51 protein-coding genes (2 of these 51 only partly in view) are annotated in these 57,671 nt (G+C 50.4%); 20 read left to right on the forward strand and 31 right to left on the reverse strand.

What is annotated here, in order from left to right; genetic code table 11:
- The 3 genes from CCY32_RS03040 to CCY32_RS03050 form a co-directional block, all read right to left on the reverse strand.
- Positions 1-313, reverse strand: partial view of a hypothetical protein gene (locus CCY32_RS03040; protein ID WP_088329071.1) — the start only. The gene continues 491 nt to the left of window position 1, outside the view; the window shows 313 of its 804 coding nt (coding positions 1-313); the start codon lies at positions 311-313; its stop codon lies off the left edge, out of view.
- Between the two features lie 314 nt (positions 314-627).
- Entirely contained in the window at positions 628-3,261 is a 2,634-nt protein-coding gene (locus CCY32_RS03045) for a TonB-dependent receptor (RefSeq protein ID WP_088329072.1), read from the reverse strand.
- A 333-nt stretch (positions 3,262-3,594) separates the two neighbouring features.
- Complete coding sequence (locus tag CCY32_RS03050) at positions 3,595-5,313, reverse strand: Na+/H+ antiporter NhaC family protein (RefSeq protein WP_088329073.1); 1,719 nt, start codon at positions 5,311-5,313, stop codon at positions 3,595-3,597.
- A gap of 128 nt (positions 5,314-5,441) precedes the next feature.
- Here CCY32_RS03050 and CCY32_RS03055 point away from each other — a divergent pair, with 128 nt between their 5' ends.
- Positions 5,442-6,341 (forward strand): cation diffusion facilitator family transporter, encoded by a 900-nt coding sequence (locus tag CCY32_RS03055; protein ID WP_088329074.1) that lies wholly within the window; start codon positions 5,442-5,444, stop codon positions 6,339-6,341.
- A 138-nt stretch (positions 6,342-6,479) separates the two neighbouring features.
- Here the strand turns inward: CCY32_RS03055 and CCY32_RS03060 are convergent, their stop codons facing one another.
- Positions 6,480-8,087, reverse strand: a complete 1,608-nt coding sequence (locus tag CCY32_RS03060; protein ID WP_088329075.1) for an ABC-F family ATPase — start codon at positions 8,085-8,087, stop codon at positions 6,480-6,482.
- Between the two features lie 342 nt (positions 8,088-8,429).
- On the opposite strand from CCY32_RS03060, the gene CCY32_RS03065 reads away from it, so the two are divergent.
- The 5 genes from CCY32_RS03065 to CCY32_RS03085 all read left to right on the forward strand — a co-directional run bounded on the left by CCY32_RS03065 (position 8,430) and on the right by CCY32_RS03085 (position 11,959).
- Positions 8,430-8,933: a TlpA disulfide reductase family protein gene (locus CCY32_RS03065; RefSeq protein ID WP_088329076.1), complete on the forward strand. Its 504-nt coding sequence runs from the start codon at positions 8,430-8,432 to the stop codon at positions 8,931-8,933.
- A complete protein-coding gene (locus CCY32_RS03070) occupies positions 8,933-9,151 on the forward strand; it encodes a DUF4266 domain-containing protein (protein WP_088329077.1) in 219 nt (72 codons plus the stop codon). Before CCY32_RS03065 ends, CCY32_RS03070 begins: the two co-directional genes overlap by 1 nt.
- Positions 9,142-10,440, forward strand: coding sequence for a DUF3570 domain-containing protein (locus CCY32_RS03075; protein WP_088329078.1), 1,299 nt, complete (start codon positions 9,142-9,144; stop codon positions 10,438-10,440). Before CCY32_RS03070 ends, CCY32_RS03075 begins: the two co-directional genes overlap by 10 nt.
- Positions 10,441-10,511: 71 nt before the next feature.
- Entirely contained in the window at positions 10,512-11,345 is an 834-nt protein-coding gene (locus CCY32_RS03080) for an FAD:protein FMN transferase (protein ID WP_088329248.1), read from the forward strand.
- Positions 11,346-11,425: 80 nt separating this feature from the next.
- Positions 11,426-11,959: a cytochrome b gene (locus tag CCY32_RS03085; RefSeq protein ID WP_088329079.1), complete on the forward strand. Its 534-nt coding sequence runs from the start codon at positions 11,426-11,428 to the stop codon at positions 11,957-11,959.
- Positions 11,960-11,986: 27 nt separating this feature from the next.
- Here the strand turns inward: CCY32_RS03085 and CCY32_RS03090 are convergent, their stop codons facing one another.
- From CCY32_RS03090 to CCY32_RS03120, 7 genes are all read right to left on the reverse strand, one after another.
- Positions 11,987-12,364: a CBS domain-containing protein gene (locus tag CCY32_RS03090; RefSeq protein WP_168171415.1), complete on the reverse strand. Its 378-nt coding sequence runs from the start codon at positions 12,362-12,364 to the stop codon at positions 11,987-11,989.
- A gap of 29 nt (positions 12,365-12,393) precedes the next feature.
- Positions 12,394-13,104, reverse strand: coding sequence for a hypothetical protein (locus CCY32_RS03095; protein ID WP_088329081.1), 711 nt, complete (start codon positions 13,102-13,104; stop codon positions 12,394-12,396).
- Positions 13,101-13,877 carry a hypothetical protein gene (locus CCY32_RS03100; RefSeq protein ID WP_088329082.1) on the reverse strand — a complete coding sequence of 259 codons (777 nt, stop codon included), beginning with the start codon at positions 13,875-13,877 and terminating at the stop codon, positions 13,101-13,103. The genes CCY32_RS03095 and CCY32_RS03100 overlap by 4 nt, the downstream gene beginning before the upstream one ends.
- On the reverse strand, positions 13,867-14,196 hold the full coding sequence (locus CCY32_RS03105; protein WP_088329249.1) for a cupredoxin domain-containing protein: 330 nt from the start codon (positions 14,194-14,196) through the stop codon (positions 13,867-13,869). The genes CCY32_RS03100 and CCY32_RS03105 overlap by 11 nt, the downstream gene beginning before the upstream one ends.
- 31 nt (positions 14,197-14,227) lie before the next feature.
- Positions 14,228-15,562 carry an ATP-binding protein gene (locus tag CCY32_RS03110; protein ID WP_088329083.1) on the reverse strand — a complete coding sequence of 445 codons (1,335 nt, stop codon included), beginning with the start codon at positions 15,560-15,562 and terminating at the stop codon, positions 14,228-14,230.
- Positions 15,559-16,218, reverse strand: coding sequence for a response regulator transcription factor (locus tag CCY32_RS03115; protein ID WP_088329084.1), 660 nt, complete (start codon positions 16,216-16,218; stop codon positions 15,559-15,561). Before CCY32_RS03115 ends, CCY32_RS03110 begins: the two co-directional genes overlap by 4 nt.
- Before the next feature lie 221 nt (positions 16,219-16,439).
- Entirely contained in the window at positions 16,440-17,138 is a 699-nt protein-coding gene (locus CCY32_RS03120) for a rhomboid family intramembrane serine protease (RefSeq protein WP_088329085.1), read from the reverse strand.
- Positions 17,139-17,517: 379 nt separating this feature from the next.
- On the opposite strand from CCY32_RS03120, the gene CCY32_RS03125 reads away from it, so the two are divergent.
- Complete coding sequence (locus CCY32_RS03125; RefSeq protein ID WP_088329086.1) at positions 17,518-17,925, forward strand: hypothetical protein; 408 nt, start codon at positions 17,518-17,520, stop codon at positions 17,923-17,925.
- Positions 17,922-18,116: a helix-turn-helix transcriptional regulator gene (locus CCY32_RS03130; protein WP_088329087.1), complete on the forward strand. Its 195-nt coding sequence runs from the start codon at positions 17,922-17,924 to the stop codon at positions 18,114-18,116. The genes CCY32_RS03125 and CCY32_RS03130 overlap by 4 nt, the downstream gene beginning before the upstream one ends.
- A gap of 56 nt (positions 18,117-18,172) precedes the next feature.
- Here CCY32_RS03130 and CCY32_RS03135 read toward each other — a convergent pair whose 3' ends face one another.
- The 5 genes from CCY32_RS03135 to CCY32_RS03155 all read right to left on the reverse strand — a co-directional run bounded on the left by CCY32_RS03135 (position 18,173) and on the right by CCY32_RS03155 (position 23,165).
- Positions 18,173-20,419, reverse strand: a complete 2,247-nt coding sequence (locus CCY32_RS03135) for a molybdopterin cofactor-binding domain-containing protein (protein ID WP_088329088.1) — start codon at positions 20,417-20,419, stop codon at positions 18,173-18,175.
- Entirely contained in the window at positions 20,416-20,880 is a 465-nt protein-coding gene (locus CCY32_RS03140) for a (2Fe-2S)-binding protein (protein WP_088329089.1), read from the reverse strand. Before CCY32_RS03140 ends, CCY32_RS03135 begins: the two co-directional genes overlap by 4 nt.
- Positions 20,873-21,475: a nucleotidyltransferase family protein gene (locus CCY32_RS03145; RefSeq protein ID WP_088329090.1), complete on the reverse strand. Its 603-nt coding sequence runs from the start codon at positions 21,473-21,475 to the stop codon at positions 20,873-20,875. Before CCY32_RS03145 ends, CCY32_RS03140 begins: the two co-directional genes overlap by 8 nt.
- The gene (locus CCY32_RS03150) at positions 21,472-22,515 is read right to left on the reverse strand and encodes an XdhC family protein (RefSeq protein WP_088329091.1); all 1,044 of its coding nucleotides are present in this window, start codon (positions 22,513-22,515) and stop codon (positions 21,472-21,474) included. The genes CCY32_RS03145 and CCY32_RS03150 overlap by 4 nt, the downstream gene beginning before the upstream one ends.
- A gap of 116 nt (positions 22,516-22,631) precedes the next feature.
- Positions 22,632-23,165, reverse strand: coding sequence for an SRPBCC family protein (locus CCY32_RS03155; RefSeq protein WP_088329092.1), 534 nt, complete (start codon positions 23,163-23,165; stop codon positions 22,632-22,634).
- A gap of 183 nt (positions 23,166-23,348) precedes the next feature.
- Here CCY32_RS03155 and CCY32_RS03160 point away from each other — a divergent pair, with 183 nt between their 5' ends.
- The gene (locus CCY32_RS03160) at positions 23,349-24,917 is read left to right on the forward strand and encodes an amidohydrolase family protein (protein WP_088329093.1); all 1,569 of its coding nucleotides are present in this window, start codon (positions 23,349-23,351) and stop codon (positions 24,915-24,917) included.
- A gap of 104 nt (positions 24,918-25,021) precedes the next feature.
- Here CCY32_RS03160 and CCY32_RS03165 read toward each other — a convergent pair whose 3' ends face one another.
- Positions 25,022-26,584, reverse strand: a complete 1,563-nt coding sequence (locus tag CCY32_RS03165; RefSeq protein ID WP_088329094.1) for a PAS domain-containing methyl-accepting chemotaxis protein — start codon at positions 26,582-26,584, stop codon at positions 25,022-25,024.
- Positions 26,585-26,821: 237 nt separating this feature from the next.
- On the opposite strand from CCY32_RS03165, the gene CCY32_RS03170 reads away from it, so the two are divergent.
- Complete coding sequence (locus tag CCY32_RS03170) at positions 26,822-27,016, forward strand: hypothetical protein (RefSeq protein ID WP_088329095.1); 195 nt, start codon at positions 26,822-26,824, stop codon at positions 27,014-27,016.
- Positions 27,017-27,024: 8 nt separating this feature from the next.
- Here CCY32_RS03170 and CCY32_RS03175 read toward each other — a convergent pair whose 3' ends face one another.
- Genes CCY32_RS03175 through CCY32_RS03195 form a run of 5 tightly spaced genes read right to left on the reverse strand, consistent with a single transcriptional unit; the run spans position 27,025 to position 33,805 of the window.
- On the reverse strand, positions 27,025-28,008 hold the full coding sequence (locus CCY32_RS03175; RefSeq protein WP_088329096.1) for an L-threonylcarbamoyladenylate synthase: 984 nt from the start codon (positions 28,006-28,008) through the stop codon (positions 27,025-27,027).
- A gap of 7 nt (positions 28,009-28,015) precedes the next feature.
- Positions 28,016-28,879 (reverse strand): DUF6671 family protein, encoded by an 864-nt coding sequence (locus tag CCY32_RS03180; protein ID WP_088329097.1) that lies wholly within the window; start codon positions 28,877-28,879, stop codon positions 28,016-28,018.
- Entirely contained in the window at positions 28,879-29,808 is a 930-nt protein-coding gene (gene cysD, locus CCY32_RS03185; protein ID WP_088329098.1) for a sulfate adenylyltransferase subunit CysD, read from the reverse strand. The genes CCY32_RS03180 and cysD overlap by 1 nt, the downstream gene beginning before the upstream one ends.
- The gene (locus tag CCY32_RS03190; RefSeq protein WP_088329099.1) at positions 29,805-32,237 is read right to left on the reverse strand and encodes a DUF2309 domain-containing protein; all 2,433 of its coding nucleotides are present in this window, start codon (positions 32,235-32,237) and stop codon (positions 29,805-29,807) included. The genes cysD and CCY32_RS03190 overlap by 4 nt, the downstream gene beginning before the upstream one ends.
- Entirely contained in the window at positions 32,237-33,805 is a 1,569-nt protein-coding gene (locus CCY32_RS03195; RefSeq protein ID WP_088329100.1) for an NADH-quinone oxidoreductase subunit L, read from the reverse strand. The genes CCY32_RS03190 and CCY32_RS03195 overlap by 1 nt, the downstream gene beginning before the upstream one ends.
- 104 nt (positions 33,806-33,909) lie before the next feature.
- Between CCY32_RS03195 and CCY32_RS03200 the strand changes: the two genes are divergently transcribed.
- The 5 genes from CCY32_RS03200 to CCY32_RS03220 all read left to right on the forward strand — a co-directional run bounded on the left by CCY32_RS03200 (position 33,910) and on the right by CCY32_RS03220 (position 40,216).
- Entirely contained in the window at positions 33,910-34,815 is a 906-nt protein-coding gene (locus CCY32_RS03200) for a LysR family transcriptional regulator (protein WP_088329101.1), read from the forward strand.
- Positions 34,816-34,951: 136 nt separating this feature from the next.
- On the forward strand, positions 34,952-35,413 hold the full coding sequence (locus tag CCY32_RS03205; protein WP_088329102.1) for a CreA family protein: 462 nt from the start codon (positions 34,952-34,954) through the stop codon (positions 35,411-35,413).
- Between the two features lie 58 nt (positions 35,414-35,471).
- A complete protein-coding gene (locus CCY32_RS03210; RefSeq protein WP_088329103.1) occupies positions 35,472-36,371 on the forward strand; it encodes a histone deacetylase in 900 nt (299 codons plus the stop codon).
- A gap of 479 nt (positions 36,372-36,850) precedes the next feature.
- Positions 36,851-39,169, forward strand: coding sequence for a S8 family serine peptidase (locus CCY32_RS03215; RefSeq protein ID WP_088329104.1), 2,319 nt, complete (start codon positions 36,851-36,853; stop codon positions 39,167-39,169).
- Between the two features lie 276 nt (positions 39,170-39,445).
- Complete coding sequence (locus CCY32_RS03220) at positions 39,446-40,216, forward strand: hypothetical protein (protein ID WP_088329105.1); 771 nt, start codon at positions 39,446-39,448, stop codon at positions 40,214-40,216.
- A gap of 1 nt (position 40,217) precedes the next feature.
- Here CCY32_RS03220 and CCY32_RS03225 read toward each other — a convergent pair whose 3' ends face one another.
- The 5 genes from CCY32_RS03225 to CCY32_RS03245 form a co-directional block, all read right to left on the reverse strand.
- Positions 40,218-41,504 carry a HAMP domain-containing sensor histidine kinase gene (locus CCY32_RS03225; RefSeq protein ID WP_246840510.1) on the reverse strand — a complete coding sequence of 429 codons (1,287 nt, stop codon included), beginning with the start codon at positions 41,502-41,504 and terminating at the stop codon, positions 40,218-40,220.
- A complete protein-coding gene (locus CCY32_RS03230; protein WP_088329106.1) occupies positions 41,497-42,195 on the reverse strand; it encodes a response regulator transcription factor in 699 nt (232 codons plus the stop codon). The genes CCY32_RS03225 and CCY32_RS03230 overlap by 8 nt, the downstream gene beginning before the upstream one ends.
- 33 nt (positions 42,196-42,228) lie before the next feature.
- A complete protein-coding gene (locus CCY32_RS03235) occupies positions 42,229-43,356 on the reverse strand; it encodes a type 1 glutamine amidotransferase domain-containing protein (protein ID WP_088329107.1) in 1,128 nt (375 codons plus the stop codon).
- Between the two features lie 71 nt (positions 43,357-43,427).
- Positions 43,428-45,908 carry an FtsX-like permease family protein gene (locus CCY32_RS03240; RefSeq protein ID WP_088329108.1) on the reverse strand — a complete coding sequence of 827 codons (2,481 nt, stop codon included), beginning with the start codon at positions 45,906-45,908 and terminating at the stop codon, positions 43,428-43,430.
- On the reverse strand, positions 45,898-46,599 hold the full coding sequence (locus tag CCY32_RS03245) for an ABC transporter ATP-binding protein (RefSeq protein WP_088329109.1): 702 nt from the start codon (positions 46,597-46,599) through the stop codon (positions 45,898-45,900). The genes CCY32_RS03240 and CCY32_RS03245 overlap by 11 nt, the downstream gene beginning before the upstream one ends.
- A 248-nt stretch (positions 46,600-46,847) precedes the next feature.
- Between CCY32_RS03245 and CCY32_RS03250 the strand changes: the two genes are divergently transcribed.
- Positions 46,848-48,014, forward strand: a complete 1,167-nt coding sequence (locus CCY32_RS03250; RefSeq protein WP_168171416.1) for an aspartyl protease family protein — start codon at positions 46,848-46,850, stop codon at positions 48,012-48,014.
- A gap of 70 nt (positions 48,015-48,084) precedes the next feature.
- On the opposite strand, the gene CCY32_RS03255 is transcribed toward CCY32_RS03250, so the two are convergent.
- Complete coding sequence (locus CCY32_RS03255; RefSeq protein ID WP_088329111.1) at positions 48,085-48,807, reverse strand: hypothetical protein; 723 nt, start codon at positions 48,805-48,807, stop codon at positions 48,085-48,087.
- 541 nt (positions 48,808-49,348) lie between these two features.
- Complete coding sequence (locus tag CCY32_RS03260; RefSeq protein ID WP_088329112.1) at positions 49,349-49,813, reverse strand: nuclear transport factor 2 family protein; 465 nt, start codon at positions 49,811-49,813, stop codon at positions 49,349-49,351.
- 278 nt (positions 49,814-50,091) lie between these two features.
- Between CCY32_RS03260 and CCY32_RS03265 the strand changes: the two genes are divergently transcribed.
- Together CCY32_RS03265 and CCY32_RS03270 are read left to right on the forward strand one after the other, a co-directional pair.
- Positions 50,092-51,084 (forward strand): DJ-1/PfpI family protein, encoded by a 993-nt coding sequence (locus CCY32_RS03265; RefSeq protein WP_088329113.1) that lies wholly within the window; start codon positions 50,092-50,094, stop codon positions 51,082-51,084.
- An 11-nt stretch (positions 51,085-51,095) separates the two neighbouring features.
- Complete coding sequence (locus tag CCY32_RS03270) at positions 51,096-52,055, forward strand: GlxA family transcriptional regulator (RefSeq protein WP_088329114.1); 960 nt, start codon at positions 51,096-51,098, stop codon at positions 52,053-52,055.
- A gap of 1,264 nt (positions 52,056-53,319) precedes the next feature.
- On the opposite strand, the gene CCY32_RS03280 is transcribed toward CCY32_RS03270, so the two are convergent.
- Complete coding sequence (locus tag CCY32_RS03280; RefSeq protein WP_088329116.1) at positions 53,320-54,678, reverse strand: ATP-binding protein; 1,359 nt, start codon at positions 54,676-54,678, stop codon at positions 53,320-53,322.
- Position 54,679: 1 nt separating this feature from the next.
- Complete coding sequence (locus tag CCY32_RS03285; RefSeq protein WP_088329117.1) at positions 54,680-55,402, reverse strand: response regulator; 723 nt, start codon at positions 55,400-55,402, stop codon at positions 54,680-54,682.
- A 223-nt stretch (positions 55,403-55,625) separates the two neighbouring features.
- Between CCY32_RS03285 and CCY32_RS03290 the strand changes: the two genes are divergently transcribed.
- Together CCY32_RS03290 and CCY32_RS03295 are read left to right on the forward strand one after the other, a co-directional pair.
- On the forward strand, positions 55,626-56,798 hold the full coding sequence (locus CCY32_RS03290; RefSeq protein ID WP_168171417.1) for an efflux RND transporter periplasmic adaptor subunit: 1,173 nt from the start codon (positions 55,626-55,628) through the stop codon (positions 56,796-56,798).
- A 15-nt stretch (positions 56,799-56,813) separates the two neighbouring features.
- Positions 56,814-57,671 carry the start of an efflux RND transporter permease subunit gene (locus CCY32_RS03295; RefSeq protein ID WP_088329119.1) on the forward strand. 2,244 nt of this gene lie beyond the right edge of the window, so the window shows 858 of its 3,102 coding nt (coding positions 1-858); its start codon is at positions 56,814-56,816; its stop codon lies beyond the right edge, outside the window.

A 57,671-nucleotide genomic window follows, 5' to 3' on the forward strand; every position in this document is an offset into this window, starting at 1 on the left:
AAAAACCGTCATTAATACTGCTCATATCCGCCGATTGTTTGGGCGGATTCACCGCGTACACCAGCAAAAAAATCGCCACCGTCCCTCCGGCTCGGGCAAAAGGAAGGTCAATGTGTAAAAAGCCCGGAAGCGAACCGCCTACCAGTCCGGCACCCAGTGCAGCAATAATCCTTAAATATAATCCGGCTTTGTCATACACGTGAGGGTCATACAGCACAAATAACAGGGGAATAAACAGTAAGATAATACCAACGGCCAGCAACACATAATCAGGACGCTGTGGCATCGCATTGCTAGGGTTTTGGGGTGACATAACCCATCTCCTTATTGGTCAGGTTTTACCTTTATCTGACACCACCGGTAAAGGTGACCCTGACACTTAAAAGGAGTCCCAATACGTCAGAAACTGATGACTGCACGCTATTTTTTACCAGACTACATCTTATTTGCTTATTTGTCCTCTTGCACCCGGACGGGAAAAATACACCACTGAATCAGCAACCCATCACGCAAGATACTAAAATGCGCCGGATTTATGAGTACATGGGTAAGGCGGGTACGCCGAGCATAAAAAAAGGCCACTGACTTTCCAGGCAGTGACCTTTACTTGCACTATCAACGTTTTACTTAAAAGGTGTAGACGCCTCTGATGTAATAGAAGCCACCATTAATCCCCATAGGTGAGGTAGTGGGATACTTAGACCCTACTACGCCAGCGAAGGGGTTCAGATCCGGTTCGTTGTCGAACAGGTTTTTGGCACCACCGGCAATCTGGAAGTCATCGGTAATGAAATAGCCGACTTCCATATCCACCGTTAGCTCAGCACCGGGATAAATATCCAGACCACCACCCGCATCAACGTGATCCTCGTAGTAGTCACCGAAGTAGTTCAGACGCATCAGCGCTCTGAAATCTTCTTTTGACCAGTTCATGGTATAGGTCGCACGGTGCGCTGGCAGGTTATCTTCGAGCATTTCAACCTTAGCCAGATTGATGTTATCCGGGTTGAAATCATCGACCGTGGTATCCGTCCAGTTATAGGCCAGTGAATATTTCATGTCACCGCCAAACACTTCATTGCTGTAGTTCATGACCACATCAATACCCTGAGTGGTGGTATCGAAGTCATTGGTAAAATACACCACACTGCTGAAGCTGGTGGCATCACGAATACCCTGAGCCAATAGTGAGTCAATGTCATCCTGAGTCAGTGGAATAGCAGAGGTCCGGCTCAGACGATCGGTCACTTCCACATTGAAATAATCAATGGTCAGGTACAAACCGTTCTCAAACTCACCTACCAGACCGAAGCTGTACGCCACAGAATCTTCCGGCTCCAGGGGTTCACCACCTTTAAGTGCCGCGATAGGATTCGTCGGTGGCAGCAATGCCTGATCCTGCAGCTGCGTGCCCACAAAGGCCGTGGTGACGTTAATCACATTACTCTGGCCCACTGTGGGAGCCTTAAAGCCCGTGCTCACCGCACCACGAATAGCAAAGGTATCGGTCATCTGCAGGCGGGCAGAAAGCTTACCGTTAAAGGTTGAACCAAAGTCGGTGAAATCCTCATAACGGGCGGCAGCACCGATCATCAGATTTTCCGTCAGATAGGCTTCAACATCTACATAGCCTGCCCAGTTACCGCGGCTCCACTCGCCAGCTGCTTCCGGTTTGATTCCCGGGAAACCGTTAGAACCAATACCAAAGCCCTGAGAGGTTCCGGTGGCCGGATTAAAGGCTAGTGGCCCTACAGCAAAAGATGCCGGATCACCAGCTTCCTGTTTGAAGGTCTCACGGCGGTATTCAATACCCGCGGCAAAGGCCAGTGGCTCATACAGGCTGTCAAAGGAAAACTCTTTGGAGACATCCAGGTTAAAGTTTTTATCTAACTGACTGGCTGTGCCCGGCGCGAACTCGGTAGGCGTATCAGGCCCCAGAGACGGGTTGAGTGTGTTTTTAATTTTATACTCGATTTGCGAGTAGCCCATACCGATACTGATATCGTAGAACCATTCGCTCTCGGTATAGCCCTTGGTGCCCATAACAATGGACGCATCGGTCACGACACCGCCAAAGCGAGGCGTAAAACCGCCCGGGAACATTTCGTTAAAGGCCCAGCAATTTGGGTTGTTAGCCACTTCATCAATGTAGCGAGGATTGTCCAGCACATTATCGCCCACACGAATATCGTTGGGGCAATTTCCACTCATATCACCGGTTATATCACCCACCAGAAGAAGCTGATGTCCTTCTCCTTCATCAATTTCTCCATCCCCGTTTAAATCGGCAGGTTCAATGCCACCATCGTAAACACCGCCGCGGGTATGCGGGTTACGGTAATAGAAACCGCCTTCCACTTCTCGCTCAGCCCAGTTGGTGAACATGTAGGCTTCATTATCATTACCCAAATCCAGCCCGAAGTTACCCACCAGTTTGAAATCGTATTTGATTTCAGGAGTACCCCAGATTTGCGCCGGATTTTCGATATCCGGATTACCGGCAGCTGCCAGAGCGGCGGCGTCGTCACGCTGTACACTGCGACTGGTCGGATCGGCCTCACGATATTCCATGGAGAAATTAGCAAAGCCATCGTCGGTCAGCGGCAAACCTATATTACCGGCAACCTGCAATGTATCACCGTCCCCTTCCATGGTCTCGCCCCAGCGCGCTTCGATCATACCGCCGTCGGCATCATCTTTAAGGGCAAAGTTAATCACCCCGGCGATGGCATCAGAGCCATACTGAGCCGCTGCTCCATCGCGAAGTACTTCCACCTGCTTGAGTGCTGCGGCTGGAATATTGGAAATGTCCGGTCCCTGAGCCCCATCGGAGAGGCTACCGCCGAGAAAGGTAATAACCGCACTGCGATGACGACGTTTGCCGTTCACCAGCACCAGTGTGTGATCCGATGCCAGACCACGCAGGTTCGCCGGACGCACCAGTGTGGAAGCATCATTAATGGGCTGATCATTGACGTTAAATGAAGGTACGACCGTACTCATCATTGACATCATGTCAGTAGAGCCCTGGGCCGCAAATTCTTCAGCACCAATGATATCCAGTGGCACCGCCGAGTCTCCAACGGAGCGCGGGGCAGAACGGGTACCAACAATGGCGATTTTTTCGACCGGACCGGTTTCTTCAGCAGCAGGCTCTTCTTCCTGTGCTGACACATTTAAACTGACAGCCAGACTGGCTGCCGCTGCTGATGTGAGGGCATATTTAATGCTTTTAGATAGATGTGTGATTTGGGCAGGCATAGACCTTCTCCAACTTGTAGTTATTATATCGCTGGCCCGGTGCGCCTTACAGGCACTTCCGGTGCCGCATTTGATGCAATGCTTAACTGTTCGTCACACGTCGACTAACTCGCAATGTCTTATTGTTATACAGTACGAAAGTACAGTCTGTGAGTTGAACGATGATCCGCCGCCATTACATCGCTAACCGACTGAAATCAGGGGTTTTATGCGATGTTAGTTTTAGCGCAATTCACAAACTATCGGATTCGCAGATACAACATATCGGTTCGTCCGATGTAAGACAAGCGCTGTTTGTAAAAAAAATGTAATGTCGGAGCAGTGGGCCCAGACTCAGGCGCTGACCACCGCCATGATTGTCCATAGCAGCGCCGCCACGCCGGCAGCCAGGCTGGCGGGATACAACTGAGATTTGACATGGTCCATCAGATCACAGCCTGTGGTCATAGAACTGAGGATAGTAGAATCGGAGATGGGGGAACACTGATCGCCATAGACACTGCCGTTTAATACGGTGGCGAAGCACACCATCATAAACAGCTCTGGATTGGCCAGCTGTTGTTGTGTGGCAATGACCCAGGCCAATGGCATCGCCAGTGGGAAGGCAATGGCATAGGTGCCCCAACTGGTTCCGGTTGAAAACGCAATAACCATGGTAATAAGCTGCAAAGTCACAGGCAATGTCCAGTAGGGCAACCGTTCTCCCAATAAATCGATCAGGTACAAGCCGCCCCCAACCTCTTTACTGATGCCGCCAATGGTGATCGCCAGCATCAGCACCACAGAGGCCACCACTACGCTTTTCCAGCCGTCACCGAAGCCATCCAACAGGTTTTCCAGTGACATACCCTTGACCAGGGCGATGGTTGCCGCCAGCACCAGGGCCGCACCAAATGCCCAGTTGACTTTCGGAGAGCCCAGAAAAACAAAACTCCCCACAGCGATACCTAATAAGGTCACCAGCGGTAAAATAAATTCCCACTGATTGGGCCGGTAATGCTCGGGAACGGTGGCACGATGAAGCTCGCCGGAGCTCATAGGCCGTGCCTGCGGGGCATCCAGCTGCCCGGTTTCGGCGGCGCGCTGATTGGCTTTTTTCAGCCGCGTACCGGAGAAAGTCAGAAAATTCATACTCAGCAAAAAGGTACCGAATACCGCTAAAATCGCATAAAAGCTTAAGGGCACGCTGGCAAAGAAAAACGCGATGCGATCGGCTTCTGTGGCCAGAAAGGCCACCCCGGGTACAAAGATAAAGGCCTGCACATATGCCGGCCAGGCATTAAAGGCCAGAAACACGGCGATGGGTGACGCCGTAGAATCCACCACATAACTGAGCTCTTCGTGACTGACACCGGCTTTATCGGCAATGGGGCGCACGGTTGTGCCTACCAGCACGGTGCTGATGGTACCGCCCTGAAAAAACAGAATTCCCAGCATCCAGGTCACCACTTTGGCACTTTTGGGCCCGCGCACAAAGTGTGTGGTCATACTCTGTGCAAAGGCCTGCGCGGCACCGGTCTTCGCCCACACACCCGTCAGCCCGCCAAGCAACCATAAGTACAGGATGAGAATCCCAGCGGCGCTCTCCGTGCCAAGACTGGGGATCAGAACCTTATCAATGATGTCCATCTGCCCCATTAAAAAGGCGCCACAAACAATTCCGCCAAGCAACGCAATAATGGGTTCACGGCTGATAAGACACAGCGCAATCGTGATAAAAGCCGGTAACAGGGACCAGGCGCCGTAGTGATAGTCGGTCTTGAGCAGCACAATCTCGCCATCGGCTTTTTTTACCCATTGACGGCTTAGCTCTGGTTCGCCCTCCAATTTATCCAGTGCCGCCTGGCGCAAGGGTGACTCGGCATAATCGACCACCTCGTCAATGAGAATCTCTTCACCCTGGTGACGATATTTCAGTTTGCCGTCGGCGCTGATAAAGGTTTCATACAAATAGCTCTGCTCTTTCCATTGCGGATTCTGGTATTGATTGGCCAGCAAGGCGGCGACACAGGCCAGTGCTAACAGGATCCAGGTAAAGCCGTTGCGAGTCACTGCACTACTCCGCTAAAAGTATGAAATAAAAGGTAAAATAACACCCTTTACGGGTAAAAAGCGAGCGCAGATAAGTTGTTCATGTTGCCTGAACGGGTTAATCTGACAGGCAGATATTGGTTATCCCTATGGGCCCTATGCACGACCATCATCATCACCACCATCACACTCCGCCACAGGACAGGATAGCCACCGCCTTTTTTCTGAACCTTGGCTTTGCCATTATTGAGTTCATTGGTGGGGTGCTAACAAACAGCACCGCGATTATGGCCGATGCCGTGCATGACTTAGGCGATGCCTTGTCTATTGGTCTGGCCTGGCTTGCCAGTAAGCTGTCTGATAAACCGGCTAATCAACACTTTACCTATGGTTTTAAGCGCTTATCGCTGTTATCGGCGGTCTTTAATGCCATGGTACTGATTGGCGGAACCCTGTGGATTTTATCAGAAGCGATTCCACGCTTATGGGCACCAGAAATGCCCCATGCCCTGGGCATGTTTGCTCTCTCAATACTCGGGATTGGGGTCAATGGTTACGCCGCCTGGAAACTCCATGGCGGTAAAACCCAGAATGAAAAAATCCTTAACTGGCATTTGCTCGAGGATATGTTGGGATGGGTAGCCGTGCTCATTGTCAGTGTGGTGATGATGTTCGTTGACTGGCCCATCCTCGATCCCATTCTGGCCATAGGCTTCAGCCTATTTATTCTGATCAACGTGCTGCGTCACACTTACGCCAGTCTGGGGCTGTTTTTGCAACGTACACCCGACCCTGAACTGTTGCAGGAAATCCGCGATGACTTACTGCAAATAGACGCCGTAACCGATGCGCACCACCTGCACCTGTGGTCCTTAGATGGTGAAAAGCACGTGCTAACCGTGCATCTGGTCAGTGCTTGCCCATTGTCCGCAGTGCAATATCAGCAGCTTAAAGATAAGGTCAGTGACACACTGGCCAGGTTTGAGCTGGCTCATACCACCATCGAAATTGAGTTACCCGAAGAAGCCTGCCGTGATATCAGCCAATAAGCGGGCGGAATAGCTTTAAACATGGTGGCGGTGATGCGTATTTCCCCATACCTCCAAGACCTTAATGAACTGGCGTGATAACACGGTGGGGAGCCTTTGTCCTTTACGCCCTCGCCACCATTCATGCATGGTATAGACTCAGGCCATTGTCGCGCGGGCTTTTTGTTCGCAGGCGCGCAGATATTCCTCATAGGGTCCCTGGAAGTCAACGATGCCATCGTTAGTCATATCCAGCACTCGGGTGGCCAGGGAGGAGACAAATTCGCGATCGTGAGATACGAAAACCAAGGTGCCCTGATAGTTTTCCAGCGCGAGGTTCAGCGCCTCAATGGATTCCATATCGAGGTGGTTGGTGGGCTCGTCCATGACCAGTACATTAGGCTGCTGATTGATTAGCTTACCAAATAACATACGGCCCTTTTCACCACCGGATAAGGCTTTGACTGATTTTTTAATGTCATCCTGAGAAAACAACATGCGTCCCAGAATACCGCGGATAGTCTGTTCGTCATCGCCGCTGTTTTTCCATTGACTCATCCACTCAAATACCGTCATATCCTGCGCAAAATCCTCGCTGTGATCCTGTGCATAGTAACCAATGCTGGCATTTTCGGACCATTTCACCGTTCCGGATTTCGGCGCTAGCTGCCCCATCAGGGTTTTCAGCAGGGTCGTTTTACCAATACCGTTGGGGCCGATAATGGCCACTTTTTCACCCACCTCCAGCATTAAACTGAGATCGCGAAAAAGTGGCTTGTCATAACCACTGCAAAGTTGCTCCAGCTCTAGCGCCGTGCGGTACAGTTTTTTGTGCTGATTAAAACGAATAAAGGGGCTGACACGGCTTGATGCTTTCACCTCTGCCAGTTCGATTTTTTCTATCTGGCGGGCTCGTGAGGTGGCCTGCTTGGCCTTGGAGGCATTGGCAGAAAAGCGGCTGACAAAGGTCTGCAGTTCTGCAATTTTCTCTTTTTTGCGCGCATTCTCGTTGAGTAATTGTTCTCTGGCCTGGGTGGCCGCCGTCATATACTCATCGTAATTACCCGGATACAGGCGCAGTTCGCCATAATCCAGATCGGCCATATGGGTGCACACCTGATTCAAGAAATGGCGATCGTGTGAAATGATGATCATGGTCGCCTGGCGTTGTGACAGTACCTGCTCCAGCCAGCGAATTGAGTTGATGTCCAGGTTGTTGGTGGGCTCATCCAGCAACATAATATCCGGTTCCGCAAACAACACTTGTGCCAGCAGTACCCGCAGTTTCCAGCCCGGTGCCACTTCACTCATGGGGCCGAAATGCTGCTCCACGGGAATATCCAGCCCCAGTAGCAACTCTCCGGCTCTGGACTCGGCGGTATACCCGTCCATTTCGGCAAACTCTGTTTCGAGATCCGCCACTTTCATACCGTCTTCTTCACTCATCTCGGGCAGAGAATAGATACGATCCCGCTCCTGCTTGACCTGCCACAATTCCTTGTGGCCCATGATCACCGTGTCGACCACCGTATATTGCTCATAGGCAAACTGGTCCTGACCTAACACCCCGACCCTGTCATTAGTGTCCAGCATGACCTGGCCGGCTGAGGGCTCCAGCTTACCGGCAAGAATTTTCATCAACGTCGACTTACCGCAGCCATTGGCGCCAATCAGGCCATAGCGATTCCCTTCACCAAATTTAACGGAAATATTTTCAAACAAGGGCTTGGCGCCAAATTGCATGGTGATGTTAGCGGTAGAAATCATAATGGCCTGCAGGGATTGAGGTGCAAAGGGGTGATACCAACCAAATCTCTGGTATTGCCTGCACCGGTACGAAAATTAAAGGGCGCGAAGTTTACCCTGTTTACGCCGCGCTGTCTGCAAAAGTCGCTATGCCTTGAGTATCAGGGCCTTTCATGGCGATAACAGTCAACGAAGTGCCGAATCCCCTGTTCTAGCGGAGTCTATAGTCATGGAAGCCGCGGCATGGCCATGGATGCAGCTATTTACCGCACCGTAAAAACATCATCTTATGCGCAGGATTAAGTAAACGTTAAGAATCACCGGATAAGCTCAACACCATCGAAGATAAAAAAAGATGTTGTTATGCGCCAGATTCTCTTATTACTTTGCCTGCTGAGTGGTCCTTTAATGGCCCAGCAAGCCCCGGATTTTACGCTTACCGATGCCACACTGGGAAACCGTCTTTCCGACCTCAAAGGAAAAGTGGTATACCTCGACTTCTGGGCCTCATGGTGCAAACCCTGCCGCCATTCCTTTGTTTGGATGAATCAACTGCAACAGGAGTATGGCGATCAGGGCCTGGTGGTACTGGCCATTAATCTGGACGCTGAGACAGAGCAGGCCAATGCCTTTTTAGCGTCGCATCCGGCACAATTTCATATTCAGTTTGATCCTCAAGGGCGTATTGCCGAGCGCTATCAGTTGCTGGGGATGCCCAGTAGCTACCTGATTGATACCGACGGTAACCTGCGCCATATCCATCAGGGCTTTTTTACCGACAAACAACCCCTCTACCACCAACAAATCAAAACCCTGCTCGGCGAACGCTATACCGAACAGTTAATTACCCGCATGGGAGCACAGTGATGAAACTTAGACGCTTACTCGTTATCGTTCTGACCCTATCTTTAAGTGCTTGCGCTTCAGTTGGCGTCAAACCCTGGGAAAGGGATCTGCTGGCAAAAGATGAAATGTCTCTGAATGCCGATCCGCTGGATCTGGCGCTGGATGACCACATCTACTTTAGCAAAGAAGCGGCCAGTGGCGGCCGTGCGTTTGCAGGAGGCGGCTGCGGATGCAACTAAATCAGCGCAACAACATTATTGGTGCTCTGACCGCGGCGACCTGCAGTTTGTTGGGTACCCCGGCCATAGCACAAGAATCCCCATCAACAGCAGAACCCTGGCAGTTCGATACCGCCATTCTTTACTATGGCGAATCGGAGCGGGTGACCGCCGTTGAGGGAGTATTTTCTGCCAGCAAAGATTTTGGCAATGAACATATCTTCAGTGGCAAAATTACCATCGATGGCCTGACGGGCGCCTCCGCCACGGGTGCGGTGGCACAGCCAAGTGCACAAACCTTCACCCGTCCATCAGGCAAAGGCGAGTACCAGATAGCTGCGGGAGAAACGCCACTGGATGACACCTTCCGCGATACCCGTATTCAGCTTAATGGTCAATGGACCCAACCGCTGTGGCAGGACTACCGCGTAAGCAGCGGCGTGCATCTGTCTAAAGAGTATGATTACTTGTCCATGGCCGTTAACGCCAACCTTGCCAGAGACTTCAATCAGCGTAATACCACCGTCTCTGCCGGACTCTCCTATGCCTTTGACAGTATCGATCCTGAAGGGGGACGCCCGGTGGCGTTTGCCAGCATGCCGCTGCGCAGTGACTACGCCACGGATCAGGCTTTTGACGATGCCTTCGATGCAACCCGTTTGAGCGGCAGCGATGATAAAAATACGCTGGATCTGATGCTGGGTCTGACGCAGGTAATAAACCGGCGCACCATTATGCAGCTGAATTACGGCCTGTCTGTGGTTGATGGCTATATGACCGATCCCTTTAAGATGCTGAGTGTGGTCAATCCACAAGGTCTGACGCAGGACTTGCTGTATGAGAACCGGCCAGACAGTCGCACCCGTCACAATGTGTTCTGGCAAACCAAGTACGCACTGGACAGTGGCGTGGCCGACTTGTCATATCGCTTCACAACCGATGACTGGGACATTGATTCCCATACCCTGGATTCACGCTTACGTTTCAATCTGACCCAGGACAGCTATATTCAGCCACACTTTCGTTACTATCAGCAAAGTGCTGCCGATTTCTATCGCCCTTATCTGATGGCAGCAGAGGGCTTACCTCAGTTCGCCAGTGCAGATTATCGCGTCGGAGAAATGACCGCCTTTACCCTGGGATTGAAATACGGCATGTTACTCGATGACGGAAAAGAGTTGTCTTTCAGAATTGAGTACTACCAGCAGAATCCGAAGAACCCGGGCTTTGCAGAGCCGGGCGTACTCCAGGATCTTGACCTCTATCCCAGTGTGAAAGCCGTGATGGCCCAGGTGAGTTATCGATTTTGAGTCAAACACCCGACCTACCCGAAATTGAACTAAGTTGGCAGGGCGATCACTACTGTGGTCGCTTCTCTGCCATGGCCAGCCCCTGTGAGCTACTGATTGACAGCAACGACAGAAAACTCGCCGAGCATCTCACTACCCTCGCCTTCTATGAGGCAAAGCGAATAGAACACAAATACAGCCGCTATCTGACCGGCAACACCTGTCACCGAATCAATCACAGTGCCGGGAAAGGGGCTGCCCTTGATGAAGAGACCTACAAACTGCTGTGTTTTGCGGACAGTTGCTTTAGTCTGAGCGATGGTTTATTCGATATTACCTCCGGGGTACTGAGACGGGCATGGAAATTTGACGGTTCAGATCGTCTGCCAGCACCACAACAGGTGAAAAGCTTGCTGCCTCTGATTGGCTGGCAAAAGATTGAATTTGATGCCAACCGAATTCTCATGCCTGAGGGATTTGAACTCGACTTTGGCGGTATTGGCAAAGAATACGCCGTCGACGCCGTGGCAAAAAAGTGCGCGGAACTGGTGCCACATTGCTCAATGCTGGTCAACTTCGGTGGTGATATTCAGGTGACCAGAGCAAGACGCAACAAGCAGTGCTGGCATATCGGCATCGAAAATCCCGATAGCGATGGTCGGGCCAACAGACTTCTGCGCATTGCCCATGGCGGACTGGCAACCAGTGGTGATGCACGCCGTTTTTTATACAAAGATGGCGTTCGCTACAGTCATATTCTTAACCCCAAAACCGGTTATCCGGTCAGTCACGCCCCTCGCTCGGTGACGGTTGCCAGTGAACACTGTGTTCAGGCAGGAATTCTTGCCACGCTGGCCCTGTTGCAGGGAAAAAATGCCGAATCCTTTCTGACACAACAGGGCGTCACCCATTGGATTTACCGCTAACCTGTAAAAAACTGATGCAGATCATGGTGCTGTCATACCAATAGGTTAACCTTTAAACGTCACTAAACAGGAGGTCATCAATGCCTACATCGACACAAAAATATCATCGCGCCAGCATTGTATTGCACTGGCTGATGCTGCTGGTGATCGCCGCCGTCTACGCCTGTATTGAATTAAGAGAGCTGTATCCAAAGGGCAGCGATCCCCGTGAACTGCTCAAGCACTGGCATTTTATGCTTGGCCTCAGCGTCGGTTTACTGGTGTTATTTCGTTTGTATTTCCGCTTAAGACACCCCGCACCGCCTATTCATCCGAGCCTTCCACGCTGGCAGGAGCGCCTGGCAAAATCCATGCATATCTTACTTTATCTGCTGATGCTGGGCATGCCGCTGGCTGGGTGGATGATATTAAGTGCAGAGGGCAAACCCATTCCGTTCTTCGGGTTAGAGTTACCCGCGCTTATCCCTGCCAATGAAACTCTGGCAGAACAAATCGAAGAAGTGCATGAAACCATAGGCAGCGCAGGTTATGTTCTGATCGCCTTACATGCCCTGGCTGGCCTGGCCCACCACTATGTGTTTAAAGATAATACCCTTAAGCGGATGCTACCCTGATTATGGCTCCTTCAGAAAATAACCGTTTCATGCCGGGGTATAAGCCTGCAAATAGAAGTTCACGATATCCAGACTCGACACAATGCCTGTTACTTCAGCGCCATCGGTCACCACTAAATGATGACAGCCATGCTTTACCATCAACTCAGAGGCATGCCGAACGCTGTCTTTGGGTGTGACGGTTATGAGCTCGGAGGACATGCGAAGTGTAATCGGTGTGCCGGTAAAATCATCCACATCGAGCAAATCATAGCTGGTTAGGATACCCGTTGGACTGTTGTCGCTATCGACGACCAGCACGGCACCTATATGGTGATTTCGCATCATTGCTCTGGCAGTTTGCAGGCTAGCGGATGTTTCAACGTAGTGTACTGCAAGATGCAGTGTCATATCCTCTATCAACATCTTTCCATTCCTTGTCATATTTCCTGTTTTTAGAATTCATACTCCAGTACAAAGCGCAGAGTATGATCCTTACCGATATTACTGAGTTCTGTAATAAAACCAAGCTCCCATTTCAATTGCTTCTGCCCATCGAAGCGCTGCAAGCCCATCAGCGCAGGCCCAAGACCAATATAGTTTTCACCACTGTAAAACTCGATTGAAGGCTGCACCTGCGGCATCCAGCGATAGCGATACTGAACCCTGAATTCACTCTCCAGTTCATCGTGGATGTTTTCGCCCCATTCGTAAATCATAAACCAGTTAAGCGTCAGGCTGTTACGATCAAACTCCTTCTCCATCACCAGCCCTGAGGCCACTTCCCATTGATTCTGACCATGGCGTTTCTCCACTTCAAATACCATGCCCCAGTCAGCCCAGTATTGTCCCTGTTCGGTCATCATCCAGCGCGCTTCGAGCTCATAGGCTTCTAAACCAAAGTTGCCCTGTTCGTCACGCTCACCGATGAGATAGAGTTCAAGGATCCAGTTTTCATTAACCGAGTGACCAAACCCAACCCGTTGAGCCAGATAATTTTCCTCACTCGTCTGGCGGGACATAAAGCGCCATTCCAGCCGATGCTCATTGGCCAGCACATAAGGATGATAAACCCGGTCCACCACCTGCCCGTCAGCAACCGCCCGAGCGCTTAACAATAATGTCAGCAGGCAAAGAGCGCCATAAAAGACCCTGTTCGGTTTCATTCACTCACCTCGTTGCATAATTGACCAGCCGGTATGCGTACCAGAAAGGCCAGCGGCAGCACTGTGCAAAGTACATACACCAGAATCTGTAACCCGGTGGGCGTAGCTTCGTAGCCGACAAGCGTATTTAACACCAGTCCCCATTCTGATCCATCAGCGACCCAGTTACTGGTATTCCAGATGGGAGCTGCAGAGGACATCAGGTTCACCTGTGCCATCAGATTAAAGGTGTAGACCCATTGCCCGGCGCTCCAGCAAAGTAACAATCCCGCCCATAACAGACGCTTACCACGCTGCAGCAAGGCATAATTGAACAGATAATTGAGAATGCCAGCACTGATACACACACCCAGTCCCAGTAGCGTGCCGCTAATCAGTGACAGCATGTGCTCAGCATTGCGCCAGTAGGTATCCAGATAAATCAGAAAATAGTTCCCATTGATAGCAATTGTGAGCACACAGAGCAGCGCAGCACTCAGTTGCCAGTAGCGATAACGTCCAAGATGACTCCGTAAAACAAGCTCAGCCACCAGCGCATAAATCAGTGCATGAGCAGCAAATGTCAGCCACTCCAACCCCGCTCCCTGAAACTGCTCACTGACCCATCCCACATTTACCATCAGTATGATGGCCAGCATCAATCCGAGTGATACGCCACCCCACAACCAACGGCGCGACAATGCCTGACTATTCCCTTGCGCCAGCAGCAGACTTAGCATCCAGAATACCGGCAAGGCGTCGCGTAATAACAGAATAATGGTATTAATCAACATCAGGCTGCCCCTCTGTCACCGCGCGGATTTGCCCTTTGGCCTGATTCGGATGAAACTCCCCGAAAAAATCGTATATGCCGGGTTCAAGGGGCCCGACATAGATGACGGTGCGGCGCCCCGGAAACAACACCTTTTCACGGTTTAAATCAAAACTGTCGAACTCTTCCGGCTCGGCATCCTGGTTTTCGATGACCAGACGAACTTTTTTGCCCGCTGGCACATCCACAACCTGCGGATAAAAGAGATGGTTTTTGAGGATCAGGGTATATTCCGGCAACGCTGCCCGGGCTGTGTGACTCATCAGGCAGGCAAAGAGCATAAGGATATAGATCACCGCCGCGGCCTTGGGCTTAGTCATCTTCACCTCCCAAGGGAAAAACGACCCGCACCTGCAGTCCGCCGAGCGCCTCTGAGTGGCCGAGCGTGATACGCCCGTGATAAAGGTTTACCACATGCTCAACGATGGCCAGACCCAGGCCACACCCGGGGACCCCTGATTGATGGCGATCACCGCCCACCCGATAAAAACGATCGAAAACACGTGCATATTCTGCTTCGCTCAGTCCCGGTCCGGAGTCCGCTACAATCAGCTCCGTGCCTTCAGTGGTGGCACTGACCGTAATATCTATCTGGCTTTTCACCGGACTATATTTGTTGGCATTGGTGAGCAAATTTTGCAGCAGTAATCTCAAAGAAAATTCATCACCCGGCAACACTGCAGCTTGCCCATGTAAACTGATTTGTTGCTGTTTCTGCGCAATCTGGGGGTAGAGTTCGGTGATCACCTGCTGGCACAGTTTGTACAAGTCCACTTTTTTAAACTGAACACTAAAGTGTTCCGGATTGGTGCGATTGAGCATCAGGATCTGATCGACCACATGGCTCATTCGCTCCACACCTTGCTTGAGCAACAACAGGTTTTCCGGTGTATGCTCCAGCTCTTTTTCCAGATTGTGCAGGTTAATCTTCAGCACACTCAGTGGTGTACGCAATTCATGGGCCGCATCAGAGGCGAAACGACGTTCTCTTTCAAAACTTTGCTGCAAACGTTGTAACAGGCTGTTGATGGTTGCCACGACGGGCTTGAGCTCTTCCTGCTGATAAGTCAGGTGCAGCGGGCTGAGATCATCTGCCCGCTTAGTTTCAAGTTCTCCGGTGAGTTGTCTAAGCGGGCTGAGCCCCTGACGTACCGCCAATGAAATGAGCAGCGCCAGTAAGGGTAAACTCAATGCCAAGGGCATCAGTGTGGCCAGAATCATCTCTTCACTGAGTTCGATCCTATGATGGAGCGGCTGGGCCACCATCACCCAATAGCCCGTTGCAGGATAATATTGTGCCAAAACCTGCCACCTCTGACCTTGCAGGTTTTCCTCTCTCACCCCTGATGTGCGGGACGTCAGAGGCGCCGCTTGCAGACCAGACGTGGTCAGCAACAATCTGTCATGAAACCAGATCTGAAAAATAAACTCCCCGTCAGATGTCATCACGTTGGGCGCGTCGGGCAGTGCAGATTCCGTTGGCAATGGCAGGCCATTGAGGGCGTCAGCCACCGCCAGCAACTGACGGTCAAACAGTGTCGATGAAGCGCTCAGTGTATTGCGATAACTCTGGCTGGCAGCCAAAAAGATCACCAAAGTGATAACGGCCAGTAACACCAGCACCAGAAACCGACGAACTGAACTCATGCCGGATTCACTGTATAACCCACCCCTCTGATGGTCTTGATGAAGTCCTGCGGCAACTTCTTGCGCAAATGATGTATGTGCACCTCCACCGCATTACTGGCCACTTCATCGCCCCACTCATACAGTTTCTCTTCCAGTTGCTCTCTGGATTGTATGCGTCCGGCGTTTTCCATCATCACACGCAGCAACATGTATTCTCGGCGGGATAAGCTGATGGGCGTGCCTTTGAGGGTCACCTGGTGAGCACGGGTGTCCACACACACCTCACCAATGTGAACCAATGCCTGGGATGCGGTACCCAGCCGACGTGTGATGACGCGAATGCGGGCCAGTAGCTCGTCCATATCGAAGGGCTTGGCCAGATAATCATCGGCCCCCAGATCCAGTCCGGCAATTTTATCAGAGGTGCTGTCCCGGGCCGTTAGGACCAGAATGGGAATCGCATTTTTTTGCTGGCGAGCCCGCTTTAACACTTCGATTCCGTCCATATCCGGCAATCCTAAATCCAGAATAACCAGATCAGCACTGGCGGTTTCAATCGCCAGCAGCGCTTGCTTGCCACTTTTTAAGTGATCCACAGCAAAACCCTCTCGTCGCAACCCCTGTTGCAGCGCCCCGGCCAATTGCTGGTCATCCTCAACGAGCAATAAACGCATGTTTTGCCTCTTATTTATCAGATCTGGTGCATTGATAGTGTGAATACCACAATCGGCTTAAGATTGTCTTAAGACAATGCTGAACTCAATATCAAAAGGTTAGTATAAACATCTATTACACCAGAGATAGACAAACAAATTTTCACTCATCTGAGCGCTTTCAATTGTTGAACAGTGGAGTGTTAAGCAAAAGCGCTGTGACTTATTATGGCTTTTCGTGATTAATGATGCTCTGGCTTTTCTGTTGTTTTAGGTTGACTATCGGCGTTACTTTCGCTGTCTGTGTTGGCCTGCCAGGCATCGCCAATCAGCGAATCTTCTGAATCGTCTTCCTGTTCCCAGCTGTATTTTTTTTCCACAGGCTTTGGGTCTCTTCTGTAAAACAGGAATGCCGCCAGGGTGCCTGCTACAGCGCCAAAAAAGTGATACTCAAATGACACACCCTGCTCACGGGGGAAAATCGTCATGATCATGCTGCCATACAAAAAGGCGCCAATCATCATCAGTGCCACTGACACCTTGTCGCGGCGCACAATACTGCACACAAACAAATAAAAAAACAGCCCGTGCGTCAGACCGCTGGCACCAATGTGGGTGGCATCGCGGGCAAACAACCACACGCCCAGCCCTGACAGAGGCCAGATCATCAGTACTGCCAGCAGCCAGGAACGGGGATAACCATAGATTAAAAGGGAACCTAAAATCAGCAGCGGTAAGGTATTACTGAACAGGTGTTGGTAAGAACCGTGAACCAGTGGCCCGCCGATAAGGCCAAGCAACCCCTCTTTGATACCTGGGGTGACACCAAGAAAGCCCAGTTCCAATCCGAAAAATGACTCGGAGAGTTTTATCCACCACAACAGGCAAACAAACGCCGTTGTTGCCAGGATGCTATTACGCAACCGTCTGCTCTGCTTCATTCTGCTTTCCTTTCTACCCTTTCCATAGTGATGGGGACTAAAACGCTAAAACACAGGAAAAGGTACAAATTTTTTCAGAATGGCGGATCCGGTGTTGTTTTCTATAACTCAGGATCAGCAATGCTGCCCTCAATCTCAACCAGACTGAACTCAGTGACAACAAAGAAGCCGAAGGGCATGTGCATCTATCTCTGTCAATCTTACACAGCTTCTTTATCTGTCTGTCTCGCTGATCCATTTCTATCCCCACTGGCCTTCAATTTTACAAAATGTAAATTTATACCGTCTTTATATCAAGCTTACTTGACATACAATTCAAGCCCGTCCATTATACGCAAAAGTAAAGCATATTTTACTTATTGACAAAGGAGCAAGACAAATGCAAGGCGAACATTTACACAAGCGTTATAAAAATACCACCCGTTCACTCGCTATCTGGACTATAGGATGGTTGTTATCTTTGGCAGTGGCGCAATTTGGGCCCTTAATGATCTGGTCTGAAATGCCCTTCCTGACCATTTTAGCAATGCTCATCAATCTGTTTTTTGGCGTTAAAATGCTGCTGGCGAATCGCAATCATCTGCTGAATCAGGATGAGCTGCAGCGAAAAATCCAGCTTGATGCCATGGCCGTCACATTGGGTGCCGGACTCATTATCGGCATATTGTACGATGTTGCTTCAAACACGGGGCTGATCAATGCTGATGCGCAAATCTCACACCTGGTTATTTTCATGGGTCTGACCTACATCGGAGCTATTGTTTTAGGGCAGCGCAAATACCAATGAAGAATAAACTTAAAGTACTGCGGGCAGAGCGCGACTGGACACAAGCCGATCTGGCAAAGGCACTGGATGTCTCGCGCCAGACAATCAATGCGATCGAAAAAGGCAAGTTTGATCCCAGTCTTCCCCTGGCCTTTAAAGCGGCTCGGCTATTTAATCTGCCCATCGAAGACATCTTTCAGGATCAGCCCTGAACGCAAATAAAAAAGCGGCAATCACTGCCGCTTTTTTGTCTTCCATTTAATCTGCTTCACACCTCAAGATGCTTGTTCACCGGTAAGTCACGAATACGTTTTCCACTGGCGCGGAAAATCGCATTGGCAAGACTCGCCGCCACTGGCGGTACACCCGGCTCACCCACCCCGCCCGGAGGTGCATCACTGTCTACGATATATACCTTGATAGGCGGTGACTGGTGCATCCGCAAAATCGGATAATCATGAAAGTTTGATTGCTGCACCTTGCCTTCCTTGACGGTAATTTCGCCATTCATGGCCAGTGACAGACCAAAGATCATAGACCCTTCCATCTGCGACCGCACCCGGTCAGGATTGACCACGGTTCCGGCATCTATAGCACAATGCATTTCCAGTACCTTGAGTTTGCCGTCTTTGACCCGGACCCTGGTGGCCACGGCGGTATAACTGACGAAGCTGCGATGAACACTGATCCCCCAGGCCTCATTGGCCGCGGTTTTATTCTCTACACCGGCTTTGTCTGCCACCAGGTTAAGTACGTTTTTCAGACGTGCCGTATCAATGGGGAAGGTGTCTTTCGGGTCGCCGTAATTACCATACTTAAACCCCTCCGGCTCTGGATCCACATGGCGGTCGCTGCCGAGCAATTCCAGCCAGACTTGCCGGGGTTCGCGGTCCAGCTTATGAGCCAGTTCATCCACGAAGGAGCCAATGGCAAACCCGTGCTGAATATTACTCACCGAGCGCACCCACCCTATGCGTATATGTCCCTCTGCGGTTTGTGTTTCACAGGACAGATTATCCAGAGCAAAAGGCAGGTCGCCAAAGCCCAGAGATAGCTCACCATCAGAGGGCGAGTCAGTTGTGCCGGTAAAAGTCCAGCTGATACTGGGAAACGCCGTGCGCTGCAACCAGCTGGTGACCCGGCCGGTATCATCCATACCCGCCTCATAATACTGGGCACTGATAGCGTGATAATAGCCCTGCTGGATTTCATCTTCGCGGCTCCAGGTGACTTTCACCGGTTTGCCCGTTTGTTTAGCCAGCAATGCCGCTTCTACCGAAAAGTCAGGCTTGGACTTACGACCAAAGCCACCTCCCAGCAGCGTCACATGCACTTTGACCTGGTCTTTTTCCAGCCCAAGAATCTGCGCGACAGTACTCTGCGTGCTCTGAGGTGTCTGAGTACAGGCCCAGATTTCCATCAGCCCGTCTTTGAACACCGCGGTGGCTGCGGGTGGTTCCATCGGTGCATGAATAAGGTATGGCAAGGTGTAAGTGGCTGAATGGGTATGCACCGCATTCATCATGCCGCTGTACGCATCACCGATGGAGCGAATCACCTTACCCTGATTTTTAACTCGCTGTTTGAGCGTATTCAGATAACTCTCAGAATCGTGCTGGGCGTGTTCACTGTCTGTCCAGCTGATCTTGAGTTGCTTACGCCCTTGCATTGCTGCCCAGGTATTGCTTGCCAGCACGGCTACTCCGGCCAGGGGTTTGAAGGCCGCAGGCAGACTAAATTCTGGCATGGTAATCACATCAACAACATTGTTCACTGCACGGGCGTCTTTATCATCCAAGCTTTTCACGTTCGCGCCCAGTACCGGTGCACGCTGAATGCTTGCATACAGCATTCCCGGCAAATGCACGTCAATGCCATATTCTGTATTGCCGCTGAGAATGTCCTGCATGTCCACAATGGGCACGTCTTTGCCGATGTAGTTAAAATCGGCTTTGGATTTGTACACCAGCGACGTCGACTCAGGTGGTGTCAGCGCCGCGGCTTTTTCTGCCAGTTCGGCAAACCTCAGGCTGCGCTCAGAACCACGGTGCCACACCTGATGGGCTTTGGCATAAACCTCATCAACCGGCACCTGCCAATGCTCGGCGGCAGCCTGTTCCAGCATGGTACGGGCCATGGCGCCCATTTCCAGCATGGTCTGATAAAAATGTCTGACCGACCGCGATCCGTCTGTGTTCTGGCTACCATAGGCTTCGTTGGCAAGGCCCTGCACAACATTGACTTTGCTCCAGTCGGCCATCAACTCATCGGCGACCACCTGAGGCAGACCGGTTCGGATCCCCTGCCCCATTTCCGAACGGTGACAAATAATATGCACTCTGTCATCGCTGCCAATACTGACAAACAGATTCATCTCATTGACTCTGTCTCCGGGGTTGGATTCGGCCCAGGCGGGCGACCAGCCCGGCATCACCGTTCCCAGTACCAATGCACCACTGCCGATTCCCGCTACCTTGAGAAAATGCCTGCGGGAGGTATTCATAATCTGGCTCATGCTTTCCTCCCCAATTTATCGGCGGCGCTTTTAATGGCCGCTTTGATGCGGGGATAGGTGCCGCAGCGGCACAGATTGCCCTGCATATATTCATCTATCGCGGCGTCGTCGGGCTGAGGATTGCTGTTTAACAGCGCCACCGCACTCATGATCTGACCAGACTGACAATAGCCACATTGCGGCACATTGTGTTCACGCCAGGCCTCTTGCACCGGGTGGGAGACATCGTCCGATAAGCCCTCTATGGTACTGACTGCCTTACCTTTTGCCGCCGACAGCGGCGTGGTACATGAGCGAATAGGCTGGCCGTCAATATGTATGGTACATGCACCACACATGGCCATACCACAGCCATATTTTGTGCCCGTCATGCCGAGCACATCGCGCAGCACCCAGAGCAATGGCATATCGGCATCGGCCTCAACCTTCTGGGCCTTACCGTTTAGGGTAAACTCAATCATGTCTCTCCCCTTTATCCTGGTGGATTATCAAGTCCTGTTGTGTATCGATATCAATTGCCGCAGCAGGCATCGCAACGGGTTGCACCAGCTCTGCGCTACCCTGCAACAGCGCCCGGGCCCCTTTGTCCCCCTGCAACTGCATCAATTGGCTGAATTGTGTTCTGCAAAAGATAGCAGGTACGCCCAGACTGTGCTGATAATATGCGGCAGTCATCGCCCCGGGATGCTCATCAGCGCAGCACAGTAAACGCATATAATCTTCGGGCCCCAGGGCCACCTGGTCGGCCAGGCAAATCATCACCCGCTCTACCTCTGGTGAAAGTTGGCTCAGCGCAAACCTGAGACTGTGTGCCAGGCCCTTCTCCCAGTCCTCAGCCACACAGATTCGAATATGCCTGAACTCGTCGTAGCCTTTGACAACCTCTTCAATGGGCTGCCAGTTTGCGCCTAACACCACATAGTAATGCTGCAAACCGGGCGGCAAATTTGCCAGCCCATGACAGATCATGGGCTGGCCCCTAAATTGCGCCAATTGTTTGCTGCCACCGAAACGCTGACTTTGACCGGCCGCCAGCATCACTACCGCCGTGTTCACCCTATTTCCCTCAGATGCCCGTCTTCGGCGGCCAGATTCAGAGAAATCGACTGTCCGTCGGCTCCTTCCAGTGCCGCATGCATCTCAGCGAGTATGGCTAGGGCAATGGATTCCGGCAGCTCTCCGCCTAGTCGCAAGCCCACCGGGCTTGCCAGCGGCGCCGAAAAGTCAGACGCCAAAAGACCTGCCTGGCGCAGCACTTTTTGCGTGCGATGCTGCGGCCCCAGTAAGCCCAGATAACGTACAGGAGCCGATTTCAGCAAGGTTAGCGCCTGGGCATCCAGACTCATATTGTGGGTCATTACCACCGCCCCATCGATATGCTGTAACCAGGCTGCACCGGTAAGCTCAGAAAACGCATCCCGGATCACCGTCGCACCATCGAAAAAGCCATCACGGGCATTGGCGGGCCGCGGATCCAACAGCAATGTATGCCAGCCTAATTGCCGGGCCATCGCCACCACGGGTATGGCATCCTGGCCGCCCCCAAATACTGCCAGTGTAGGAGCAGGCCTGATTCGCTGAACCAGTGCCGTGTTTCCATCCATCTCCAGCTGACGAGCCCTGGCGGAAACAGGCAGGAGTCGGTCGAGATCCTGCTGGTTCAGCCACTGGTTTTGTGGTTCCCCTTTGATGAGGTATTGCACATAGCCACAACAGTCATGTTGTTCAAGGGCCGTGAGCACCTGATCCAGCTTTAGATAATGATTCTCTTTACTGACGGGTTGCAGCAGGATCTCCACCATTCCCCCGCACCCCAGCCCAAGTTGCCAGGCAAGATCTTCTTCTTCACGCATATCGTAGCGAACGGTGCGATTATGACCGTCAAGCCAGCAGCGTCTGGCCTGGCGCATAATGTCCGCCTCAAGACACCCTCCGCTGAGCAGCCCGCGATATTGTCCCAGACTGTTGATCAGCATCATGGCACCGGCTTTGCGATATGCAGAGCCCTCTGTCGCAACGATAGTGGCCAGCACCCACTGCAAAGCATCTTTTTGGTCATGCCAGTAAGCCAGCAGGTGTTGTAACAGATTCGCCATAGCTGCTCTTAATCCTCAGGTATGTGCCGGAGAAATCCCTCGGGGCACTAAAACATTAAACGCCCCGCACCACCACCAACGCAGGATAAACTGACGTAATTTCAGGCTGAGCATACTCAGCTCTGGTTCTCCACCAGGGTTTTTAGATTCTCAAGGCCGGTTTCAAAGTCCGGTCCAATCATCGAATCCATCATCAGTGCCATATAGTGCATTAGGGGGTTCGCGCCCACATCGCCGTAGTCCAGCCACACCACTTTGGTACCGGTGTCATGGGAGGTCAGCACAAATTCCCCCGTACTGCCCATTTCATAATCCGGGAAATACAGACTATAAACCAGTCGCTTTGGCGGCTCGGTCGCAATAATTTCCATCTGACCACTGCCTTCCGTATCACTTTGCCAGATAGAACGCATTCCCAGCCCCTGATCCGGCCCCTCGTAGCGAACTTTCATATCAGGGTCACGTTTAAACCATACGCCCCAATCCTGCCAACTGCGTAAATTATTCAGCCTGGTGTAGACCTCAGCCGGCGTAGCCTCAATCAGAATATCCCGTTGCACTTTAAATTCTGACGGTAAAACGAATCCCACACCCACTAATAAGAGCAGTAAAAGTAATACCGCAGAAACCGTTTTCTTGAGCATATTCATCAGATTGTCCTTTTATGTTGCAGTCTGCTTCACTAACATACTATTAACATGTGAAGACGCCAATCATTTTGATTTGAGGCGCTTTATTGGCAGCTTTATCGCATCACACTTGCACAAGCCCCTGACACTGACTTAGGTTGATGTCACCTTGATACTGAATCCACATTCCTGACAGGAACCATTATGAACTTCAGATCCCTGCTGATAATGTTTATCACCCTGCTACTTGCCATATCTGTGCACGCTAAACCGGGAGCTGCGGCACCCGACACCCCTGAGGGCGAAACACAGGGCCCCTGGAAACGCCTGATCCTGCGCGGCGTGACACTGATCAATGGCGAAGGCGCTCCACCACAAGGCCCCATGGACATTGTTATAGAAAACAATCGCATCACACGAATTGTTAGTGTGGGCTACCCTGGTGTGCCCATCAAAGAGGCTGGCCGGCCCGAAGTCAGACCCACTGATAAGGTATTGGAGTTAGAAGGTCACACCGTACTGCCAGGATTTATTGATATGCATGGTCATATTGGTGGCTCTGCCGATGATATTCCGGCTGAATACGTGTTTAAGTTATGGCTGGCACATGGCATCACCACCGTGCGGGAGCCGGGTAGCTTCAACGGCGTCGACTGGGTCATGGATCATGTCCGCCGCAGCGAGAAAAATCAGATTACCGCGCCCAGACTGATCCCGTATTTCGGTTTTGGTCTGGAGCGTAACGATCCCATTTACACCCCCAAGCAGGCCAGAGAGTGGGTCAAATGGGCAAAAAAACAGGGGGCTGAAGGACTGAAGTTTTTCGGCGCAACGCCGAAGATTATGCAAGCCGCTCTGGATGAGGCGAACCAGCAAGGACTCGGCAGTGCCATGCATCATGCGCAGTTAAATGTCATGAGTATGAATGTGCTGGATTCTGCACGGTTGGGACTGACCACCATGGAGCACTGGTACGGATTACCGGAAGCCTTATTTGAAGACCGCCAGATTCAGCACTACCCCACTGACTATAACTACAACAATGAACAACACCGTTTTGCTGAAGCGGGCCGACTGTGGCAGCAGGCTGCCCGTCACGGTAGCGAGAAATGGAATGCCGTGCGTGACGAGCTGATTGCCCTGGATTTCACCCTCAATCCCACTATGACCATCTATGAGGCCAGCCGTGACCTGATGCGCGAAAGGCAGGCCATCTGGCATGAGGACTATACCTTGCCCACCTTATGGGAATTTTTTCAGCCCAATCGCTATGCCCATGGCAGTTACTGGTTTGACTGGACAACCAGTGACGAGATTGCGTGGAAAAACAATTTCAATCTGTGGATGCAGTTTATCAATGATTATAAAAACCATGGTGGCCGTGTCACTGTAGGATCTGATTCAGGCTATATCTACAAGATCTACGGATTTGGTTATGTTCGTGAGCTTGAAATGCTCCAGGAAGCGGGCTTTCACCCACTGGAAGTGATTCAGGCTGCCACCCTCAATGGCGCTGAGGCGCTGGGCCTGGAGGATCAGATTGGTTCCGTACGGGTGGGTAAACTGGCCGACCTGGTGATCATGGAGCACAATCCACTGCACAACCTCAAGCTGCTGTATGGCACCGGCCATTTTATGCTTAACGAGGACAATCAGCCCTCCCGTGTGGGCGGTGTTAAATACACCTTAAAAGACGGCGTCCTCTATGATGCCAAAGCACTGCTCGAAGATGTCAGGCAAATGGTCAAAGCCGCTAAAGCAGCGCAACATTAACACTTACCCGGTATACCTTTGAAAATAAAGGCATTTTTATAACACAGGGCTTTCTCGCGAGAGCCCTTAACCGGATAAGCGCTGAAAAACACACTGATGGGTGTTTAACGAAACCGCTCCACCACTTCAAATAACCGATTGGAGACCTCAAGAAGCTCATTGCTTTCTTTTTCGCCCTGTTTGCCTTTATCCAGACTTTCAGCCGCGAGATCGGATATATCCACAATTTGCTTGTTGACCTGTTCCGACACCGTGGCCTGTTGCTCGACGGCGGCGGCAATTTGCTGCGACATCTCGGCAACGCGACTCAACGCATCGCCGATGCCGTTTAACAGCTCTGCGGTCTCGCGTACCTGATCTACCCCGGTTTGTGCGCTCTGCTGTCCGCTTTCAGCCGTATCCACGGCTTTGCTGGCGCTGGCCCCCAGTGACTGAATGATGCTGTGAATGTCTTTGGTTGAATCGGTTGTGCGCTTGGCCAGTTGCCTCACTTCATCGGCCACCACCGCAAAGCCGCGCCCCTGATCGCCAGCACGGGCAGCTTCAATCGCGGCGTTTAAGGCCAGTAAGTTCGTCTGCTCTGCGATCTGTTCAATGATTTGCGCAGCATTAGAGATGTTTTTCGACTCCTGCGCCAGGGTATCCACCGCCGCAGAGATATCTTCCACCGACTGTTTTAACTCGCCAATAGACGATGCAGTGCGCCGGGCAATGCTGCGACCTGATTTTGCCATCTCGTCGGCTTTGCCGGTCTCTTTGGAGGTATCCTGCACCCGATGGGACACCTCATTGATGGTGGTCGTCATCTGGTTCATGGCAGTGGCAACCTGCGCCGCTTCCTGCTGTTGCTGTTCCAACTGAGACACAATAGCGGCCGAATAATCCACCGCGTTCTTTGCTTTTACTGATACCTGTAACGCCGCATCTTCGATGCGTGAGAGCACCGTGTTTAAATGGGAGCGCATACTGTGAATGGCCACGCTCAGTTTGCCCTCCGGTCCCACTTCATCGGTGTAACTCATCACGGCCAGAGGGTGGTAAAAGGCACCGGGGATTTTCTGAAGAAACTGATTACACTTTCCCGCCATGCTGATTTGGGGCAACAGGGCAAAAATCAGCACCGCAAGGCTTAATAGCACCAACTCGAGAAGAGGGCTGATAAAGGCGTACGTAAATACGGCCACCGCCACAACCAATACCGCTGCCAGAGGATATTTGAATTTCTGTAAGCTGGCCTTGTTTTCGCCGGGCAGAGTGGTTTTGTCTTTTAACTGTGCATAAAGCTTTTCTGCCCGCTGCACATTTTCCCTTGATGGACAGGAGCGCACCGATTCATAGCCAATGACCTTGCCTTTTTCTGTGATCGGTGTGACATAGGCATCAACCCAGTAATAATCACCGTTTTTACAGCGATTTTTCACCAGCCCCATCCAGGGTTTGCCCGCTTTGATGTGCTCCCACATCACTTTAAACGCCAGCGGCGGCATATCCGGATGGCGAATAATATTGTGGGGCTGACCAATCAGCTCATCACGGGTAAAACCACTGATTTGCTCAAAGGCATCATTGCAGTGTTGAATATTCCCCTGCAGGTCGGTGGTAGAGATAAGACGTTCATTTTCGCCAAAAGTACGCTCATTGCGCGTAACGGGCTGATTGTTGCGCATGTTCCTCTCCTTTCCTTGTGAATTCAGTTATAAGTCGTAATTTAGCCGTTTATTGTGACAGCATTAAGCATAGCCCAGATTAGAAAATGACAAAGGGATCAAGACGTTATTATGCAAATAAAAGATAAAAAGACGCGGTATATTTGCGCGAACAGGCTTTTATCTGCGAACCACTCAGGCTATGCTGCAAAAGGCTGAATGAACAGAATTGAATAATCACCCAACAAGGACGCAAGGATGGATCAGAACAGTACATCGCCACGACAGCAACTTCTCTGTGCATTGGCTCGTCAAAGTGACGCACTGGATGAGTATCTGAGTACCCCGGAAGATGCAGAGATGGCCAGCAAAGTCATCGAATGTAATCGGGAGTTGCTGGCCCTTTTGCAACAAATTATGCAAACCCGGCGAGGCGCAGAGCCGCCACGCTGATTTCACATTCAGCCACTGGCACGGGCAGTGGCCCGCTGCAACCTGTTGTTAATACCTTTCCACACGGACGTCACCGGTGGCTGTTCGATAATCAGCAGATCGTTTTCTGAGCGCTCAAAATCGTGTAAGCGCAAATACAACTCCCTGGCATAGAAAACCGGATCCAGCGGCATCACAACCCAGTCTACATGGGCCAGATCGTATCGGTTGGGCGTCAGCGACCACACCTGAATGCGCCCTTGTGCGTGTTGTTCTATGGTCTGTTTGAGTTCTTTAGGGGAACACAAACTGGCAGGTTTAGCCGGCGCATAGTGACGAGAATCGCTGCCGGACACTCTGGGCGTATCGCCTTCATCCGTCTGTCCGTAGGGCGCAACGCCGAACCCCACCAATTCACCATCGAGCAACCCCGGACGCAGGATCCTCGGTGCGGCGGTGCTTAAATCCACGATACTGGACTCGATCCCCACCGGACATAGTCCTCCATCGACCACCGCAGCAATTTCATTATCAAACTGCCCCAGTACATGCGCCACTGCGGTCGGACTGATACGACCATATTTATTGGCCGAGGGTGCTGCCAGAGCACCGCCAAATTCTTTCAGAATCTCCAGCGCCACCGGATGGCCGGGCATACGAATCCCTACCGTGCTTTGCCCGCCGGTGACTAACGCAGGCGCCGATGGCGATTTTTTCAGGATCATCGTCAAAGGTCCCGGCCAGAACTGTTCTGCAAGCTCATAGGCAATAGGCGTAATATCCTGAGCCCAGTCCCTCAATTGTGCGATATCACCGATATGGACGATCAAAGGGTGGCTCAGAGGCCGTTGTTTGGCACTGAATAGCCTGGCCAGCGCTTGCTCGTTACTGGCATCCGCGGCTAAACCATATACGGTCTCGGTGGGGATCGCCACCAGTTCACCGTCACGCAGCAGGGACGCAGCCTGGCGGATATCCTCACGCTTTTCTCCGTCGAGTTCGAGCCTTTTCATAGACACCTCATGGATTACAAATAGAGCAATGGAATGGATCGGCGAAAGGTTCACTGACCGGCTCAAAGTGACTGGTCTGACAGACGCCACAACGAAAGTAGCGACCTTTGCTCATGGTTGTGGGGGCCTGACATTGCTGACAAGGCAAACCCTGCTCTGCGCTGACAGGCTGATACCCTGGCGTATGACATTGCGGACACAGACGCAACACATGCTCAGCTAGTTGCTGGGCGGCACGGGCAATGGTCTGCATCCGACTGGGACAACAGTGGGCTCTGAAATCCCACTCAGCAAATACCTGATTACCACCTGAGCGGGCCAGACAGGCCACAAACGCCTGCTCCAGTGCTTCGCTGGACCCAATACCGGTAATGGGCTGAGGATCCCGCTCATCGTCGGCACGCAGCACCAGAGCCTGTTCCGGAAAGCCGCTTTGCAGGGCATACTTTTCAAGCTCAGCAAAATCATCTGTAATCAGTGTGGTCACTGACAGCACGGTCTGATGCTGAGCGCTGATGGTCATGTCACGGCTGGCATCAAACCACACCAGGATCTCCGTGTTCAGACATGCCAGACCACCCAATGCCTGCGTATCAAAACTGCCTTCACTGCCGATACCGATGTTCAGACCACTGCGACTCGCCGCCAGACGGGCTTTTCTTTCTGCGGTAGCACGCTGATCTTCCACCCGCGCAATGGTGCGGGTAAAGTTACCCAGTGTGTCCGTATCAAAGTCTTCATCGACGCGCAGCTCCACCGCCAGCACCTTCGCCAGCACAGGTGCAATAACCTGATGTTTCTTGTGTTTGCTCAGCAAGCAGGCAGTGGTCTGATAATAAGGGTGCCCGGTATCTGGCGCGGGTTGTTGCATCAGAAATACCCCTCGCGCTTTTTCTTCTCCATGGAGGCGCTCTGATCTTTGTCCAGCAGCCGCCCTTCCCGCTCACTGGTTTTACTCAACAGCATTTCCTGCACAACCCCGGCCACAGACTGGGCTTTGCTGAGCACGGCGCCGGTCTGGGGGTAACATCCCAGCGTGCGAAAGCGGATCCAGCGGGATTGCAGGGTGCGTTTCTCCTGCTCAGTGAGAAACGGCAGCATGCGGTCATCATCCAGCGCCAGTAAGGTACCGGAGCCATCATCCTGCCAACACATGCGCTGCTCGGCCAGATACAGCGGGACAATATCTATTTGTTCGTTGAGGATATATAACCAGATATCCAGCTCAGTCCAGTTCGACAATGGGAAGATTCGCACTGACTCCCCCGGGCCAATGTGACCATTAAACAGGTGCCATAATTCGGGGCGTTGCTGCTTGGGATCCCACTGATGATGACGATCCCGAAACGAAAAGATGCGTTCCTTGGCCCGCGACTTTTCTTCATCACGGCGTGCGCCGCCCAGCGCCGCATCAAACCCATACTTATCCAGCGCCTGCTTGAGCGCCACGGTTTTCATCTGGTCGTTGTACAACACTGACCCGGACCGAATCGGATGCACGCCATTGGCCAGCGCTTCCTGATTGGTGTGCACCAGTACGTCCAGTTCGTGCTTGTGGGCCAGTTTATCCCTGAAGCTGGCCATTTCAGCAAACTCCCAGGTGGTATCGATATGCAATAACGGAAATGGCACCTTACCCGGGTAAAAGGCCTTGCGGGCCAGATGCAACATCACCGTACTGTCTTTACCAATGGAATAGAACATACAGGGGTTATCAAAACTGGCGGCCATTTCGCGGATAATAAATATGGCTTCGGCCTCCAGTTGCTGAAGGTGTGACATGCGTTGTTCGGGGCTCATACAGACGCCTCCTGGATGCCACTGACAACAGGGTGCCACTTACCGTGCAGGTAGCGACTGGGCTGATGGAGCCCGGCGAACACATACAGCCACTGATTGTCCACCAGCTGTTTAACATGAGCGTGACGTTCAATAATTGTGGCAATCGCCGACTCGGGCGCGTCAATCACTACGCTTAAGCGCAGCGGCTGATGGATCCAGTTATCACCATCATGAATCGACTGCATCGCCAGGCCTGTACGTAAATCACCGCCGTTACCCTCAAACACGCCGATGTTGCCGCCCACCACGTTGTGCAACACCTTATTACCACTGCCATAACGGGGGTTGTCTGTCACTGACGCATAGTACTGAAAATTAATCCAGTGGGTGACCAACATGGGCGCGGTAATAATCTGCTCCAGCAGCGAGTAACCCTCATCCTGGTGATGATCATAATCGTGTAAAAACGCGCGACCATTGAGGTTCATATCACGGGTTTTGAAACGCGGAGCAATGATAAAACTGGCATTATTGGCCAGTCCCCATTCAGGGCGAACCTGCGACCAATCCTGACTGCGCTGCACAAAATTGTGTTGATGAGATTTACCCTTTTCCTGACTCAGCACCTGTCCGGCCGCTGAATGTGAACGTTGCTCCCGGGTCAGCTCAGAGGCACGATCCAGCCAGTCGCGAATAAGCGCCATATCCTGGTTATCGCCAGCATTGAAGAGTTTGACTTCTTCCGTGGTGGTATTGTGCAGCGCCGCCACAAAGTGCGTTGCTTGTGGAATGGTAATACCCTGCCCTTTTAGCGCCTCACGCACCTCGTCATCATTTAACATCCCGGCAAGGGCTTTACTGTTGACCTCACCGGTCTGGCCACCGCAAGCGCCACAATCCAGTCCCGCCGCGTGAGGGTTATTGTGGGTTTCACTGCCATGGCCCACCAGCAACACAGTTTCAGCAAAATCTTTGGTCAGCCCCATACCGGTAAGGATCTGCGCGGCCATTTCTGCCTGTTGCCCGACACTGACCGGCTGTTCGTTATCACAGGACACCAGCTTCAATGGTGCCGTGTTTGAGTCTGCCAATGCTGTGACCGGATGATTGGGCTCCGATGTAGGCACAAAGCTTTGCCGGAATAATTTCAGCGCGTAGGCCGGGCCTGTGGTTTCAACAAACGTAAAGGCACTGGGTGCGGCGTGCTTAAATCGCTGCCATGCCTGGCGAATAGACAAGCGATGATAAACCGGCTTTTTCTCGGCCGACTCCATAATCCGAAAAGCCGGCGTCAATAAGCCCGGAAGCTGTGGGCGGTGGTAATAGCTGCCCTGCGGCTGATAATCCGCGGCCAGGCCGAAGAAACCGGCAAAGCCTTTGGTCTGTATATCCGGGCTGACAGACTCCAGCGAGCGTCGGTAAGGCTCAGAGCGCACATCGATACAAAACACCGCCTGTAATTTGGGCTGCAATGAATCGGCCTGCGCGGGCGCTTTTTTAAGTTCGGCAAACAAACTCTGCTGATAAGACAACTCCAGTGCCTGCTGCCATAACCAGTCATATTCTTGTACACCCAGGTTAAACTGCTCAAAATCTTTCATTTGCTGCTGGCTGAGTAACCATTGCCGATGCAGGCTCTTACTATGGTAATGACGATACAGCACACATTCCCATGCGGCCCGGATAGCCAGTAACTCCTCAAGCACCGTGCTGGATTTGCTCTGACGCTCGGCTTCCTGCTGCTGATATGCACACCAGCTCGCCCAGCCATTAATGCTCAGACTCAGACCGTGCAGATAGGGCAGGTAGCTGTCGGATTGCAAATCCAGCACATCAGGCAGCTGCTGCCACAATTGTGTGTAATCCTCTGGCAAACGGGCAAACTCCTGATGAATATCCGGATCGCCCATTAAAAGACCTATTCCACGGTCATGACGCACTGTCTTTATCCAACTGTTGTACAACCCTTTTTCTGTGGACACTTTCCACTTGGCCTGATGCTGGTCAAAATAGGCCGCACAAAACTGGCTGATCTGATGGGTGATTTCCTCCACCCAGGCAATATTGCGGGTCATGTCCCGGCTGCCATCCACCAGATGTGAAATGAGGCGTGATTCATGGGTATGGCGCTGTGTATTAATGTGCGCCAGCAACTTTTTCAGCGTGACACCGTCATGTGCTGCAGCAACCTGCTGAAGATGACGGTGCGTGATCTCTCCGCGCTCATAACACTGACGGTAGAAATGCCGTGGCATCAACGCCTGCGCGCCACTGCGACTGGCCAGTTGAGCTGCCACCTCTTCAATAGGAAGGTGCGTAAGCTTCCACCAGGGATTAACCGCAATAAACTGATCCAGGGGCCACACCGGAGTGACAGACTGACAAACCTGGCCCACGGCCTTTGCTATGGCATCTTCTGCCGGTGACGAATCATACTGAGGCTGCATTAATAGTCTCCTGTTTTAGCCAGGGATGCCGGAGAATCCACGTGTTTAAGGGCAAAGTCATCTAAGCGTACCGGCCAAATACGCATTGCCTGACGGGTAAACCACTCGTCGAGGTAAAGACCGGCATATAAAAGCGGGTAGAGTTTTTGTGACAGACACCCATGGGGATACACCCTGATCATGACGTAGAGCAGATAGAACAAGGTGAACGTCAGCATTACGCCAATGGCCAGCGGCGCAGAGACGACCGAAGCAGGTGTAATCGCCTCGGTGATATCGGCAAAAAACTGATGCCACAGGGCGTAAAACAGCGCCAGCGTGATCACAACCGGCACCACCATCAGCCTGGCCAGCGCCAGCGGCTGCTTGAGCCCTTCGATGAGGATTACGCACAAGGCAATATTGATAATCCACAACAGGCTCACATAGCCGTAGTTACCCTCCTGCCAGGCGTCGCTCAGGGTGAGCATCACGCCAAACACCGTAAACAGGCTGACCGACACCACAGTCGCCAGCGGCAGATTCGGCTTAATCGGTGGCATGGCCAGGCGGGCACGAATGAAATCGTTAACCGTATTGCCTGCGTTAAGAAAGCAGTACGCTTTATACAGTGAGTGCGCCAGCAAGTGCAGCAATGCCAGGTCGTACGCGCCTAAGCCGCATTCGAGTAACATAAAGCCCATCTGTGCGCAGGTGGACCAGGCCAGCATGACCTTAATACTGATGCGGGTCATCATAATCAGACTGGCAATAATGGCCGTTGCCGAACCGACAATGATAAGCAGGGTATTGGCGTAATCGACCTGCGCCAACATGGGGCTGAAACGAATAATTAAAAAGCCGCCAATGTTCACGATACCGGCGTGCAGCAGCGCCGACACTGGCGTCGGCGCTTCCATAACCTGCAACAACCAGCCATGAAAAGGTAGCTGAGCACACTTGAGAATCGCGACCACGGCCAGCAAGGTGGCGGCCAGGGACAGGTCGGCCGAAGCCAGGTTCGGGGCACTCAACATCGCCGAAATAGACAGGGTATTGAACTCAACACTCAACATGACCACGGCGATCAGCAGCGCCACATCGGCCACACGACTGAGAATGAACTTTTTATGGGCAGCCAGAACAGCCTTAGGGCGATCCGGGTAAAATACCAGCAGTCGATGCAAGGTCAGACTGGATGCCACCCAGCTCAGAAAGAACACCAGAATGTTATCACTGACCACCAGCATACTGATGGTACCCAGGGTCGCAAGAAACCAACGCTGATAATAATGCTGGCGTTTCTCGCCCGCTAAATAGTTGCGAGAAAAGCGCAGTATAATGACACCGATAAAGGTCACCATAACCAGCATCAGTGCGCTGAGCACATCCAGTCTCACCGTTAGCAGGGCGTAGACTGATTCCGGCAATCCCATCAGACCGATAGCGCCGAGCACCGACATGGCAAAGGCCATGGTCACCGTACTTAAGGTGATACGCCAGGCGGTGTGATTCTTGGGTAACAGTAAGGCGCCGAGCAGCAATACAACCGGCGTCGCAAGAAAAAGCAGTGCTGGAACAATGGCCATGTAATCCCCCTTGATTGACGAGTGGATTCTGGCGCCTGTTTCAATTTAAGTAAAATATATATATATTTATAATTCGTTCTCTTTTTCTTATCCATAGGTCAGCCGTGCCCCGTTTAAACTATCACCACCTGTTCTATTTCTGGCGTGTTGCCAAGGGACAGAGCCTGACCCAGGTGGCGCAGCAACTGCACGTGTCACAATCGGCGTTATCGATGCAAATCAAGCAACTCGAAGAACATATGGGGCAAACATTGTTCCGGCGAGAAGGGCGTCAGATGCACCTGACTGAACCCGGACGCATTGCCCTGGAATATGCCGAAGAGATTTTTAACAAAGGCGAAGAGTTGCGGGCTTTTATGCGGGACCACAGCGCCGGCCGTATCCAGCAATTGCGTATCGGCGCTGTCGCGACCTTGTCCCGTAACTTTCTCGAAGCCTTTATCCGCCCGCTGTTACCCCGGGATGATATTAAGCTGAGTTTGCGCTCTGCGAGCCTCGATGAACTGCTGACCGAGCTTGGAGAACACAACCTTGATCTGGTGCTATCCAATGCGCCGGTATTGCCTGACCGGGAAAAGCCGTGGCGCAGCCAACGAATTGCCCGCCAGGCGGTGAGCGTGGTTGGCCATCCGGATAAATCCGCTCAGTATCAGGGTATTGGCGATCTGGCCAGACATCGTTTACTGGTTCCCGGCCCTCATAGTGAAATTCGCATGGCCTTTGAAATGGTGTGTCAGCAATGGCAAATCGAGCCTGAAATCATGGCAGAGGTGGATGATATGGCCATGCTCCGGCTGCTGGCCCGTGATACCCAGTGTCTGGCCATTCTGCCCGGGGTCGTGGTCAAAGACGAGATTCAGCGCGGCGATCTGATTGAGCTGGGCAAGCTCGAAGACGTGCATGAAAATTTCTATGCGGTCACCGTTCGTCGTAAGTTTGAGCTGCCGATCATCAGTGAATTGCTGACCCGCGCTGCAGAAGACATTCTGGCGGTGAGCAGCATCACATAGACTTGTGTCTGGCAGGTAAGACCAAGCCATGGCACTCATTGCAACTGCCTCCTGTTATGGCGCTCTTACAGGTTTTAGTTTGTTCAGCCCCGAAAAAATGTCAGCATAGCGTTACTACCAAAATTGAGGATCTGTTATGCGCACAATACTCCTGGCTCTGCCACTCCTGTTGCTGCTAGGCTGCGACAGCAATGAAGTGGGCGATGTGTCACTGGGGCTTTTTACTACCAAGGACATTAAACTGGATGCCTTTACCGACCCCGTGGTGACCGGCGTCACCTGCCATGTATCCAGTATCGAGGCCAATCTGGACTTTGCGGATCCTTCCGACAGCGCCATCGCCTGTCGTCAGACCGGTCCCATCACCGCGGCCATGATTGCGCAGATTGATAAGACCCCGAGCGGCGAAGTGCTGTTCAGCAAATCCAAAAGCATTTTCTTCAAATCCATGAAGATAAGACGGATATTTGACCCACAGCACCAGACGCTGATGTATGTATCCTATTCCACCAAAGAAACCTCCGGCAGCTTCAAGCACAGTCTGTCGACCGTGCCACTGTGGGGCACCCAGGCCTATAACCAGGTAACGGGCGTGTAATGACAGCTCGGCAAAAAGCCTTGCAACTCAGGGGGAGAGCGCTGAGGTGACGGAATCAATGATTCCACTGGTTTTTCACCCCATTTACAGTCAGTTGTCACTGCCCCACCGGCATCGCTTTCCCATAGAAAAGTACCAGGCAATCCGTGACAGACTGGCTGATTGTGGTGTGCCTGAAAGCTGGTTTTATCAGCCTGAGCCTCTCTGTGAAGAGGATTTAAAAAGTCATTTTCAGGCGGAGTATCTCGGCGGACTGTTAAACGGAGAGCTGGATGCCAAGGCCATGCGCCGCATCGGTTTCCCGTGGTCAGAGCAACTCATAAAACGGACACTGACCGCCGCCGCAGGCACGGTAATGACCGCCAATCTGGCGCTACAACATGGCAAAGCGCTCAACCTGACCGGCGGCTATCATCATGCATTTGCGGATTTTGGCTCTGGCTTTTGCATGGTCAATGACCTCTATCTGGCGGCATTGTCGATGCTCAAACATGACCATATGGATAAGGTGCTGATTGTGGATTGTGATGTACATCAGGGAGATGGAACAGCTAAGTTGTGTGAAAACAATCCGAATATCATTACCCTGTCACTGCATGGCGAGAAAAACTTCCCCCACCGCAAGCAACAATCGGATATGGATTTTCCGCTGGCAAAAGGTACAGCTGATGCAGAATATCTTGATACGCTGGATATGGCACTGAACCTGGCGCTGAACCTGCATCGACCCGATGCGATCATTTATGATGCTGGTGTAGACGTGCATATTAATGATGATCTGGGACACCTGCATATCAGCACGGAGGGTGTGTTCCAGCGCGATAAGCTGGTATTTGACCGTTGTCAGCAGGCAGGCCTGCCTATTGCCGCGGTTATCGGTGGCGGCTATCAACGGAATATCAGTGCCCTGACCGACGTCCACCTGCAGCTATTCAGGGCCGCCGGTGTAGTCGACTGAAAGCCACTTAACTAATTCTTATACTTCCCTTTTTGCCAGTCAGACAGCCCGTATTTATCAAAGGATGTCTACAAATCGCCATTCTTGTGCATGACCTCTATCTCTCACGTCATAAACCTGGTTAGCTACGCTCCTCCTTAGAAACTGCCTCTGAAAAATCGCTATTTTTTTCTGACTTATTAACTGATGTGGATATCCTTCTTCGCTCGTCTCCGATTAATCTTTCAAGAAGATAGTTATCTATCAGGATACTTTTCCCTGATAACGGTCACTGCTAAGAAATAACAGAGGAAACATAATTAAAAAACAAATAAAAACTTTATTATCAGTTACATAAGATTATCTCTGTAGGCATATCGGTCATTTTTTAAGGCCTTACCTATACCTGTGTATGAATGACAGAACACTAAAAATAAAACACCAAGTTTATACTTTAACCTGTTACTTACTGCCGTTTTATTACCCAGAGGCCTGTTAAAATGTTTATCAACAGAAAGAAGTCGTTTATAAACCTGGCATTACTGTCATTGACCTTATCCACTACCTCACTGGCGCTCAGCGCCCAGCCAGACGCACAACAAGTTCGCCCGGCAACCGTTATTTATAAAGTCAGTCCCGATGCAACTGCAAGCGACCTTAAGGGCTTCAACGCCTTATTAAAAAGTCAGGGGTTGGTCTCTGAGAGAACACTGGATGGAAGTCAAATCGTTATCGCAACCTTTGACCATGCCGGTCGAGAAAAAGCGGTTGCCAACATTATCAAGAAAAGCGGCTACGTAACCTTTGCAGAGCCTGATTACAGCCTGCCCCCCATTTTACAACCCAATGACCCGGCTTACTCCAATCAGTGGCATCACAATACCATCAACAGCCAGCAAGCCTGGGACATGACGACCGGCAGTCATAACGTATTGGTTGGCGTGTGTGACACCGGATTTGATGTCAATCACCCGGATCTGTCTGACAACCTCAGAACCGACCTGGCTTACAATGCACATGACGGCTCTGATTATATTTTCGATGCCAATGGTCACGGTACAGGAACCGCCGGTACCTTGGGTGCCGTTGGTAATAATGGAACTGGTGTAGCCGGTGTAAACTGGGATGTAGATATTATCCCGATTCGCATTGCCATCAGCGACTCAAATAGTTCTGCCTATATCTCAACGATGGCGGCCTGTATCGAGTATGCCGCAGACAACGGTGCTCGGGTGGTTAATCTCAGCTATGGTGGGATCCAGTACGCGACCATTGATTCAGCGGCTCAGTACTTACGCTCAAAAAATGGCCTGTTGTTTATGTCCGCTGGCAACGATGGTCAGGAGTTTGCTTCATACCCTGACTACACCAGTTTCGTTGGTGTGGGTGCGACTGATCAGAGTGATAATCGTGCCAGCTTTTCCAGTTGGGGAACATATGTCGATATTACGGCTCCTGGTGTCAGTATTCGTACCACCTATCCGGACAACCGCTATGTGAATTACAGCGGCACTTCATTCTCCTCTCCTGTAGCCGCAGGGGTTGCCGCCCTGATGGTGTCTGCCAATCCGGGTATATCAGTGGAGGAAATCGAAAACGGGATTTTCTCAACCACCACCGACCTTGGCGCAACTGGCGATGACAATGTGTACGGTCATGGCCTGATTAACGCGCAGGCCGCGGTTGAGTATGCGATGAATATCGGCAGCTTCATTGCACCGGTTGCGCAGATTAGCACCAGCAGCGACTCCGTTCCTTATGGTGAAAGTGTCAGCCTGAGCGCAGTAAACTCTTACGACAGTGACGGCAGTATTGTTGCTTACCAATGGCAGCTTGGCGACGGCACGTTCTCTTCACTGCCAGAGTTAACTCATGTCTACACTGAGGCCGGAAATTACCAGGTGAGTCTGACGGTTACAGATAACGACGGACTGACCAGTTCAGCCAGCACAAATATTACCGTCACCAACGACATACCCGTGGCAGTCATCAGCAACATGCCAACCAGTTACAATGCTGGAGAAATCGTCTACTTCAACGGCTCGAGTTCGTATGATAACGACGGCAACATCACTGACTACAGTTGGGAATTTGGCAATGGCGACATGGCCAATGGTGAAGCGGTTGAGTATACCTATACCGCAGCGGGAAACTATTCAGCCATACTCACGGTAACCGATAATGCGGGAGCAATGAGCAGTGCCGAAGTAGCGATCAGTGTAACCGATCCCTTCTCGTTAAATGCACCCGGCAACTTGTCGGCTCAGGTTGAAGGGTTAATAGTTACCCTAAGTTGGACAGATCAAAGTGCCAACGAGTCAAACTTTGTGGTTGAACGAGGCGTGAAATACAGAGGCAAAGTGAGCTTCGAAGCGGTGGCAACACTCAGCGCTGATGCTACAGCTTATACCGACTCGGTGCCGGAAAGCGGACAATATGAGTACCGCGTGAAGGCGGTGAATTCATCCAATGAGGCCACGTCTGAATCCATTATGGTCAAAGTCGATAGCGCTGGCGCTGGCCCTGCCCCAGGAACCATGAACCCGCCTTCTGATTTGCAGGCGCAGCAAAATGGCAACATTGTGAATCTGAGTTGGACAGACAATTCGTCAGATGAACTCGGCTTTTACCTCGAGCGGGGCGAAAAAGTAAAAGGAAAAGTGACCTTTACTCAGATTGCCGTGCTGAGTCAGGGCATCACCTCTTATCCCGATGACATAAGCGCACTGGCCAGCGGCAACTATGCCTATCGTGTCCGGGCTTACAAAGATGGTGAGACATCAGAATACAGTAATACCGTCGAATTACGCATTAAATAGCAGACAAGACCTAATAAGCCCCGTGACGAGTTCTGCTCGCCGGGGCTTTCTTTTTCCCGCCCGTACGTACATCCAACATCGCCTTAGCTTTTAAAACAGTCTCGACAGGCTCTATGGCACTTACACAAAAAGCAGCCAGAGTGCAGCAAATGATCATCACAGGACTGACAGCGAGAGAACAAGCAAATCCAGGTCGCGACGGCCACCTTTTTCACAGCGGTTTCACATCGAGGCCTATAACCTGATGCTGATTCTCATCAACACAGGATTTCTGTTATGCGCATTGCCCCGGTTCTATTGTGTTCAAGTCTTTGTTTTAACGCCTATTCTGCTGAACCCGTCGGTCCAAACAGTTCACCGTCACCTGCTCTGCACCATGCCTCGGCACAACAGGATCTCAAGCAACAGATCCTGTCAGCGATTCATCAGTTTGAACAAACCGATATCAGCCAATGGTCTTATCAGGTGTCGCGCTATGAAAACGAAGAAGGCACAGTTACCAGCAGTCTTGAACGTTTCGATCCTCGCCATGGAGAAGGTAAGAGGTGGACATTACTGCGCACCAATGGACAGGCTCCCACTGAAAAGCAGCAACAGGCGTTTGCGGCAAAAAAGCATGAAAACGAGAAAAAGAACGGCTCCGTCAATCTGACGCTCAAGTTAAATGAATTGATTCAGGTGGACAGCCTGCAACGGGTTTCTGAAGATGAGCAACACCTGCATGCCCAATTCAAAGTTTACCTGAATCAGCTTGGTAAAGAGGCTTCAGAACAGCTGCAAGGTTATCTGGTCTATGACAAGGCCGGTGCCTTTATCAAGCATATAGAAATCGTCAACACGGAGGAATTCTCCCCCATGTTTAGCGCCAGTATCCAGGATATCACCTTATCTCTGCAGTTTATTAAGCGCCATGAGGCCATTCTGACCAAGCAGATTAACCTTAACATGCAGGGCAAGTTTGCATTTTTTACCGAGATTAACGAGGTGTCTACCGATGCCTATTCTGACTATCAATACCACGGTAGTACCGCCCTTGGCGTGCAATGAATCAGGGGTGAAACGTCAGGGTCACCGAGGTACCGGCCTGGCTTTTTACTTCCATACCCCACCCCTGGTGTTCGCATAAGCGTTTTACAATGGACAATCCAAAACCAAATCCGGTGCTGTTTTCACTCTTCACACCCGCTTGCGTGATGGCATGGGAAATCGCCGGCTCAATCCCCGGGCCCGTGTCACTGATAACAAGTTTGCCCTCGCGGAAAATCAGACTCACCCTACCCTGTTCCGTAAAACGAAAGGCATTACTCAGAAGATTGTCCAGCACCACTTTCAGAATGTTTTCATCGCCGCGGATTCTGGTATCACAGCTATCGTCTAAGTCCACCTCTACCGGCTTGTTCGCCAACAACATCCGATTGTCGATAATGGCCCTTTCCAACACTGGCATCAATGCAATCTCCGCCTGTGTCCGATTGGTATGTTCCTCTCTGGCGAGCATCAACAGGGTGTCGACGGTTTTCTCCATTTGCTCCGCAGAATGGTAGATGCGCTCCAGCGCCGCACCATCATTTTGCTTTTGCCGGGACTGACACAACTCAACGGCATTTTTAATCACCGCAAGCGGGGTACGCAACTCATGACTCACATCCCGGGTAAAGCTTTTCTCCCGTGCCAAGGCCTGTGACATACGCAGCAAGGTCTGCTCCAACACCTGAGCCAGTACCCCCACCTCGTTATTGGGAAAGTCTGCAGCGAACTGACGTGGCAGCTTTTCTGGCTCCACGTTCTCTACCAGCTCAGCCAATTGCTTCAGGGGTCGAGTGGTTCGCCTGCCAATAAGCCAGGCAATGGCGCAGGCCAGTGCAGAGACCACTAAACCACTGATGATCAGAAACTGAATCACCCCGCCTCGCATGGGCCGAACCAACAATTGCTCACTCACTTCCGCCACCAGATACACCTCGTCATACTGTGAAAACCGGTGCAGGTGATAGTGACGTCCTTGTTGACCAAAAAATTCTTTTCGCTGTGGCTCTTCCATCGCGATATCACGAAAATCGGCGGGTAACTGCTCCGCGGAAAAGTAAAGCGCCATATTTGCTCTTCGGGGTGCTGGCCACGTACCGTTTTCCTCATACTGCGTATGCAGGTACTGCGCCTCTTCCCGCACACCTTGCTCAATAAAACTGTCTTCCAGGGCATACATCAGAATCATGGAAAATGCCCCGTAGATGGCGCAAATAACCAGGGTAAAAATACAAAACCGCCAGATAATGCGGCGGCTTAAACTGTGAAATCCGGTTTTACTATGGGGCATGGGCTGTCGCTTATTCATTGTCCTGGATATCCAGTGTGAAACCTGCACCAAATACCGTTTTCAAAATGGGATAGGCAAAGGGCTTATCCAAAACGCCTCTTAACTGGTAAATGTGTGAACGCAGGGCATCAGATTGGGTGGGTTCGTCCCCCCACAATTTCTGGCTCAGTTCAGTACGACTGACCACTTGTGGGTAGGCTTCGGCGAGCACCGTCATGATTTTAAAGCCCATAGCGCTGACATCCAGGCGCTGTCCTTCACGAAGGATGTGTTGGCGTTTTCGGTCAATCACCAACGGGCCTAAGGACAGGGAGTCAGAGGTGTGCAGGCGATGGCGTCGGGATAATGCCAGACAGCGCACCTCCAGCTCCTGCAAAGAAAATGGCTTGGTCAGATAATCATCGGCCCCGCTCTGAAAACCGGTGACTTTATCATCCACACTGTCTCTGGCGGTCAGCATCAGAACGGGAATATGCCGGTCAGCTTTATCACGGATCTGTCGGCACACTTCCAGACCATCCATGGTGGGCAGGTTCAGATCCAGAATAATCACATCAAAGTGCGCGCTCAGGGCCAGTTCCAGCCCCTGTTTTCCTTTCATGGCAAAGTCGAACACATGCCCTTTTTGCTCCATATACTCGGCAATGTTTCTGGCAATATTCTGCTCATCTTCGACCAACAGAATATGTAGGCTATTTGACTGGCTCATCCCGTTTCCCCGGCTTGCCGACCTGGCCGCAGTTTACTGCGCCAGAGTGTTTAACATGGTTTTCGCTGGCTCAAAATCCGGGTGGTTGCCCAGAATTTGCTCCAGGGTGCGTTTGCTGGATTCGACATCACCGAGCTGTTGCTGGGTTTTGGCAATTTGTATATCCAGATTTGGGCTGTTGATGGCACCTTGCCCTAACTGCATCAGCGTTAACGCTTTTTTAAGGTCCTCATCAGACTTGGCCACCTTGAGGTAGTAATATCCGTACATACCGACCAACGGCATTTGATATTGATCTGGCGTTGCAGTGAGTTCTCTGGCAGCCGCTGGGTTGCCTGCAAGGATGTTAGCCACTTTCTCAAGGGTCAGATCATCTTTGAATGGCTGCATCGACACAGGAGAGATCCCTAACTGCTCAATCAATGCCTGCGCCACAGCGACGGTAGAGGTCGGGTTTTGTCCTGTGATCAGACGCTCATCAATGGCCACATGCGTTAACATGATATCCGATGACTGAAACTTGCCGCCACGTTCACTTAGCTTGTCTTCGAGCATAAAGTCAAACTCCGGCATCCACTTGCTGCCAAACAGCGTTTCCTCTTCATTGGTAAAACCATTGACCGCTTTACCCGCAATCAGATACTCACCGTTTGCCAGAGTTACATCGACCAGCGCCGCCGGACCGTGGCAGACCGCGGCAACAGTACCCTGCTGTTGATAAATATCCGCAATCAGCTGTTGCAGAGCCCGGTCTTTTGGCAGGTCAAACATCGCCCCTTTGCCACCGATGACAAACACAGCGTCATAATCGGCGGCATTCACCCGCGACGTCGGCAGCGTATTGTTCAGTTTTTCCATGATATCTGCATTTTGCAGTACTTTGGCGTTAAAGTCCGTCTCAGGGTCGTATTTATCTGCTTCGACCTTTCCTCCGGCGGGACTGGCCACATCCACGTCAACACCATGAGCATCGAACACCAGAAAGGCTTTTGCAAACTCATCAAATTCATAGCCCGGGGCTTTTTCTCCCTGCGCTTCACCATGGCTGCTAACCACCATCAGAATTTTTTTACCCTGCTCTGCTGCCCAAACGGGGCTTGCTGAAAACAGCAAACAAAGCAGTATCGCGATAACAATGACAAAACGTTCAATCAGTTTCATTACATATTCTCCTGTTAAAGTGGATACAAGATGCCACGCCGTGCGTGAAACAGTTGTGAAATCCCCTTCCCTTATTCCTGCATTAAATCCCGAATCGAACTGTTGAGACTGGTGCGACTGGCTATCAAACCCAGTGCCATAACAACGAGCACGATAATTGCCAATGTTGTCAGCAACCACGGAACATCTGGCTGATAGTTCATGGAAAACTGTGACTGGTAAATCAAAAGCCCCGCAACCCAGGTACCCATGATGGCGCCGGCGGCGGCAATCAAGGCGGTTGTCAGCCACTCAATGCCGTTCACCCTCAGACAGGTGCCTCTGGATAAACCGAAGCTCATGATCACGCTGTTTTTCTTACGCTCATTCGCTTCCAGAGCATGCACCGATGACACGATCACAATCCCGGCAAGGCTGATAATCAGCAAGGCAAAGCCACTCACAACCCGCGTAACCATTGCCAGAAGGTTGTCAAAACGCGCTATCATCTCTTTCATGGGCACCATGCGCAGTGAAGGATGGGCTTGCCAGAGGTCACTCAGGCGGGTAAACGCAGACGGCGCCAGCTCCAGGCTTGCCATGTAATAGCGCGGTGCCTGAAGATGAGACAGCGCAGACGGTGGCATTTGTATCCAGAAGGTGATGGAACCGGCTCCGGGCGTGTATACATGGCTGGCTGCGATGGTAAATTCCACTGACTGTTCACCAATGTAGAAGGTAAGACGGTCACCCAGTTGCAGGCCCAGATCGCTCATCACCTCTTCCTCTACGGAGATCTGCTGCCAATCCGGCTCTGAAGGCTGCCACCATGTTCCCTCGACAACACGGTTGTTGTGCGGGACTACATCGGTCCAGTGCAGGCGAATGGCGCTTTGCAGCGTCGCCAGACTGCCACTGGGTTTATCAGCAAAGTCCTCCAATCGCTGCTGGTTAACCGCAATCAGCTTGGCATGCATAAAAGGTTTGCTTTGACGCAATTCAGCCCCATGCTCATCGGCCCAGAGGATGACATCACGCATTTGCGCCTCACTGGCCTGCGACACCATAAGATTGCCATCATGTTGGCGTTTATACCCCTGCATGGTATTGCCGATATCCCTGAGCAGCATCAGCGTGAACAGCAATAAAAAGGCACACAACCCGACACCAAGGATTTGGGTAGTCTTGGTCAGCAGGCGCTGCTTCATCATAAACAAGGCAAAAGGAACCAGGCCAGAATGGCGGCTGGTCAGCTTTTCACCCAGCGTCAGGCTTACCCAGCTGCTAAGCAGCATTAAAGCGACACAACTGAGCATGGCACCGAGCACCATGACCGTCAGCAGGCCATTATCTGAATACGTGGCGGCAACACCGACCAATACCAGCAATGCACAACCTATAGAAACCAGTGCAGAGCCTTTATTATGCGAGTTGTATACCAGCTGTCTGACAGAGGACTGTTTTAAGGCCATCCAGACCGGCGCCTGAAATACCGCAAAAATCAGCATACTGGCGAGCAAGGGCTCGATAAAACGGCTCAGCGAGAATTGCCACTCTAACTGAATCAGATTTGAGGCTAACCACTGCACAATAAGCCAGTGACAAAGTGTGCAAAAGAACACAACCGCCGGCAGCATAGACAGAATGCTCAACACCCACTTGATCAGAGCAATCTGTACCCCTGAGGCTCTTGATGCCCCCAGGCTTAAACACACCGCAGTAAAAAACTGCTCCTTTTTCATTTTCACTTGCGCAATTTGTTGTATGGCGATGGCGGCCATAAAAAACAGCACCACTGACGCCAGACCGATAAAGTTTTCGGTGCGTTTCCAGAACAGCGCTAACGGATGCGCCCCTTGCTTGTGGTGAATACGCGCCGCGGGCAAGTGTGTTTTCTGCCAATTTATAATGGCATGGGTCTGTGACTTACTGGCAAGAACAAGGTAACGATAATGCATGTTGTCGTCGGCCACATTGAGCCCTGGCAGATCATTGCGATTAATCAACGCACGCATGTCCACATTGTGCCCTTCCATTAACCGGTCAGGCTCATGGTGTAATACCCGCGACACAATAAAGGCTTGCTGTGCAATCATCAGCGTGTCGCCCATATCAACAGACAGGCTCGAGAGTAAGCGCGGATCCAACCAGATTTCCCCCTCTGCGGGCACGACTGCTGTTGAAACGGCCTCCTCACCCAGCGCTGAAGATGTTTTCATCTCCCCCTGTAAAGGATAATCCTCACCAACGGCTTTCAGTGTGGCCCGTTGCCACTGCCCGTTGTGTGTCAACGTGGCGGTTATCTGTTGGGTGTTGATGGCATTTTTGCTGAGCCCTTTCAGTTCAGCCCATTGCGCCTGAGATAAAGGGTGCGACTGACTGAGTACCAGATCAGCGCCCAATAAGTTCTGCAGGTTGTTGTTTAAATAGTCCTGAACCGACTCGCTGGTAAGGCTTAAGGTTACGATAAAGACCATTAAAATGCTTTGTATCCAGCGCAGGCTGCGATTGTACACCGAGCCTTTTTCCTGATGATGTAGCTGCCAGGCCAGGCGAAGCGTATTACTGAACATGACAAGGCTCCTGATTAGATTGGCGTATCCATGAGCATTGGCCATCTTTGAACATCAGCAACGACTCTGCCTGCTCTGCCAGCGCTTCGCTGTGTGTCACCAAAACCAGGCCTGCGCCATGTTCCTTGCAACAGGAAAACAGGATTTCCGTTACCTCTTTCGCACTGACTGCATCAAGGTTACCCGTAGGCTCATCGGCAAAGATAAATCTGGGCTCAAACACCAGTGCTCTGGCAATGGCCACCCGCTGTTGTTCACCGCCGCTGAGTTGCTTGGGTTTATGTGTGAGCCGATGGCCCAGCCCGACCTTTTCAAGCCATTGGCGGGCTTTTTGCTCTGCCCCTTTTTGGCCCCGCAATTTAAGCGGTAACGCCACATTATTAAGAGCATCAAGCTCTGGAAGCAGATGAAACTGCTGAAAAATAAAGCCGATGTCTTTACGCAGCGCCTCCAGGGGTTGTACCTGCTCATTGGTCAGGTAAGTTGCCTTGCCCTGGGTGGGCTTTTCTAATCCTGATGCCAGCATCAATAAACTGGATTTTCCTGAGCCGGAGGGGCCCATGATGGCGTAAGACTGGCCTTGCTGAATCGACAGGTTAAGATCCTGAAACAACACCACCTGATGCTGCTGTGTTTCAAAAGACTGGCTAACGTTGGTCAGTTCAATCTGGCTGTTTGTTGATAACGGCATAGTCCGCCCTCTTCACTTAATGATAAGTTCGCAATCTATGCCAGACGCAGTGAAAAAGATGTGAAATGCTTTTTTGTCCCCTTACCAGCACAGCACTGCCAGCGACAGCCAATTCACATTTATTTCACAGGATAGCGAGTACCATCAGTTCACTATTTTTATGAAGTTGAAAGACCGCTATGCAAACATCTTTGCTAAAAGCCTTATGTATTTGCGTTATCACCACTGTCAGCCTCGCAGGCTGCAGTGTGGCTAATTCACTGCGCATGATGCAGATTAATTCTGATGTTGACCCCGTATTTACCGGAGACAACCGCGTTGCACTGGACGCAGTGTATGAGGGTGAAAAACCCTATGTCTACGCCACCGTCAATGGAGAAAAGTTACTCTTTCTACTGGATACCGGGGCAAGATTTCTGATCCTTATGGACACCCCAAAAGTCAGAGCGTTGGGGCTTAATCGAGGCTTTGATCTCGCGCTGGGGGGCTGGGGCGAAGATGGCAAAAGCACGGCTTATCAGACAGACATCAAGCGGATTGATCTGGGAGGTGTTTATTTTGATGGGATGAAAGCCGCGCTTATTCCGGTGTCGAAAAGCCACTACTACTTACGCGAAGATGAAGCCATCTTTGATGGTGTCATTGGCCATGACATGATGCGCCACTTTGCCTGGGAGTTTGACGCCGCCGCCAATGAGATTGTTATCTCTAATGAAAGGTATCAGCCCGAGCAGAATGCGCAGCATATAGCGCTCACGTCCTTTATGAATAAAATCCGGGTCGATGGCAAACTGACATTCAATGACTCTCATATTGTCGAGGGCGAGTTCATTATCGATACCGGTAGCCGCCACTATGTGAAATTAAGTTCAGCCTATCCGAAAGAAAATGAGGTTGAGATTGCCTCCACCCGGGTGCGTGCCGCTGACTTTGGTTTAAGCGGCAAAGCCGAACATGATCGTGTCACCCTGCCCTCGCTTTCACTGGGTGATGTGAAAATCGAGAATGTGAAAATCAATTTAATCCCTGGTGACGATGAAGATGACTGGTGGGTAATAGGAAATGCCCTGATGAATCAGTTTAAAACCGTCATTGACTACCCAAATGAGGCTTTTTATCTGATACCTCAAAAGCCGTTCGTGACCGATTACAACCTTGTAGGGCTTGAGCTTCGCAAAATTCGCAGCGGCGAGTTTGTGGTGCGCTATGTTTTCCCCGACTTACCTGCCAGTCACACCGATATTCAGGTGGGAGACCTTATCACCTCTATTGATGGGCGCAGTGCTAAGCACATTTCACTGAGTGAATTTAATGATATGGCTTCCGTTTTAGGGCAAAAAGAAGTTTGTATTGAGAGAGAAAATACCTGCTTTGAGCTAAATGCACAGCATATCAAGGGATACTCTGACTTGTGACCACTGCCGCAACAGGTGTTTTAAAAAAAAGCCCGGAACATGCTGATTCCGGGCTTTTTATATGCCAGTATTAGCGTAATTGCTTGCTTGCCCGGTAACTTAACTGCAAACCCAGCAGGCCCGCTATAAGCAATAAAAAGGTACCGGGCACAGGGACTTCAACAGGGGCATCTGGCTCTGCCACCTCACTGAAGGTTTGTCCGGCGAGAATGGGAGTGTTGTAATCACTTTCCAGCGCATAGCCATGCACCGTTCCCGTGCCCCTATCGTTCAAAGTCAGGTTGAACCAGCCGAAAGAGGTGTCTGTACCATCGAACAGGGAGAAGCCAAGATAACCCCTGGCGGTGTTATAACCGTCATTCCAGCTTCCGTCATGAGAAGTGGCGCTACCAGCGTCTCGAGTACAGCCCCACTGTGAACACTCCGCGTCCCATTGGCTGTAATAATACTTAATAAGGTGATTTGAATTTATAAAGCCAAGGTTACCGTCAATATTGGCGTCTAAACCCAATGGACCGCCAGTGGTGACTTGTGAACCTGCTACCCCCCACACGTAAAGATTACTTCCAACCCATCTGCCGGCGGAATAGGTGCGGTTATCAGTCGTATACAGAAAACCAAAGTCATCAACACCATCGGCGTTGACATCGTAGAACCAGGAATACTCGTAATCCCTTTGAGTACTGCCGTCAATACTATGATCCAACTCTGTGTACATAATACTGGCTGAGGCTGCACTGGTACTTAACCAAAACGTCACGATAAGACTGGTAACGACAATGATGTTTTTCATACTACTACTCATATTCAATCACTTACTGCCCGGAAATAGGCTGAGCACATTAAACCAGGCTTGTCATGTACCTGTCTTGGGTAGAACTACTCAATTGGTATGTTTTTAATGAAACTGGCTTAAATAAAGTGAACGCTGCCAGCGCCTCAATCGCGCCATGCCATTGATAATGACCAGTACCTGTAGCTACTGTGGTAAAGGTGTAAAAGCAAAGCGAGGCGTCACAGCTAAAACCAGAGGCTTTTTCTAAAGCCTTTTTACCCCGACTTACCTGCCAGTCACACCGATATTCAGGTGGGAGACCTTATCACCTCCATTGATGGGCGCAGTGCTAAGCACATTTCACTGAGTGAATTTAATGATATGGCTTCCGCTGTAGGGCAAAAAGAAGTTTGTATTGAAAGACAAGCTGCCTGCTTTGAGCTAAATGCACAGCATATCAAGAGGGACTATGACGTGTGACTACCTTGGCGACAGGGACGTTGCGCCTGCATAATGCCAGGCGCTTTTTCCGTCCCATCAATGTGGTTTGAGATTGCGCTTAATGTGACCAGTGGATGTGCTTGATTTTCCATTCACCCTGCTGCTTTTCCAGCACGATGGTTTCCATTCCCTGGTAGTCTCGCACTTTGCCTTTGTAAACCCCTTGAGTATGGCTGCGTGACGCAGAGATGGCGGTATTGCCCAGAACCTTTACCTGATGTTCAAGGGTTGTACTCTGGACGGCGGCCAGGTATTTCATGTCGGATAACATGTGATGCTGGGCATACTCTTCTGCGCTTCTCTCCACACGCCCACCTTCATAAATCGTCACATCATCCGCCAACTGAGCTCGGGCCAGGGTACCATTACCTGATTCGAGCGCTTCATGAAAGGTCTGCACAACTTTTGCGGCGGCGGTATCCAGGCCAAGAAACTTTCCGTTGCCCTCTTGCTTATCCCCGTGTGCAATAACGGAGAAGCTGATGGCCAAAACACAGCCTAGAAGTAGGTGTAATATTTTCATTTAATTCATCCTTTGGTTGCACGCGGTATCTGAGTCATTGATATTACAGATATTTATTAAGCCGTACTAATTGTGTTTTCCCAACCTTCTCATTTACCAAGCAGCCTGATGATTAGGTATTCCTTTAACCGATAGAGCATTTGGGTATGCCCTTTTTCACTTAAAATCACACTTTAACCAAAAAACATTTGGCACCTTTTGTCGGTTTTGTGTCATTCTGCCACTTCAGCGATTGGATAAACTCTTTGTCCTGAAATAAAACAAAGGACTACCGATTCATGACGTCACTTCGCTTAACAATCAGCCAGTGCATCGTATTTACCCTGTTACTTTTAATGGCGCCTTTGAGCTACGCCGAGAAACCCTTCACCGTTGCCATACTCATGTTCGATGATGTTCAAATCATTGATTTTGCCGCCCCCTATGAGGTGTTTGGTCAGGCAGGGTATGAAGTGTTTACCGTCTCAGAGAATGGAAAAACGGTGAACACGGTGATGGGGCTAAGCGTAAATCCCGATCATTCATTCAAAACTATGCCAGAAGCTGATGCGATATTAGTACCCGGTGGAGATGTTCATGAGGTGATGAAAAACGAGAGTGTTCAGCAGTGGCTGACGGCCATGCAGAGAAAATCTGAACATATTTTATCGGTATGCACGGGTTCTCATATTCTGGCCGAGTCTGGCCTGTTGGATAATCAATCTGCCACCACCTTTCACCGGGCCATAGATAATTTTGAAGAGACCTACCCGGATATCACCGTGTTAAGGCAAAAGCGTTTTGTGGATAACGGTCAGGTGGTTACCTCAGCAGGGCTTTCTTCCGGCATTGATGCCTCACTGCATCTTGTTAGCAAAGTCTCCGGAGAAGAAAAGGCTCGCACCGTTGCCATGCACATTGAATACGACTGGGATCTCGAGGGCGGATTTGTGCGGGCAGAAATGGCCGACAAACACTTTCCGGATAATGATTATGATTGGCCAGAAGGTATCTTATTTGACCGACAATACTCCTACGGCAGCCAAACTGACTGGAAATTAGCGGTGACGGCCCAAACCACGGCATCAGCTGAAGAACTCACTGCCCGCTACAAACAGGCCATGTTGGCACACGACAGTTGGGTTCTGATTCCTGCATCGCAACAACAGGGCGTGAGCTGGCGCGGCACAGGTGAGCTGTCAGCGTGGCGCCATGATGTGCATATCAGCCTAACAGAGCAGGCAGACACCTACCTTATTGCACTTGAAATGCACAAGATTGCAGACAACTAAACGTACTTAATATGCTCAAACGAAAAATAGGTTTTTTACTTTTTGAACAGATGAACGCTCAGGATTTGGTAGGGCCGATGGAAGTGTTTCACTCGGTCAGTGAAGTACACACCTCGCCCTATGAGCTGATGTTTATTGCTGAACAAGCCAGTACCTATACCAGCGAATCAGGGCTTGCCATGGTGGCCAGTTACGGGCTTTCAGATATCCAGGCTCTCGACACCCTGATCATTCCGGGCGGCGCTGGTTCCCGGTTGGCCCGTGTTCAGCAATCCATTTGCCCCTGGCTTGCTCACATTAAACCTGGAGTCAGGCGCATCGCCAGTGTCTGCACAGGTGCATTTATATTGGCAGAGAGCGGACTATTGGATGCCAGGCCCGCCACAACCCATTGGGCCTTTATCAATACACTCAAATCTGAGTATCCAAAAATCAGAGTAAAGCCAGACAGTCTCTATGTTCACGACGGTGATATTGCCACCTCAGCGGGGATCACCTCCGGCATTGACCTGGCGCTGCGCCTTATTGAAGAAGACTTGGGCGCACAGGTTGCCACTCAGGTTGCGCGCTTTTTAGTGGTTCACTATCGACGTGCCGGCGATCAGGCTCAGTTTTCCGAACCGCTGCGTTTTCAGCAAAAAGCCAATACCGGTTTCGCGTCACTGAGCAGTTTTGTGCTTGAGAACCTGCACCGGGAGCTCAGCGTCGCTGAACTGGCGGCACATTGTGCAATGAGCACGCGAAACTTCCACAGACTGTTCGCGCAGCAGATGGGAAAGTCACCGGCAAAATATGTGGAGAAGCTGCGTTTAGATTATGCCAGGCAACTACTGGTTGAGAAGTCATGGTCCCTAGAGCGTATTGCCGATGCCTGTGGCTATAACAACACAGACTCCTTCAGACGCGCCTTTCAACGGTGCTTCTCCATTGCACCAAAAGAATACCGGGAACGGTTCTCAAAACGCGACTAAAATCACCTTCACCCTCAACTCGTCTTAAGCTAAAGTAAGTCATCGCCCTTTTTTTAGACTCAATCATGGTAAAAAGTACACGCTACTTTGCTAAATTCAGATTGCTTATTAGCCGCATCCTAAATAACCGTATAAAAGTTGGTAAAAACGTCAACAACGAGAGTTGTACTGGTGTGGTCAGTGAGTCGATACCCCAACCATCTGACGATTCGTTTAGTTTCACTCCGGCTGAGTTGAGTCCCTGCGCTCTTTTACATCGCAAACGGAATAGCGGAGAGTGATTCAAAATTGATGTATTGATGAACACTCGTAAGCGACTAAAGGAAGGCAAGTTAAACCAACGATTTCAGAGAATGAACCACTACAAATGGTTACCTGAATACGATGAAATTTACCTTAGCAACATCATAGGGCTGCCACTAGACAGAATCGCTTAGCGCTCATCAGCCTGAGACAGTAGATCATTTTGTAAATGAGTTCACAAAGAAACGTTTGGATAATTCTGGGGAGAAGAGAAATTGGTCGGCGTGAGAGGATTTGAACTGCCCTAAATCACGCTGGTAACAACATGTAGTGATTTCCCGTCAGAGCAACACTATATAGCGTTTCCCTGCACCCCATTTTCAGGCAGAAAATGGGGCTTAGTGCAGGAATGGGTGGGCATCAGCATTGTTGTTAGTCCATAACGCAAGCAATCTAATGATACTAATCTCCAATCTGCTCACTCAGGTTACTAAGTAGAAACTGGCCGAATGCCTTTGCTGAAGGTGATTGCGCTCTTCTTGACGGGGTCAGCAAACTCAACTGCGCTTTACCTGAAATCCAATCAGGTAATACCCTGTTTAGCGACCCATTGTTAGTTTCATTACGGCACGTATAGGCGGGCAGACTGACTATTCCAAGTCCCACAATGGCTGCATCTTTTAAGGTACTCATGTCATCACTGCAAAGTTGGGGACTATACGGGACGGTGTTTTTAAGGCCCTCGTTATTTTGCAGAGTCCAATGCCCTGTTAAGGGCTGCCATTTGAAAGAATCGCTTAGCGCTCATCAGCCTGCAAGATTTGGATGTCTAAGATCTCAAAGGCCTGATGCCGGTGCAGCGATATTGTGAGGCCTTCAAAAGAAGTATTTTAAAGATAAAAATTTTCGCCTTTTCTACTGCACTCAAATTTTTATACCATTTCCGGATTGTTATACCGAGATCTTCCAGATGATCATTACTCGCCAATCCAAAAACACTCTGCTCTCCCAAGAAGTCAGCTTAAAGTGATTTTATTGGGAGCTCTATAACGGAAATAAGACCTTGACGATCAGTTCGGTTCTGTAAGGAAAAATGGCCTTGGTGTCCTTCTACTATTGCTTTTACAACAGCCAATCCCAAACCAAAGCCGCCCTTATCACTTTCTCTCGCAATCGACAGTCTTTCAAATGGCTCTAAGACCTGTGAAAGTTTATCTTTAGGTATTCCCGGGCCGTTATCACAAAGCTCAATTCGAACATGGTTACCTTCAACACAAGCAGTCAGTACCGCAGACTCTGCATACTTGAAGCTATTTTCAAGCAAATTGCGTATTGCTCTGGCCAAAGCTTCGGGCCGACAAGCAATGACCAAGTATGATTCAGTATTAAACGCTATCTGCATGCCGATTTCAGCGAACGAATCACACTCATCCTGAAGCAATGCGTTTAGGTTAACGTTTTTGATCACTTCAGCTGTGTGCTGCCCTTTCAGAAAGTCCAGTCCCGATGCTGTTATCTTCTCAATCCTGTCGATATGTTTGATTAGACTAACTTTGATCTGCTCATCATCTAACAATGCAATCTTTAGTTTCAGAGCTGTCAGTGGTGTTCGAATATCGTGGCTAATAGCGGCTAATGCTGTAGTACGGTTTTTAACCGCATTGGCTACCGTTTTTTGCATTTCATTAAAAGACGCGATCGTTTCCTTTAAGTCCGGCGAGCCCTGTTCTTTAACCGGCAAAAAAGAAAGGCCTTGGGCAAACTTATTAGCAGCCTGCTGAAGATCATGCAATGGTCGCGTAAAATGTCTGATAAACAATATGCTAACTATTGCGATAATAGTAAATGCACCCCATGCCCACATTAGCCAGTTATGCGACTCCCGTAAATGCCACTCATGACTGTGAACCTCCGAATTCAGCCAGTGCCCACGGTCGGTCTCAATACTAATCACAAGTCCTTTCATTGGAAAGTGCAGTTCTGGCTGACAATCCCTGTAAGAAAAATCGCTCCAGGTGAAATTTGCCCGCTGTACTTGTATACGCTGTTTATCTACTCCAAGTTCAGAACTAATCAAAAGCGCCAGTTCCGGTAACAATTCACCATTAAAATTAAGCGGCTTCTGTGAAAAACGATAACCTTCATGACAACTGGAGTAAGAGCGTTCAAACTCGGTTTGCTGGGTACTATCTAATAGCGAAACTAATGGTAGTAGCGATGAGATCCGCTTAAGCTGCTGATGTCCGATGGCAGTATCTTCCAAACTTTCCTGGTTCAACAGGTCCACTACTAAGAATGTGATAAAAAACAATAATAAAGAAGAAACCATAACTAAACTTAACTGTTGTGCCAGTGTACGAGGCTTCAAAAAGTTAAGCATTTCAGTCCAAATACGTTAAGTTAGCGGCAAAGACATAACCACCGCCGCGATGCGTGACAATGACTTTTGGTTTTTTAGGATCAACTTCAATTTTCTGTCGTAAACGGCTTATCTGATTATCAACACTGCGGTCAAACATACGTGCGGTTTCACCTTTTGTTAAATCAAGTAGTTGGTCGCGACTTAACGTTGTCCCAGCATATTCTATTAGCGCCACCAACAAGCGATGCTCGCCGCTACTTAAACGAATAACCACCTCCTCGACATCACGCAGTTCTCGCTCAGCTAAATCAAACTTCCAGCGATCAAATTGCACTCGCCCTTTGGATAATTTGCGATGTTGAGGTAAACGTTCACTTCTGCGCATGACTGACTTAATTCTGGCAACCAGTTCTCTGGGGTTAAACGGTTTACACAAATAATCATCTGCACCCACTTCTAGTCCGATAATACGATCAGTTTCATCAGTCATTGCTGTGAGCAATATTACTGGGGGGTAGACAGACTGCTGAAGTCGTTTACAAATACTGAGGCCATCTTCACCAGGCATCATGATATCGAGGACGATCAAGTCGATACTACAGGCTGCCAGCGCCCGATCCATAGCAACACCATCATGTGCAATTGAGGTACGAAAGCCATGGCGAGACAAAAAAGAGGCTAGCGGATCGGTTATGTCTCGCTCATCGTCAACAATCAAAATATGGTAGTGTGTTTCATTCACGTTTAATAAGACTCATACGAATATCCCTGTATCAAGGTACACGTTTTTCTCCGCATGTAACTGGCAACATGTAACAAATTTAGCCACTTCTACTTTATTGCGACAATTCGTTACATTCATGACCAAAGTGGGGATAAAGAAGCAGCCCTTGACCGTTATAGTGCCTACCAATTTCAACAAAACTCTAAGCGATGAGAAGAGTGTGTTTATCAGGTTAATCACTATGCGACATTTTATTCCAATACTACTGCTGTTTATATTCTCAGCACTCGGATTTTTACTGATCCAGTCTCCGCCTGATACTCCCAGAAAACTCCCGAATATCAGGTTACCTGTTGTTGAAGTAAACCCGCACTCTCCATCCAGTCATCCAATTTCACTTGCAGTCTCGGGCAAGATCATTGCGCCTCAAAAAGAGATCGAGTTATCCAGCGAAAATGCCGGAAAAATAGGCAAGCTGCATCCTCACCTCATTGTTGGTGGCACAATTCCCGCAGGTGAAACAATCGCCCAGTTAGAAGAAGCTGACTTCCTTCTGGAGTTAAAAAGTGCCCAGGCAAATCTCACTAAGACAAACGCTGCTCTCTCAGTTGCTCAAGGGAATCATCGCCTGGCAAAAAAAGAGTTGGCATTAAGTGGCTATCTTTTTTCAGATGATGATCAGAACAAGAAGCTAGCACTGCGCTTACCTGATTTGCATGAAGCCGAGGCCGATGTCGATATTGCTCATTATAAGCTAGCACAAGCCAAGCTCACACTGAATCGAGCAACGATTAATTATCCCTATGACGTAAAGGTCACGGAAGTATCGACAGCACTGGGTGAGTATATCAGTGAAGGAAAAACGATTGCTAAAGTGGTCAGAACAGACGAAGTCTGGATTGAATTGAACATCCCGCAGCAATACTTGACAAAAATAAATGTAAAGACGGAAAAAAATCAGGGCAGTATAGTTACTTTTTCATTTAACCAGCATACTTTCACGGCAGAAGTATTTGGTATTCACCCTAAGCTAAGAGAGAACAGTCGGTTAGTAAAAGTAATCGCCCGGGTTACTCCCTCCGGCAAGCCAGTTTTTCCATTTGTCATCAACTCCCATATTGAGGCAACTGTGGAATTTGAGGTGCTAAAAGATGTGCAGCGTCTATCCAGACAAGCCTTACCCGATCCTTCTCATGTCTATGTTGTTGACCAAGCAGGCCGCCTGCAAGTAAGACCTGCAGGTGTGAAATGGCAGACTGAGGAAAGCGTATATATCTCACCGGAAATCCAGGCGGGAGACAGACTGGTTTCCCGACCGGTTTACGGCATTTTTGTTGGCAGTAAGGTACGAGCTGTCTCTGTTTTAAACCATGATCACATACTTAACCAGACAATGCAGACGTCTAGTTACTAAGCCAGGGAAAGCGAAATGAATCTACATAACTCAAACCACCTTGTTTCTTGGATGGCTGGCAACAAAGTTGCCGCCAATCTTCTCATGATCTTACTTGTTATTGCTGGTCTTTACTCGTTGTCCCATATCCGTTATGAAATACAACCCAACTATACTTATTCCACCATACTAATTGATGTTGCATACCCCAGTGCAGACCCGTTAGAAGTTGAAAACGGTATTATCCTTGCCGTAGAAAAAAAGTTGGCTCAGATAGAAGGCCTAACAAAAGTAACAGGAGTCGCCTTTGCAGGGTATGCTCAAATTCGTGCGGATATAGCACAAGGGGAAAGTCTCGATCGTGTATTGATGCGCACAAAAACCGCCATTGACAACATCACTACCTTTCCCGACGGGGCGGAACCCCCTATTGTAAGATTAGATGATGATGCAAGATGGCTAACCACCATCGCGTTAACCACTTCCAATAATACAGAAGATTTACATACATTAGCGAAAAGTGTTAAACAGGATTTGCTGGCCATTGACGGCATTATCCAAGTCAAACCCAGAGTCGAGCAAAATGAAGAAATACAAATTAGATTTCCTTTTGCCACTTTACAGGCACTCAATCTATCTTTGTCTGATGTCGCAGAACAAGTATCGAATATTGCCACAACCCAGCCTAGCGGCGTGATCCACTCCAATACCGGAGAAGTCCAGCTTAAAACAGATGGAAGAAGTGTTTCGCAGGTTCATTTTGCCAATATACCTATCCGCACCCCCTCCCCAGGAGAAAATACAGTGCTCGGCGATGTTGCTAACATTTCTGAGGGTTTAAGTAATCAGAAAAGTTTCTTCAGCTTAAATGGGCAGCAAGGGCTGCTCCTGTAT

Origin of the sequence: Lacimicrobium sp. SS2-24, assembly GCF_002201535.1 — a bacterium.
GTDB lineage: Bacteria > Pseudomonadota > Gammaproteobacteria > Enterobacterales > Alteromonadaceae > Lacimicrobium.

Bases quoted from the DNA above. Each gene is read 5' to 3' on its own strand.
- CCY32_RS03080 (WP_088329248.1), top strand. From the start codon at position 10,512: ATGGCCAGCCCCTGTGAGCTACTGATTGACAGCAACGACAGAAAACTC.
- CCY32_RS03255 (WP_088329111.1), bottom strand. From the start codon at position 48,807: ATGAAAAACATCATTGTCGTTACCAGTCTTATCGTGACGTTTTGGTTA.
- CCY32_RS03190 (WP_088329099.1), bottom strand. From the start codon at position 32,237: ATGCAGCCTCAGTATGATTCGTCACCGGCAGAAGATGCCATAGCAAAG.
- CCY32_RS03280 (WP_088329116.1), bottom strand. From the start codon at position 54,678: ATGCTTAACTTTTTGAAGCCTCGTACACTGGCACAACAGTTAAGTTTA.
- CCY32_RS03140 (WP_088329089.1), bottom strand. From the start codon at position 20,880: ATGATTGAGTTTACCCTAAACGGTAAGGCCCAGAAGGTTGAGGCCGAT.
- CCY32_RS03195 (WP_088329100.1), bottom strand. From the start codon at position 33,805: ATGGCCATTGTTCCAGCACTGCTTTTTCTTGCGACGCCGGTTGTATTG.
- CCY32_RS03260 (WP_088329112.1), bottom strand. From the start codon at position 49,813: ATGAAAATATTACACCTACTTCTAGGCTGTGTTTTGGCCATCAGCTTC.
- CCY32_RS03165 (WP_088329094.1), bottom strand. From the start codon at position 26,584: ATGCGCAACAATCAGCCCGTTACGCGCAATGAGCGTACTTTTGGCGAA.
- CCY32_RS03085 (WP_088329079.1), top strand. From the start codon at position 11,426: ATGCCTACATCGACACAAAAATATCATCGCGCCAGCATTGTATTGCAC.
- CCY32_RS03100 (WP_088329082.1), bottom strand. From the start codon at position 13,877: ATGTTGATTAATACCATTATTCTGTTATTACGCGACGCCTTGCCGGTA.
- CCY32_RS03125 (WP_088329086.1), top strand. From the start codon at position 17,518: ATGCAAGGCGAACATTTACACAAGCGTTATAAAAATACCACCCGTTCA.
- CCY32_RS03245 (WP_088329109.1), bottom strand. From the start codon at position 46,599: ATGCCGTTATCAACAAACAGCCAGATTGAACTGACCAACGTTAGCCAG.
- CCY32_RS03170 (WP_088329095.1), top strand. From the start codon at position 26,822: ATGGATCAGAACAGTACATCGCCACGACAGCAACTTCTCTGTGCATTG.
- CCY32_RS03155 (WP_088329092.1), bottom strand. From the start codon at position 23,165: ATGAATATGCTCAAGAAAACGGTTTCTGCGGTATTACTTTTACTGCTC.
- CCY32_RS03105 (WP_088329249.1), bottom strand. From the start codon at position 14,196: ATGCTCTTTGCCTGCCTGATGAGTCACACAGCCCGGGCAGCGTTGCCG.
- CCY32_RS03075 (WP_088329078.1), top strand. From the start codon at position 9,142: ATGCAACTAAATCAGCGCAACAACATTATTGGTGCTCTGACCGCGGCG.
- CCY32_RS03090 (WP_168171415.1), bottom strand. From the start codon at position 12,364: ATGTTGATAGAGGATATGACACTGCATCTTGCAGTACACTACGTTGAA.
- CCY32_RS03135 (WP_088329088.1), bottom strand. From the start codon at position 20,419: ATGAGCCAGATTATGAATACCTCCCGCAGGCATTTTCTCAAGGTAGCG.
- CCY32_RS03070 (WP_088329077.1), top strand. From the start codon at position 8,933: ATGAAACTTAGACGCTTACTCGTTATCGTTCTGACCCTATCTTTAAGT.
- CCY32_RS03215 (WP_088329104.1), top strand. From the start codon at position 36,851: ATGTTTATCAACAGAAAGAAGTCGTTTATAAACCTGGCATTACTGTCA.
- CCY32_RS03060 (WP_088329075.1), bottom strand. From the start codon at position 8,087: ATGATTTCTACCGCTAACATCACCATGCAATTTGGCGCCAAGCCCTTG.
- CCY32_RS03055 (WP_088329074.1), top strand. From the start codon at position 5,442: ATGGGCCCTATGCACGACCATCATCATCACCACCATCACACTCCGCCA.
- CCY32_RS03110 (WP_088329083.1), bottom strand. From the start codon at position 15,562: ATGAGTTCAGTTCGTCGGTTTCTGGTGCTGGTGTTACTGGCCGTTATC.
- CCY32_RS03180 (WP_088329097.1), bottom strand. From the start codon at position 28,879: ATGCAACAACCCGCGCCAGATACCGGGCACCCTTATTATCAGACCACT.
- CCY32_RS03115 (WP_088329084.1), bottom strand. From the start codon at position 16,218: ATGCGTTTATTGCTCGTTGAGGATGACCAGCAATTGGCCGGGGCGCTG.
- CCY32_RS03095 (WP_088329081.1), bottom strand. From the start codon at position 13,104: ATGAAACCGAACAGGGTCTTTTATGGCGCTCTTTGCCTGCTGACATTA.
- CCY32_RS03270 (WP_088329114.1), top strand. From the start codon at position 51,096: ATGCTCAAACGAAAAATAGGTTTTTTACTTTTTGAACAGATGAACGCT.
- cysD (WP_088329098.1), bottom strand. From the start codon at position 29,808: ATGAGCCCCGAACAACGCATGTCACACCTTCAGCAACTGGAGGCCGAA.
- CCY32_RS03240 (WP_088329108.1), bottom strand. From the start codon at position 45,908: ATGTTCAGTAATACGCTTCGCCTGGCCTGGCAGCTACATCATCAGGAA.
- CCY32_RS03065 (WP_088329076.1), top strand. From the start codon at position 8,430: ATGCGCCAGATTCTCTTATTACTTTGCCTGCTGAGTGGTCCTTTAATG.
- CCY32_RS03265 (WP_088329113.1), top strand. From the start codon at position 50,092: ATGACGTCACTTCGCTTAACAATCAGCCAGTGCATCGTATTTACCCTG.
- CCY32_RS03205 (WP_088329102.1), top strand. From the start codon at position 34,952: ATGCGCACAATACTCCTGGCTCTGCCACTCCTGTTGCTGCTAGGCTGC.
- CCY32_RS03210 (WP_088329103.1), top strand. From the start codon at position 35,472: ATGATTCCACTGGTTTTTCACCCCATTTACAGTCAGTTGTCACTGCCC.
- CCY32_RS03045 (WP_088329072.1), bottom strand. From the start codon at position 3,261: ATGCCTGCCCAAATCACACATCTATCTAAAAGCATTAAATATGCCCTC.
- CCY32_RS03225 (WP_246840510.1), bottom strand. From the start codon at position 41,504: ATGAATAAGCGACAGCCCATGCCCCATAGTAAAACCGGATTTCACAGT.
- CCY32_RS03235 (WP_088329107.1), bottom strand. From the start codon at position 43,356: ATGAAACTGATTGAACGTTTTGTCATTGTTATCGCGATACTGCTTTGT.
- CCY32_RS03130 (WP_088329087.1), top strand. From the start codon at position 17,922: ATGAAGAATAAACTTAAAGTACTGCGGGCAGAGCGCGACTGGACACAA.
- CCY32_RS03150 (WP_088329091.1), bottom strand. From the start codon at position 22,515: ATGGCGAATCTGTTACAACACCTGCTGGCTTACTGGCATGACCAAAAA.
- CCY32_RS03120 (WP_088329085.1), bottom strand. From the start codon at position 17,138: ATGAAGCAGAGCAGACGGTTGCGTAATAGCATCCTGGCAACAACGGCG.
- CCY32_RS03220 (WP_088329105.1), top strand. From the start codon at position 39,446: ATGCGCATTGCCCCGGTTCTATTGTGTTCAAGTCTTTGTTTTAACGCC.
- CCY32_RS03160 (WP_088329093.1), top strand. From the start codon at position 23,349: ATGAACTTCAGATCCCTGCTGATAATGTTTATCACCCTGCTACTTGCC.
- CCY32_RS03175 (WP_088329096.1), bottom strand. From the start codon at position 28,008: ATGAAAAGGCTCGAACTCGACGGAGAAAAGCGTGAGGATATCCGCCAG.
- CCY32_RS03230 (WP_088329106.1), bottom strand. From the start codon at position 42,195: ATGAGCCAGTCAAATAGCCTACATATTCTGTTGGTCGAAGATGAGCAG.
- CCY32_RS03290 (WP_168171417.1), top strand. From the start codon at position 55,626: ATGCGACATTTTATTCCAATACTACTGCTGTTTATATTCTCAGCACTC.